This window comes from Anabaena sp. WFMT (assembly GCF_051781005.1).
GTDB lineage: Bacteria > Cyanobacteriota > Cyanobacteriia > Cyanobacteriales > Nostocaceae > Anabaena.
In genome coordinates, this window is record NZ_JBPWOA010000017.1 from 173,015 (window position 1) to 230,685 (window position 57,671).

At 39.9% G+C, this 57,671-nt stretch carries 47 protein-coding genes and 2 tRNA genes (2 of these 49 running past the window's edge); 23 read left to right on the forward strand and 26 right to left on the reverse strand.

Going from position 1 to position 57,671, the window contains the following annotated elements; translation table 11 throughout:
* Positions 1–472 carry the start of a UDP-glucose 4-epimerase GalE gene (gene galE, locus ACSQ6I_RS09615; RefSeq protein WP_438890122.1) on the reverse strand. The gene continues 527 nt to the left of window position 1, outside the view, so only the first 472 of its 999 coding nucleotides appear in the window; its start codon is at positions 470–472; its stop codon lies beyond the left edge, outside the window.
* A gap of 252 nt (positions 473–724) precedes the next feature.
* Here galE and ACSQ6I_RS09620 point away from each other — a divergent pair, with 252 nt between their 5' ends.
* A complete protein-coding gene (locus ACSQ6I_RS09620) occupies positions 725–1,357 on the forward strand; it encodes a hypothetical protein (protein ID WP_438890123.1) in 633 nt (210 codons plus the stop codon).
* A 340-nt stretch (positions 1,358–1,697) separates the two neighbouring features.
* Complete coding sequence (locus ACSQ6I_RS09625; RefSeq protein ID WP_438890124.1) at positions 1,698–3,449, forward strand: ABC transporter ATP-binding protein; 1,752 nt, start codon at positions 1,698–1,700, stop codon at positions 3,447–3,449.
* A 125-nt stretch (positions 3,450–3,574) separates the two neighbouring features.
* On the opposite strand, the gene ACSQ6I_RS09630 is transcribed toward ACSQ6I_RS09625, so the two are convergent.
* The 5 genes from ACSQ6I_RS09630 to ACSQ6I_RS09650 form a co-directional block, all read right to left on the reverse strand.
* Entirely contained in the window at positions 3,575–5,773 is a 2,199-nt protein-coding gene (locus tag ACSQ6I_RS09630; RefSeq protein WP_438890125.1) for a transglycosylase SLT domain-containing protein, read from the reverse strand.
* A 377-nt stretch (positions 5,774–6,150) separates the two neighbouring features.
* Positions 6,151–6,642 carry a hypothetical protein gene (locus ACSQ6I_RS09635; protein WP_438890126.1) on the reverse strand — a complete coding sequence of 164 codons (492 nt, stop codon included), beginning with the start codon at positions 6,640–6,642 and terminating at the stop codon, positions 6,151–6,153.
* 350 nt (positions 6,643–6,992) lie between these two features.
* Positions 6,993–7,691: a hypothetical protein gene (locus tag ACSQ6I_RS09640; protein ID WP_438890127.1), complete on the reverse strand. Its 699-nt coding sequence runs from the start codon at positions 7,689–7,691 to the stop codon at positions 6,993–6,995.
* Between the two features lie 480 nt (positions 7,692–8,171).
* Positions 8,172–9,431, reverse strand: a complete 1,260-nt coding sequence (locus ACSQ6I_RS09645) for an FAD-dependent hydroxylase (protein WP_438890297.1) — start codon at positions 9,429–9,431, stop codon at positions 8,172–8,174.
* Between the two features lie 327 nt (positions 9,432–9,758).
* The gene (locus ACSQ6I_RS09650) at positions 9,759–10,517 is read right to left on the reverse strand and encodes a YebC/PmpR family DNA-binding transcriptional regulator (RefSeq protein WP_438890128.1); all 759 of its coding nucleotides are present in this window, start codon (positions 10,515–10,517) and stop codon (positions 9,759–9,761) included.
* A gap of 144 nt (positions 10,518–10,661) precedes the next feature.
* Between ACSQ6I_RS09650 and ACSQ6I_RS09655 the strand changes: the two genes are divergently transcribed.
* Positions 10,662–12,023, forward strand: coding sequence for an ABC transporter substrate-binding protein (locus ACSQ6I_RS09655; RefSeq protein ID WP_438890129.1), 1,362 nt, complete (start codon positions 10,662–10,664; stop codon positions 12,021–12,023).
* A gap of 145 nt (positions 12,024–12,168) precedes the next feature.
* On the opposite strand, the gene ACSQ6I_RS09660 is transcribed toward ACSQ6I_RS09655, so the two are convergent.
* The 3 genes from ACSQ6I_RS09660 to ACSQ6I_RS09670 form a co-directional block, all read right to left on the reverse strand.
* Positions 12,169–13,131 (reverse strand): hypothetical protein, encoded by a 963-nt coding sequence (locus tag ACSQ6I_RS09660; protein ID WP_438890130.1) that lies wholly within the window; start codon positions 13,129–13,131, stop codon positions 12,169–12,171.
* 27 nt (positions 13,132–13,158) lie between these two features.
* Positions 13,159–14,613, reverse strand: coding sequence for an AAA family ATPase (locus tag ACSQ6I_RS09665; protein ID WP_438890131.1), 1,455 nt, complete (start codon positions 14,611–14,613; stop codon positions 13,159–13,161).
* Between the two features lie 132 nt (positions 14,614–14,745).
* Positions 14,746–14,883, reverse strand: a complete 138-nt coding sequence (locus ACSQ6I_RS09670; protein ID WP_438890305.1) for a hypothetical protein — start codon at positions 14,881–14,883, stop codon at positions 14,746–14,748.
* A 265-nt stretch (positions 14,884–15,148) separates the two neighbouring features.
* Between ACSQ6I_RS09670 and ffh the strand changes: the two genes are divergently transcribed.
* From ffh to ACSQ6I_RS09725, 11 genes are all read left to right on the forward strand, one after another.
* Complete coding sequence (ffh, locus tag ACSQ6I_RS09675) at positions 15,149–16,597, forward strand: signal recognition particle protein (protein ID WP_438890132.1); 1,449 nt, start codon at positions 15,149–15,151, stop codon at positions 16,595–16,597.
* Between the two features lie 196 nt (positions 16,598–16,793).
* Positions 16,794–17,054: a 30S ribosomal protein S16 gene (gene rpsP, locus ACSQ6I_RS09680; RefSeq protein ID WP_015214383.1), complete on the forward strand. Its 261-nt coding sequence runs from the start codon at positions 16,794–16,796 to the stop codon at positions 17,052–17,054.
* Between the two features lie 7 nt (positions 17,055–17,061).
* Entirely contained in the window at positions 17,062–17,448 is a 387-nt protein-coding gene (locus ACSQ6I_RS09685; protein WP_438890133.1) for a KH domain-containing protein, read from the forward strand.
* Between the two features lie 385 nt (positions 17,449–17,833).
* A complete protein-coding gene (locus tag ACSQ6I_RS09690; RefSeq protein ID WP_015214385.1) occupies positions 17,834–18,787 on the forward strand; it encodes a PhoH family protein in 954 nt (317 codons plus the stop codon).
* Between the two features lie 38 nt (positions 18,788–18,825).
* Complete coding sequence (locus ACSQ6I_RS09695) at positions 18,826–19,233, forward strand: ChuX/HutX family heme-like substrate-binding protein (RefSeq protein WP_438890134.1); 408 nt, start codon at positions 18,826–18,828, stop codon at positions 19,231–19,233.
* Positions 19,234–19,369: 136 nt separating this feature from the next.
* The gene (locus tag ACSQ6I_RS09700) at positions 19,370–20,167 is read left to right on the forward strand and encodes a DUF6816 family protein (RefSeq protein ID WP_438890135.1); all 798 of its coding nucleotides are present in this window, start codon (positions 19,370–19,372) and stop codon (positions 20,165–20,167) included.
* Positions 20,168–20,255: 88 nt separating this feature from the next.
* Complete coding sequence (locus ACSQ6I_RS09705; RefSeq protein WP_438890136.1) at positions 20,256–22,076, forward strand: ABC transporter ATP-binding protein; 1,821 nt, start codon at positions 20,256–20,258, stop codon at positions 22,074–22,076.
* A 15-nt stretch (positions 22,077–22,091) separates the two neighbouring features.
* Positions 22,092–22,226 (forward strand): hypothetical protein, encoded by a 135-nt coding sequence (locus tag ACSQ6I_RS09710; protein WP_438890137.1) that lies wholly within the window; start codon positions 22,092–22,094, stop codon positions 22,224–22,226.
* Positions 22,189–22,274: transfer RNA gene (locus ACSQ6I_RS09715), tRNA-Tyr, on the forward strand. The genes ACSQ6I_RS09710 and ACSQ6I_RS09715 overlap by 38 nt, the downstream gene beginning before the upstream one ends.
* 93 nt (positions 22,275–22,367) lie before the next feature.
* A tRNA-Thr gene (locus ACSQ6I_RS09720) sits at positions 22,368–22,439 on the forward strand.
* A 201-nt stretch (positions 22,440–22,640) separates the two neighbouring features.
* Entirely contained in the window at positions 22,641–23,807 is a 1,167-nt protein-coding gene (locus tag ACSQ6I_RS09725; RefSeq protein ID WP_438890138.1) for a tyrosine-type recombinase/integrase, read from the forward strand.
* Between the two features lie 15 nt (positions 23,808–23,822).
* Here the strand turns inward: ACSQ6I_RS09725 and ACSQ6I_RS09730 are convergent, their stop codons facing one another.
* Entirely contained in the window at positions 23,823–24,359 is a 537-nt protein-coding gene (locus ACSQ6I_RS09730; RefSeq protein ID WP_438890139.1) for a P-loop NTPase family protein, read from the reverse strand.
* 350 nt (positions 24,360–24,709) lie between these two features.
* Between ACSQ6I_RS09730 and ACSQ6I_RS09735 the strand changes: the two genes are divergently transcribed.
* From ACSQ6I_RS09735 to ACSQ6I_RS09770, 8 genes are all read left to right on the forward strand, one after another.
* Positions 24,710–25,285 carry an adenylate kinase family protein gene (locus ACSQ6I_RS09735; protein WP_438890298.1) on the forward strand — a complete coding sequence of 192 codons (576 nt, stop codon included), beginning with the start codon at positions 24,710–24,712 and terminating at the stop codon, positions 25,283–25,285.
* A gap of 130 nt (positions 25,286–25,415) precedes the next feature.
* The gene (rph, locus tag ACSQ6I_RS09740; protein ID WP_438890140.1) at positions 25,416–26,159 is read left to right on the forward strand and encodes a ribonuclease PH; all 744 of its coding nucleotides are present in this window, start codon (positions 25,416–25,418) and stop codon (positions 26,157–26,159) included.
* Between the two features lie 65 nt (positions 26,160–26,224).
* Positions 26,225–27,010 carry an MlaE family lipid ABC transporter permease subunit gene (locus ACSQ6I_RS09745; protein ID WP_438890141.1) on the forward strand — a complete coding sequence of 262 codons (786 nt, stop codon included), beginning with the start codon at positions 26,225–26,227 and terminating at the stop codon, positions 27,008–27,010.
* A 230-nt stretch (positions 27,011–27,240) separates the two neighbouring features.
* Entirely contained in the window at positions 27,241–27,963 is a 723-nt protein-coding gene (pgl, locus tag ACSQ6I_RS09750) for a 6-phosphogluconolactonase (RefSeq protein WP_438890142.1), read from the forward strand.
* A 148-nt stretch (positions 27,964–28,111) separates the two neighbouring features.
* Entirely contained in the window at positions 28,112–28,990 is an 879-nt protein-coding gene (locus tag ACSQ6I_RS09755; protein ID WP_438890143.1) for an FHA domain-containing protein, read from the forward strand.
* 87 nt (positions 28,991–29,077) lie between these two features.
* Positions 29,078–29,818 carry a M50 family metallopeptidase gene (locus ACSQ6I_RS09760; protein ID WP_438890144.1) on the forward strand — a complete coding sequence of 247 codons (741 nt, stop codon included), beginning with the start codon at positions 29,078–29,080 and terminating at the stop codon, positions 29,816–29,818.
* Positions 29,815–30,003: a hypothetical protein gene (locus ACSQ6I_RS09765; protein WP_438890145.1), complete on the forward strand. Its 189-nt coding sequence runs from the start codon at positions 29,815–29,817 to the stop codon at positions 30,001–30,003. The genes ACSQ6I_RS09760 and ACSQ6I_RS09765 overlap by 4 nt, the downstream gene beginning before the upstream one ends.
* Positions 30,004–30,005: 2 nt before the next feature.
* Positions 30,006–30,287 carry a hypothetical protein gene (locus tag ACSQ6I_RS09770; RefSeq protein WP_438890146.1) on the forward strand — a complete coding sequence of 94 codons (282 nt, stop codon included), beginning with the start codon at positions 30,006–30,008 and terminating at the stop codon, positions 30,285–30,287.
* Here the strand turns inward: ACSQ6I_RS09770 and ACSQ6I_RS09775 are convergent.
* The 14 genes from ACSQ6I_RS09775 to ACSQ6I_RS09840 form a co-directional block, all read right to left on the reverse strand.
* Positions 30,278–31,276, reverse strand: coding sequence for a 2-hydroxyacid dehydrogenase (locus ACSQ6I_RS09775; protein ID WP_438890147.1), 999 nt, complete (start codon positions 31,274–31,276; stop codon positions 30,278–30,280). The two genes, ACSQ6I_RS09770 and ACSQ6I_RS09775, sit on opposite strands and share 10 nt — an antisense overlap.
* A 76-nt stretch (positions 31,277–31,352) precedes the next feature.
* Entirely contained in the window at positions 31,353–32,789 is a 1,437-nt protein-coding gene (locus ACSQ6I_RS09780) for a PP2C family protein-serine/threonine phosphatase (protein ID WP_438890148.1), read from the reverse strand.
* A gap of 172 nt (positions 32,790–32,961) precedes the next feature.
* Entirely contained in the window at positions 32,962–33,381 is a 420-nt protein-coding gene (locus ACSQ6I_RS09785; RefSeq protein ID WP_438890149.1) for an ATP-binding protein, read from the reverse strand.
* 175 nt (positions 33,382–33,556) lie between these two features.
* Entirely contained in the window at positions 33,557–33,895 is a 339-nt protein-coding gene (locus ACSQ6I_RS09790; protein ID WP_438890150.1) for an anti-sigma factor antagonist, read from the reverse strand.
* Between the two features lie 88 nt (positions 33,896–33,983).
* Positions 33,984–36,104 carry a glycogen debranching protein GlgX gene (gene glgX, locus ACSQ6I_RS09795; protein WP_438890151.1) on the reverse strand — a complete coding sequence of 707 codons (2,121 nt, stop codon included), beginning with the start codon at positions 36,102–36,104 and terminating at the stop codon, positions 33,984–33,986.
* A gap of 107 nt (positions 36,105–36,211) precedes the next feature.
* Complete coding sequence (locus ACSQ6I_RS09800; protein ID WP_438890152.1) at positions 36,212–36,550, reverse strand: anti-sigma factor antagonist; 339 nt, start codon at positions 36,548–36,550, stop codon at positions 36,212–36,214.
* 77 nt (positions 36,551–36,627) lie between these two features.
* On the reverse strand, positions 36,628–38,448 hold the full coding sequence (locus ACSQ6I_RS09805) for an AGE family epimerase/isomerase (RefSeq protein WP_438890153.1): 1,821 nt from the start codon (positions 38,446–38,448) through the stop codon (positions 36,628–36,630).
* 67 nt (positions 38,449–38,515) lie between these two features.
* Entirely contained in the window at positions 38,516–39,118 is a 603-nt protein-coding gene (locus tag ACSQ6I_RS09810) for a DJ-1/PfpI family protein (protein WP_438890154.1), read from the reverse strand.
* A gap of 167 nt (positions 39,119–39,285) precedes the next feature.
* Positions 39,286–40,794, reverse strand: coding sequence for a nuclear transport factor 2 family protein (locus ACSQ6I_RS09815; RefSeq protein ID WP_438890155.1), 1,509 nt, complete (start codon positions 40,792–40,794; stop codon positions 39,286–39,288).
* A 25-nt stretch (positions 40,795–40,819) separates the two neighbouring features.
* Entirely contained in the window at positions 40,820–43,969 is a 3,150-nt protein-coding gene (locus ACSQ6I_RS09820) for a nuclear transport factor 2 family protein (RefSeq protein WP_438890156.1), read from the reverse strand.
* Between the two features lie 17 nt (positions 43,970–43,986).
* Positions 43,987–45,543, reverse strand: coding sequence for an EthD domain-containing protein (locus tag ACSQ6I_RS09825; protein WP_438890157.1), 1,557 nt, complete (start codon positions 45,541–45,543; stop codon positions 43,987–43,989).
* 371 nt (positions 45,544–45,914) lie between these two features.
* The gene (locus ACSQ6I_RS09830) at positions 45,915–46,256 is read right to left on the reverse strand and encodes a carboxymuconolactone decarboxylase family protein (protein ID WP_438890158.1); all 342 of its coding nucleotides are present in this window, start codon (positions 46,254–46,256) and stop codon (positions 45,915–45,917) included.
* A 472-nt stretch (positions 46,257–46,728) separates the two neighbouring features.
* Positions 46,729–48,450: an iron uptake porin gene (locus ACSQ6I_RS09835; protein ID WP_438890159.1), complete on the reverse strand. Its 1,722-nt coding sequence runs from the start codon at positions 48,448–48,450 to the stop codon at positions 46,729–46,731.
* A gap of 110 nt (positions 48,451–48,560) precedes the next feature.
* Positions 48,561–52,847 carry a DUF4114 domain-containing protein gene (locus ACSQ6I_RS09840; protein ID WP_438890160.1) on the reverse strand — a complete coding sequence of 1,429 codons (4,287 nt, stop codon included), beginning with the start codon at positions 52,845–52,847 and terminating at the stop codon, positions 48,561–48,563.
* Between the two features lie 664 nt (positions 52,848–53,511).
* Here ACSQ6I_RS09840 and ACSQ6I_RS09845 point away from each other — a divergent pair.
* On the forward strand, positions 53,512–54,690 hold the full coding sequence (locus ACSQ6I_RS09845; RefSeq protein WP_438890161.1) for a low temperature requirement protein A: 1,179 nt from the start codon (positions 53,512–53,514) through the stop codon (positions 54,688–54,690).
* A gap of 71 nt (positions 54,691–54,761) precedes the next feature.
* Here ACSQ6I_RS09845 and ACSQ6I_RS09850 read toward each other — a convergent pair whose 3' ends face one another.
* Both ACSQ6I_RS09850 and ACSQ6I_RS09855 read right to left on the reverse strand, forming a co-directional pair.
* On the reverse strand, positions 54,762–55,568 hold the full coding sequence (locus tag ACSQ6I_RS09850; protein ID WP_438890162.1) for an MBL fold metallo-hydrolase: 807 nt from the start codon (positions 55,566–55,568) through the stop codon (positions 54,762–54,764).
* Positions 55,569–55,833: 265 nt separating this feature from the next.
* Positions 55,834–57,671, reverse strand: partial view of a CHASE2 domain-containing protein gene (locus ACSQ6I_RS09855; RefSeq protein WP_438890163.1) — the 3' portion only. It continues 397 nt past the right edge of the window; the window shows 1,838 of its 2,235 coding nt (coding positions 398–2,235); the start codon falls outside the window, past its right edge; it ends in the stop codon at positions 55,834–55,836.

Below are 57,671 nucleotides of genomic sequence, written 5' to 3' on the forward strand. Positions count from 1 at the left end.
TCTGCTCTACCATCAACTTGGTAGTTCCATAGGGATTAATGGGATTTTGAGGATGATCTTCAGTCAGGGGGATAAATGTTGGTACACCGTAGGTAGCACAGGTGGAGGAAAAGACAATTTTTTTAATAGAGGCTGCCAGCATCGCCTCTAAGAGTGTCAAAGTACCTAAAACGTTATTTCGGTAGTATTTAGCAGGATTTGTCACTGATTCGCCCACATAAGTATAGGCAGAAAAGTGCATAACTGCTTCAATATCATAAGTGTTAAAGAGGTTATCTAACAGAGGGCGATCTTCTATATCACCTTCTATCAGTTTTACCTGTAAAACCTTTTCTACTAAATCCCGATGCCCATACACCAGATTATCAAGGATGACTACCTGATAACCAGCTTGCACCAGAGCCAGCACCGCATGAGAACCAATATAACCTGCTCCCCCCGTCACCAAAATGGTAGGTTTTCCCGGCGACATAATTTTTCCTTTCAACGAGTTGACGACGACTACCCAATCAATTTAGTTTACTGGTGCTACCTTACTCTTACGAAAAATTCTAAATAATACACTCAGTGTCAAAAAATTGCACTAAAATCACTACGACGGCAGTTTGTGTGTGTGAGGGTTAAGTTATTTTTAAGTCACTTAGTAATTACAGTTTGACGATAAAATCAACCTACTTCCCGCGTCCTCTAGACCTGCCGCACCAGAAAATTAGAGAGTTAATCTATGTTTCAATTACTAAGCCGGGTCTTGCTATGGATGCTCATTGCCGCTGTTGTCTTTTCTTTGTTTCAAAAATTTTACCCAACAGTAGACTATTTTGGACGATTTGTTTTATTGGTTGTAGTGGTAGTTTTAATTGTGGCATTTTTAAATCCCAATGAATCAGGGCCTGTAGCTTCCTTGTGGCGGTTTATATCTTTTCCACTCAAGCCTCTGGGAGCTTCGGTGTTAATGTTGATTTTCGCTGCCCAAAAAATCAAAGGTGGTGGAATAGACAAACCGGGAGGACTCTTGGTGGGTTGGGCGCTGACAATTTTACTGTTATCTAGTACACCAGCTATTGCTTACTTTTTATTGAGGTCTCCAATTGCGGCAATGGCTCCTCCTAGCACATTAGTAGCTATGGGGCCAGCAGCTAATGTTGCCAATAACATCTCCGATGTGATGGGAAATGGCATTATACCTGTGGGAAATATGAAAATCCCTGCCTATCTACTACAAAATCCAGCAGCTATCGAAAGACGGGGGTTGCTCGTAGAAGATTTTGTACCCCAGGCGGAAACCTTGCAACTCACAACCCAAGTTTGGGAAAGTTATCTGAATCAGGTATACATTTTCTTACGTGGTCGTTCTTAAGCAGGTGGGAGAAAAATTTTGGATTTTAGGTTTTGGCTGGAACTATCTCCAGATTTCCTTTAATCCAAAAATCCTCATTAAAAAGTCAGCGGGGCTTGTCAATAGTGACTCTGAACGGAAAACGATGAACAGGAAACAGGTAAGATTCTTACCAATTACCAATTACCAGCCTAAACTGGATAACTAGCAACTTAAGCTAGTAGTTAAGATTCCTTTGACATTCTCCGGGCTAAAGCTACGGAGATTCTTCGTTCAACGAGTAAAGTCCGAGATACGGAACTACGTTGCTTTGCCTCAAGGGTTTTTGGCATATTCTTTATAAAGTTGCAAAATTGCTTGAATGTCACAATCTCGACGGCTTGCTAAACTCGCTACTTACCTACGTCCCCATTGGCAGGACACTACATTAGGCATTATTGCTTTATTGTCTGTGAATGGGCTGGGTGTTTATATCCCTTTGCTGATTCGCTCTGGGGTTGATCAACTTTCGACAACCTTTAGCTTGGATCAAATACTACGTTATGTAGTGATAATCATCTTGCTCAGTTCAGCAATGTGGCTGATGCGTATGGCTTCCCGCATCTGGATTTTTGGTGTGGGTCGTCAGGTAGAATTTGAACTGAAACAGCGGATTTTTGAACATTTACTCAAGCTCGAACCGGCTTATTTTGCCATTAATACTCCTGGTGATTTAATTAATCGAGCTACGAGTGATGTAGACAATATCAGGCGGTTGTTGGGTTTTGCAGTATTGAGTTTGGCAAATACTTTTTTTGCTTATACTCTAACGCTGCCAGTGATGCTGTCAATTAGCGTGGATCTGACGTTAGCTTCTCTGGCAGTTTATCCGTTTATGTTCTTCTTGGTGCATCTGTTTAGCGATCGCTTACGCAAACAACAAGCGGCTGTACAGGAGCAACTTTCAGAAATTAGTGAGCTAATCCAAGAAGATATTAGCGGCATTTCTTTGATTAAAATCTACGCTCAAGAAGAAAACGAGCGTCGCGCTTTCCAAAGGAAAAATCAGGCTCTATTGACTGCTAACCTCACATTGGCAAAAACCAGAAATACTCTCTTTCCTCTCATTGGTGGGTTGGCTAATATCAGTTCCCTCATCATCATTTGGTTGGGAACTATGCGGATATCTGCTGGAACTCTGGCTGTGGGTGATTTTTTGGCGCTATTAATTTATGTAGAACGTCTGGTTTTCCCCACCGCTTTACTAGGATTTACAATTACAACCTACCAACGAGGTGAGGTGAGTATTGACCGACTGGAGTCGATTCTGAGTGTGACACCAAAAATTCAAGATCCACCAGATGCTGTAAATCTTTCAGCAAGTAAAGTTAAAGGGGAAGTGACAGCCAAAAATCTCACTTATACCTACCCAGGGGCTAATATCCCAGCTTTAGATCATGTCAACTTCACTATTGCTCCTGGGGAACTTGTGGCCATTGTTGGTGCAATTGGCTCTGGGAAATCAACGTTGGCTAATGCTTTGCCTCGGTTGTTAGATATTGAAGCGGGGCAGTTGTTTTTGGATGGTTTGGATATTACTAAAATAACTTTAAATGATTTACGGGGTGCGATCGCTTACGTACCTCAAGATAGTTTTTTGTTCAGCACCACCATTCAAAATAATATCCGCTATGGCGACCCTCTCAGTGAACATCAAGATGTGGAAGCAGTAGCAAATATTGCCCAAATCGAGGCAGAAATTAGCAATTTTCCCCAGCAATATGAAACAATCGTCGGCGAGAGAGGAATAACTCTTTCTGGTGGTCAGCGGCAACGTACAGCCCTAGCTAGAGCCATGTTGATTGATGCCCCAGTATTGATATTAGATGATGCCCTTTCCAGCGTCGATAATCAAACTGCTACACAAATTCTCAAAAATCTATCTAGTGGTACTCAACAAAAAACAGTAATTTTCATCACCCATCAACTATCAGCCGCTGCCACATCTGACCGAATTTTGGTCATGGACAAGGGCAGAATTGTCCAAGTAGGTAATCACTTAGAACTTGTAGAACAACCAGGTCTATACAAAAAATTGTGGAGTCAGCATCAAGTGGAGGAGTTATTGCATTAGGGAGTTGGTGAGTACCGAGTATTGAGTACCGAGTATTGAGTATTGAGTATTGAGTAAGAATTTTCTCTCCCTGCTCCCTGCTCCCTGCTCCCTGCTCCCTGCTCCCTGCTCCCTGCCCCCTGCCTTTACCTGTCACCTTCTTTTGGCAATTTCGGATGTGTGGCTGAATATTTACCTACTAAAGCAGAAATCGAGGGGTTATACAGTCGTAGATAATTCCAGTAATTACCAAAAACTTGGCGGACGTAATTTTTGGTTTCGTCAAAAGGAATTTCTTCGACAAATTCATCTGGATCTTGTTTAGGTATAGTTCGCAGCCATTTAGCCACATTACCTGGACCAGCATTGTAACTAGCGATCGCTAACATGGAATTATTACCATATTGCTGATGGGTATGATCTAAATACCACGTACCCAACATCACGTTATCATTCGGGTTTTCCAAATCAATCGTTTTCATATCCACGTTGATTTGTGGTGCTATCCATGCGGCTGTACTGGGCATTACCTGCATTAAACCAGTCGCACCGACTGTAGATTTAATTTTCGGCTGAAACATCGACTCTTGCCGCATTAAAGCCGTAACTAGCAGAGGATTAAGTTGCCGTGTAGTTGACCATTTTTCAATTTCCTGGAGATAGGGAAAAGGATAACGAGCTTGCCAGTATATTATCTGCTGGCTTAAAGCCTCATATTCAGCTTTTTGGGCTGGTGTTTTCCAGTCCTCTAATTTAGAAATTTTGGCAATACCAATCAGATTTTCTCCCTCTGCCAACCGCATTAACCCTTCAGTAAATTGTTCAGCTACGCTAGGTTCAGATTTATTCAGAAATTCTGACTCCCACTGCAACCAAGCATCACGATCTTGACCAAGTAAATACAATTCTTTGAAGGTTTCCGAACCCGCTGTCGGCACAGGACGCTGAGGGGTGACAATTTGTGGTTTCAGCAGCCGTAAGTCATTAAAATTACCTACATCTAGCCCCAAAATGCTTGCAGAACGCCATGCGTAATAAGACTGAGGAAATTGACTGAGTACATACTCATAAGCAGCGCGAGCTTCTTGCTGTTTCCCTAGTATAGTTGCCCATTTGCCTACCCAAAAACCTGCTCTAGGAGCCAAAATACTGGTAGGATTTTCAGTGGTAATTGGTTGCGCCCATTGCCATGCACCTGTATAATCTTGGGCTTTAGCTTTGCTTAAGGCAATTTTCCAGCGATATTCTGCTGCTTCGTTAGAAGTGCTGTACTTACCTAATAGTAATTTCCAAGTTGCGTTCGCTGACTGGTTATCTTTCAGAGTTTCCTGTAATTTAGCTTTTTGTACCAGTGCTGTCGGTGCTTGTTCAGGAAATTTATTAATGATTTGATCAAGATAGGCTGTTGCGGCTTTCCCTGGGGCTATTTCTGCTAGTCTGAGCAGAGCGGTTCCTGTTTCTGTAGCTGTGGGAAATTGTTGTACCTGTTGTTTATAGAGAGCAACTGCTTTGTCTCGTTCTTTATTTAACTGTAAACCTCTGGCGATGCGATAGAGGTTACGGGCTGTTTTGGGTGCTTTAGTATAAGCGGTAGCTGCCTTGGTAAATTGATTATTGTCCCAGTAGGCTGAACCAATTAGTTCCCAATCTGCGGGTGTAAGTTGAGACTGTTTAAGCAGCGGATCTAAAATACCGACAATTCCCGGTTTGTCAGAGGCATATTTAGCCAAGATTAATCTTAATTTAGGCTGATTGGGATTATCTTGTAAGCGTTTGCGGATAATTTCCCAGGTGAGGGGATGGGAAGGAAATTGTGCGATCGCTGTATCATGGAGTTTCGGCAGTCCAATTAAATAAATAGCTTTAACTGCGGCTGCTTCTTGGGGATAATCTTTCAGAACTTTTTGTCGCAGATCCGAAGCCTTGCCTTTCTCCCCCAACATATCCTCTGCCTGGGCTTGTCTGAGCAAAATATATGGTGCTAAAGCAGGATATTCTTTTTCTAGTCCTGTCAGTAAACTTAGAGCTTTTTTCCCTTGGTCAGTTTCAATGTAATCACTGGCCAAAAGATAACGGGCCCGTTCCCTATCTGGTGAACTCCCTGTTTGAGCAATTTCCTCTAGTTTAACCACCCGTTCTGGTAACGATTGAGACACTAAGCTAAATACAGGTGACTTAGCTTGATTACCCTCAAATAGTTTCTCAGGCTGACTCTGACTTAATTTCAACCATTGACTCAGGGTTTTTCCAGCTTGTGGGGCTGATACCATACCCCCGACTAAAAAGGCACATAATCCTGCACCAGCAATCAGATAAATTTGCTTGTTTTGTAGTTTCTTCAGCATGGATACCCGCTGTTCGTAGCGTCTCAAAGAGAAATTTTCCGATCAATTTTCTGCAACTTTAACACTACTAGCGCGAAATGTTATCACTTTTGAGTTACAAATTTGAGCTTTTTTGAGGAAAAACGTCAATCAATTTTGGATTTACGTTAGCGAAGCGTACGCAGCGCAGCGAGTATTTTGGATTTTGGATTGACTCCACCCTAAAGTGTGTAGCTTGAGGATTTTAGATTGGCTATTTTGGATTAATTCTGCCCTGAAGGGGCGGGGCTTGTACCGAAAATTCCCAATCCAAAATCTAAAATCCAAAATCTAAAATTTTTTGGTCAGGAGTCAGAAATCAGGAGAATTGTCAAATCAGGAATTAACTCGTTCTTAATTTAACAGTTGGTACTGGGAACATCTACATTGAATATAGATTTCTTGCTTTGGCTGCGGGCTGGATAAAAAATAATATCACGGTTCAAAACTCGCAGATGACTAATTAACACTTCTATAGGGTTTATCCCCTGATTCATTAACCAAATTGACCAACCAATCAGTTTCAGAGTATTGAAAAATGATATGCGAGTCAACCATTCGTGAAATGCAACACGAGCTTCATCTAAAAGAGCATCATACTCTCCTATGATTTCTGTATCATGGAACATTGGTGAATTAATACCATGAATTCCACTTACCTGATGTTGTCCCATTTTAATTCTTGGTAAACAGGAAACTTCAAGATGATATAAATCATGGTAACAAAGTAAATCATCATTTATGTGTATCAGCCTACCTCCTATTTTTACACGTTCTTTGCTGATGCAACCTAGCATTTTTTTGACTGATAAATCTATCCAAATTTGCGAAGGAGGAATAAGTTTGTCCATAGAGAGATGACAATTTGTTTTAGTTTTGTTATCTAGCAGGTATTGTAGGTTGTTAAGCTATACATTAAGGGTGAATTTAACAGCAATACTTTGTGAATTATCAAATAATACGCTTGATATCAATCAAGTTTATCTGTCTATACCAATAAGACCTTTCATTATCAAATATAATTAATTCCAAATTCAAAAGATGTCAAGTCTATATACAACATCAGAAAATGATTTTAATTATCAAAAATAATCACCAGAAGGAATATATTTTTCACCTTAGACATAGGGGTAAAAAAGATTGTAGAGACGAGAATACCTACCCATGTAACTTCTCTACACGGATTTCAAGTTATGCACATTTAATTCTCCGAGATGTCTCTTGGTAATAAATTAAACGAATTGCAAAAACCGCTAATACTCTTAACTAAATATTTTTGCCTATTTTTATTAGTCTCTACACTGACTTGATATAGTCTCTGATCAACTAAAAATATTCTTTGTTTAACAATAATGTCACCAGGTTTGGTATAGTTAACCTCTCTACCTGGATATCTACCTAAACTAATTTTTTCTTCACTGACCAAGGTACTTTTTGAATTTTGTAAAGCTGTTTTTCTGCCAGTATCTATAGCTTCTTCTACAAGATTATTCCGCTTCAATAACTCGATATAATCATTGGGATAGTCAATATAAGCGACTGTATATTTTACCTCTTCTTGTGGGCGCTCTACTGTCAATATATTTACTTCAACTATACCATTTTTAGTATTAATTTTTTGTTTAGTTTTTGTAGGTGTACCAGGCATTAAAATACTAAATTTACCTTCTGGAGAAGAAAATATTTTCCATATTGACTGAGCTATTATTAAAGGCTGATTAGCTGATACAGTTTGTGTAATTGTGTATCCACTGAATAAAACAAATCCTACAAGAGAGCAACGTAAGAATCGGGATTTCATAAGACTCAATGATTGATCGTATAGAATGGCAACGCTGTTGTAGTTTAATTCTATACCAATAAAAGGATATTTTAACAAAAATATATATTTTGATGACATTTTTACTAAAACTACTACATAGCTTTTACTTTATAATTTGGAGGTAAAATTATCTGCGGTTTAGACTTGGCTGAGGTTAGTCAGACAATTTTAGATTTTACATTTCGTCGTGAGCGCTACTTTAGACGAGACTCAGTACAAGACAGTCTAACAATTTTGGATTGATTCCACGGATAAATCCGGGCTTTGTACCATTAAGGAATTATTGGTTAATCTCTATTTGAGAATGACAAAAACTTGGTTTTAATAAGTAGTGAGTCAAAATTAAATTCACTCATGATGTGAGGAAACAGGAAACAGAAAAATAAGTTATGTAATTGCTTCTGTTCAAGTACTTCAGGACTTACACAACTGGTACATTGGTAAGGTGCGTCAGATATCAAAAATCTGTTTATTTACCAGATTTATCAAGTCTGACGCAGCTTTAGTCCTATACTTATCAACCGAGTTGAGGGATTGGTAAATTTGAATTAGTAAGATTCACCGTTTTGCTAATTCTGGAGTTTTCCCTTTTAATCCAATCATCAATTTGAGCGCAAATATTTTCAGCATTGGGACTCGCTGCATCAACCATAAACCCAAACGTCGGATGATTACCACTGGTAAGAAGTTATTAGAAAATACTCGATCTAATAAATCTGTGAAACCTAAAATTGCGAGATTTTCGTTTTTTCTCCAGCGTTCATATTTTTTGAGAATCTGGATATTCCCAATATCTTCACCTGCTTGGTGTGCTGCTTGAATGACTTCGGCTAAAGCTGCTGCGTCACGAATACCTAAGTTTAAACCTTGTCCACCGACGGGGTGACAGTTGTGTGCTGCGTCACCGACTAAAGCCAAACGGGGGAGAACATAGCGATCGCTCTGCATCAACTGTACCTGAAAAATAAAGCGATCGCCTAATAATTCCAATTTACCCATCTGATCACCATACCGCTTGGTCAGTTCAGCCAAAAATTCCTCATCATTTAAAGCACACAAAGCCTTTGCTTCCTCATGAGGTGCAGTCCAAACAATCCGACAACGGTTGTCAGGTAAAGGTAAAATTGCAAAAGGGCCACTAGACCAAAATTTCTCGTAAGCTGTATAGTTATGGCATTTTTCCGGCTTGACATAAGCCACAATACATGATTGCCAATATTTCCAACCCTTAGTTTTAATTCCCGCAGCTTGACGAATTGGTGAACGAGAACCATCTGCTGCTACTAGCAACTGACTACGAATTGTCCGATTCTCACCATCAACTTTAAGATTAATAGTAACTATATCTTGCTCATTTTGCGTATTTACCACTTCCGCTGGACACAAATAAGTTACATTTGCACAACCTTGCACAAATTCCTGTAACGGTTGTAACAGAGCATAATGTTCAGCTACATAACCTAATTCTGGTGTCCCTAAATCAGAAGTTTGGAACTTTACTACATCAGGATAGTCAGCGTCAGACAAGCGAACCTGGCTGTATCTGGCGATATTAGGCATAATTTTCTCCCAAATGCCAATTCCTTGGAAAATTCGCGCCGAAAGCATATGTACAGCATAAGCTTGGCCTTTAGCAACTGCAGCTGATGTCACCTTAGCCTCAATTAGCAGTACACTTAAGCCAGAGTCTTTTAAAGCAGCAGCTGTGGTTAAGCCAACAATCCCACCACCAACAATCACCAAATCGTAATCATATCCACGATTATCTGTGGGAGTGTGGGGAGGAGCAAGGATTTGAGTAAGTTGGGTAAGTGGCATTGTTAAGATAGATGACAGCATTTTACCTATTATTTTTACGCAAGTCCCCTCAGAGAGCAAGTCAGTCGCAAACTATGGCTAAATCCAAGATGTGCTATCAAACATCAAAAGGCTTTTACTCCTGAATCCTGACCGAAAAATTTTAGATTTTGGATTTTAGATTTTGGATTGGGAATTTTCGGTACAAGCCCTGCCCTGAAGAGGCGTAATTAATCCAAAATAGCCAATATAAAATCCTCAAGCTCGACACTTTAGGGTGGAGTAAATCCAAAATCCAAAATCGTAAATCCAAAATTGATTGACTCCTGCCTCCTGACTCCTGCTGTATTAAGCCATACTCAAAGCCATGAGATTATCAGCCATTTCAAAATTAGCTGTGACATTCTGCACATCATCTAACCCTTCTAGAATATCAATTAATTTAAGAAGAGATTTAGCCTGATCAGGATCTGTGACTTCTACCTGATTTCCTGGAATCCAACGCAACTCTACATCTATAACTTTAAAGCCTTTTTCTTTGAGTGTTTGACTAAGTTTCTCTAAGTTTCCTATCTTGGTCAACACCTCAGCCGTTTCATCTGCAATCATCTCATAAGATTCAGCATCACCTTCTAAAGAAACTTCTAAAAGCTGTTCTTCATCCTCAATTCCTTCAACTACACAAACCCCTTTTTGGGAAAACATCCAACTAACACAACCTATTTCTCCTAGATTCCCACCATTTTTACTAAAAGCTACCCGCAAATCTGCGGCTGTACGATTGCGATTATCTGTTAAAGCTTCAATTAAAATGGCTACACCACCGGGGCCGTAACCTTCATAGCGAATATCTTCTAAACTGGAGTTATCGCTGCCAAGAGTACCTGCACCTTTAGAAATCGCTCTTTCGATATTATCATTGGGAATCCCCGCCGCCTTAGCTTTATCAATCGCTGTCCGCAGTTGAAAATTACCTGCCGGATCTGGTACACCATTTCTAGCAGCCACAATAATCGCCCGCGATAGCTGAGTAAAGATATTTCCCCTTTTAGCATCTACTACTGCTTTCTGGCGCTTAATAGTTGCCCATTTACTATGTCCTGACATAAACCAAGAAAAATATTAACACTCTCTTCAAACATAGGATATATCTAGCTTTGACTTAGATGCAAATCTCAGGTTAAGCAACTGCGGATATTTGCTGGTCACATCTTGGACTAAGATGATTGTGCAAGTTCTCAAGTTCTCACGATGAAATTGCGTAAATTTGCCAATTATCTGCATCAATTTTTTATTTTCTATCACTGCCGACGCAAACCCAAGAAATCACTATATTACCTTGGTAGTTTCTTACTCATGCTGTTTATGTTCATATTCTCTTTAAGTGGATGTGACTATATACAATCATCTAATAAGGTGACTCATATTACCTTATGGCATGGTGTAAATCCACCACAAAATCGGGATGTATTGCAAAAGCTGGTCAACAAATTTAATCAAGCTCACTCAGAGATTCAAGTAGAATCTTTGTATGTGGGGCAACAAGATCAGCAAATGCCCAAGATTTTAGCAGCAGTGGTAGGGAATGCACCACCTGATTTATTGTGGTTTAATCCGACAATTGCCGGACAATTAGTAGAACTGGGTGCATTGATACCATTAGATGAAAAGTTAGCTCATTCTCCAGTCAAACAGGAAATTGATCCCGCTTTGTATACATCAATGCAATACAAAGAGCAAATTTGGTCAGTTCCCTTTGCTACTAACAATGTCGGTGTTTATTACCGTCCCAGTTTGTTCAAAGCCGCAGGAATCACTCAGTTACCGCAGACTTGGGAAGAGTTGCGACAAGCTGCGAAAAAATTAACTCGTGATACTAATGGAGATGGACAGATAAATCAACATGGAATGCTGTTACCTGGTGGAAAGGGAGAATTTACAGTTTTCACTTGGTTGCCTTTTATGTGGAGTAGTGGTGGTAAATTGGTACAGGGTAATGGTCAGAGTGCAGCAGATGTGGTTTTGGCAGATAATCAAGGAGCGATCGCAGCTTTGCAATTTTGGCAAGATTTAATTGCAGATAGTACTGCATTACTATCCTCTCCAGAACGGGGTTATGAGATCGAAAGCTTGGTTAATGGTAAAGTGGCAATGCAGGTAACAGGCCCTTGGAGCTTGGGAGAATTGAAACAAAGTGGCATAGATTTTGCTGTTTTTCCCATTCCCGTGCAGAAAGAACCTGCTACCGTCATTGGTGGTGAAAATTTATTCCTGTTCAAAACTACCCCAGAAAGAGAAAAAGCCGCTTTTAAATTTGCTGAGTATACTGTGAGTGCAGATTTCCAAACAGAATTAGCCTTAGGAACTGGTTATTTACCTGTCAATATTAAATCTCGTCAAAGTCCTAAATATCAAGAATTCCTGAATCAACAACCACAGATCAAGGTATTTTTAGAACAGGCAAAACACGGACATTCACGTCCCATCTTTCCCGGTTATACTCGCATTTCCGACAGTTTAGGACGCGCAATTGAAGCGGTATTATTAGGTAAAAGTTCCCCAGAGGAAGCCCTGAAAAAAGCCCAGCAACGCTTAGATTTAATTTTTAAGTGATTATTTTTGAAATGAGTCGAATAGCAATTTATTACAACCAGGCAATATGGGTAATTTTTCGTAACCATTTATTTAGGTCATCATGCTAGTCTCAAGTTTATTCAAACACCAGATATGGAAATAAATCCTATTTTTTTGTTAAAAATTAATTTTCTGCAAATTCCTTTAAAAATTGCAGAAAATAAGGAATATGATATTTAGCATAATTTGTCTGTTCTGAATAAAATTTAGCTATTTGACGCAGTAATTCATCTCTAAATGCCTCTTCTGAGTTAGTCCAATCAAGTGGTGGTTTAATTTTTTGCCAATAATCCTCTTGAGTATTTGTATCTTTAACTTTTTTCAGCATTAATAAAGCAAAAATTAGTTCATTTTTAGTTGTCTCATCTTGAGCATTTTCAAACTGTACTTTCCAAGAATCACGTAGTTTTTCTAAATCAGAACAATCTAATCCAGCACAATGACTAATGCGATTAGATACTGTTGAGAATTGTTTTTTTAAATCTTCACTATTAATCATAGCATCTGCCATAGCAATATATATATCTTCCAAAACAATGGGTTGACTATTATACATGGGAATATTGATATGATTATTAAAGGTATCTTGTAGTTCTGGTATAATAAAATATGCTTCTTTATGAATTAGTCCTGTAACCCAAATACGGTGATTATTGGCGTTTTCTTCATTTACTTGAGCTTGCTTGTAAAGATTAGAAAAAATTTCTTCTGTGTTTGAGAAATCATAATTATCAATATTTTGTGACTGTAAATCTAAATCAACAATAGCAAATAGCTTATCAGGATTTAAATATGACTCTTTACTATCTTCTTCATGTAATTCTAAAAGCTTAAAATAAGTATCTATAACACCTGTCCTACCTTGACAATTAAAAAATTCTGGTATACGTTGACTCCATGTTCTAGGAACGCATTTTTTGTAAAAATTGGCATCTGGCATTTTTGCCATTTTACCATAATTTACCACTGTTTTATTATCCAAGATACTGCCTTGACCTTCACAAAGCACAACAATTTTATTAAAAATTCTCCGGTCATTGAGTATTTTCTTACAGTGTTCTACAAGTATTTCTTGATAATTATTCATAGATAAAACTTATCAAATTATGATAGATTATTGATTGTTTGATTTAATTAGTTTTGGTTCTAGTTCTCTAACATGAGCAGGTGTAAGAGCCTGACATAATTCATAAGAGTGAGTTGCTAGAATATATTGATTGCTAGGAGACCATTGTTCTAAATCAGCTATTATTTGATATTGCCAATCTGGATGTAGTGCAATTTCAATTTCATCCATTAAAACAATAGCATCTTCGATTTTATTATATTTTATCCACATATAAATACTTAATCTTTTCAATTCACCATGACTTAAATCTTCGGGATAAATTTCTATACTATCATCACCTTTATCTAGTTTAAATTTTACCTTAGAAAAGTCTTTGGCAATAGTTACTTTTTTATTCACTAAAATTAAATTTAGATCATTTAATAATGCTTTGTATCTAGTACCATAATTACCTTCAGTATCAATAGCATCTCTAAAATCTTCATCTCTAGCGGTTGTAAATGCTTTAATTAATAAATCTACTGGCGCAAAATCATAAGTAAAAAAGCCTGGTAATTGAGATTTAGACCATTTTAAATCTAAATCATAATCTCTATGACTATTTTGTTGAAATAATAATCTTCTCGATGTTTGAGAAGTAAATAAAAATACTTGGCTAATAGGAGCAGCTAAAAAGATTTTATTAGAAGTTTTGTCTAACCAATCTTCAGCTTGATTTATATCTAAATTATTATCTATTTGAAAAAGTAAAACTTCATCTTCCTCTTTATTTAAACCTGAAGAATAATTACAGATGTACAGCAGATTTTGATTAGCTAAATAACTAGATAACTTTTGAATTATAATTCTTAATTTTGCTTGTTTATGGGAAAAATCATCAAGATTTATTTTATATATTTCAAGCATATTTTCAAGTTCTTCTTTAAATTCGTCAATTGTTGAAAGTCTTGATCTTAGTTTAATGATTCCAGAACTTCTTAAATCACCCATGACTTCCATTAATCGGTTACGCTTCATGGAATCACTGGCGATTTTTTGATCAATTTCTAGTTTATTAATTGCTTTTTCTATTTGTTCAATATCTTGTTCTGTTTTGGATATTTTCTTCGTAATATTTTCTCTTTCCTGAAAATTAGATAATCTAAAATCCTCATTGTCTTTATATCCGTTATCTTGCTGTTTTTCAATATAAGTATTTTTACAAACTAAAAACCTGAGTTCAACTTCCTGTTCACCATCCCAGATATTTATAGTTGCTAACTCTCTTTCGCTACTATCATCATTAACAACAAAACCCTGAAGTAAGTTTTTTATGAAAACCTTTCTTTCTGGATTTGTACAGCAATGTAATAAAATAAAAATCAATTGCAAAAGCGTACTTTTACCCCCGCCATTTTGACTTCCTAAAGGGAAAATATTGGGTGAGAAATTTTTATCAAACTTAATATCAACATCTTTTAAAATTCGGAAATCTGGTACTCGAATTCTTAATAACTTCATTTGAGTTTGCTTCCTTGATAAAGATTACATCTTAGAATTACGTTGTTAATAGCGAATTATTGCTAATTTCTAGCATACTTTATGAGAGGTGGGCATTGCCCACCATTAGATTTTAAAGGATTTTACAACCTACTAAACCTTAAACTTCTCAGTGATCCGCTTCATTGCTTCTTCCACATTTTCCCCACTGTTAAACGCAGAAATACGGAAATAACCTTCACCCGCAGCACCAAAACCAGAACCAGGTGTTAGCCTCTTGCTGGCTTTCATCCCTTACCTAAATGACAGCTAAGTTTTTTCGCCCAGCTATAAAACTTAACCTCAAGGATTTTCAGCCTTTTTTCTTAATAAAATTTCAAATTGATCAACCAAGAATCCCCCGAATTTAGGGAAGCTGATTCGGAAGAGTGTCAATACATCTGCGGTAAAAACTACTAAGCTGGTAATATAGCGAATTAAAATTTTACTGGAAATCCTGAAACGCCAGACCAGCGGTTCAGATTTTTTCGTTGTCTAACTACGTTGTAGCTAAATTATGTTTGATGCACTATCTGACCGTTTAGAGTCTGCCTGGAAAAAACTGCGGGGACAGGATAAAATCTCTCAATCTAACATTCAAGATGCTTTGCGGGAAGTGCGCCGCGCTTTGTTGGAAGCAGATGTTAACCTCCAGGTAGTCAAAGATTTTATTACCGAAGTCGAAACCAAAGCTCAGGGAGCCGAAGTCATCTCCGGTGTGCGTCCTGACCAACAGTTCATCAAAATTGTCTACGATGAACTGGTACAGGTAATGGGGGAAGAAAATGTTCCCCTAGCAGAAGTTGAGGGTAAAACCACTGTTGTCCTCATGGCTGGGTTACAGGGTACTGGTAAAACCACAGCTACAGCTAAGTTAGCCTTACACTTACGGAAATTAAATCGTAGTTGTTTATTAGTGGCAACAGACGTATATCGTCCCGCAGCTATTGATCAACTTTTGACACTGGGTAAGCAAATTGACGTACCTGTGTTTGAATTGGGTAGCGACGCTGATCCTGTGGAAATTGCCCGTCAAGGTGTGGAACGCGCTAGGGCAGAAGGCATTAATACAGTTATTGTAGATACGGCTGGACGCTTACAAATCGACCAAGAGATGATGGCGGAATTAGCCCGCATTAAGTCAACTATCGAACCAGACGAAACTCTGTTAGTAGTGGACTCGATGACTGGTCAAGAAGCTGCAAATCTGACTCGTACCTTTCATGATCAAATCGGCATTACTGGGGCAATCCTGACCAAATTAGACGGTGATAGCCGTGGTGGTGCGGCGCTGTCAGTACGGCAAATTTCCGGTGCGCCGATTAAGTTTGTTGGTGTGGGTGAAAAGGTAGAAGCGCTACAACCTTTTTATCCTGAACGGATGGCTTCCCGGATTCTGGGTATGGGCGATGTTCTGACCTTGGTAGAAAAAGCCCAAGAAGAAATTGACTTGGCAGATGCCGAGCAAATGCAAGCGAAAATTTTGTCGGCGAAATTCGATTTTACCGATTTTCTCAAGCAGATGCGGCTGCTGAAAAATATGGGTTCCCTGGGTGGGATCATGAAGATGATTCCGGGTATGGGCAAGCTTTCTGATGACCAATTGAAGCAGGGCGAAACCCAGCTAAAACGGTGTGAGGCGATGATTAATTCCATGACACGCCAAGAACGCCTTGATCCCGATTTGTTGTCTAGTTCTCCCAGTCGGCGGCGGCGAATTGCTTCTGGTGCTGGTTATAGAGAAGCAGATGTGAGTAAATTGGTGGCAGATTTCCAAAAAATGCGATCGCTCATGCAACAAATGGGTCAAGGCAATTTCCCCGGTATGCCAGGAATGTTCGGCGGTGGCAACCCCTTAGCGGCCGGTAATAGTCCCGGTGCAGGCTGGCGCGGTTATCCCGGCGGTGCAGCACCCGCGAAAAAGAAAAAGAAAGAGAAAAAGAAAAAAGGCTTTGGCACTCTTTAGGTAGCAAAGGGAAAATTTATTCACCAATGACCAATAACCAATGACCAATGACCAATAACCAAACCACCAATAATGCCTAGCAAGTGCTAAAATTGTCATTTCAGCATCAGAAGTTTTGAATAGAGGCCGTCTAGGCTAGTCACTTCTTCCTCAACCAGTCACAAAATAACTATAAACAGGAGAAAAATTTCTCAACATGATCAAACTGCGCTTGAAGCGATTCGGTAAAAAGCGGGAAGCAAGTTACCGCATTATTGCTATTAACGACCTTTCTCGCCGTGATGGTCGTCCCCTAGAAGAACTAGGTTTTTACAACCCCAGAACAGATGAAGTACGACTAGACGTTCCCGGTATTGTCAAGCGACTACAACAAGGGGCCCAACCCACCGACACCGTTCGTCGCATCCTAGTAAAAGCTAATGTTTTTGAACAGGTCCGTGCAACAGCCGCATCATAAGCTTGAAATGAAATCACCAACAGCCAGTCCTGACTATGTGGGACTGGTTCAGTTTCTTGTGCAACCGTTTTTAGAATCTCCAGAGTCTTTAAGCGTCGATTGTGAAATTTCTCCCACCCTCAAAAGGGCTTGGATTCGCATCGCCTTTGAAGCCACAGACAAAGGAAAAGTCTTTGGTCGGGGTGGGCGCAATATTCAGGCGATTCGCACGGTAATTGCAGCAGCAGCAGAATTGGCGGGGCAATCAGTACACCTGGATATTTATGGCAGCAACTCCCAAAGTCGGGAGGGTATGTCTTTTGATGAAGAACAGGAAGAAAGAATACCGCCACCAAAATCGAGAGAAAGAAGTGGAAATGTTCCCATGCCTGTTGCTAAACCTCGGTTTCGCTAGGTTCAAACTGGGAAATTTACGCAGAGTCAGTCAGTGATCAATTCTGGGAAAAATTTAGACAGGTGGCAACAAGATTGTCAAATATTTTCGGTATCTCTCGTTGCTATGACGGAGTTGTCAGTAAAGTACAGACATCTGTTGCCAGCCTACTCTCAGAATAATTCGTAATTCGTAATTCGTAATTAGAACTTGCCGAAACAACTGGGTTTACACTCAGGACTTAGCACTTTGCCAGAACTGTTTTAACGTGACTGATTTTTTAAGCATATTTTAAGTTAAGATAGTATAAATTCTTGTAAAGATTTAAAAAAATTATTTTGTTGCTTTCTTCAGAGAAATATCGTCATTTGTCAAGAACTGCTCCTCAACTAATTGTAAAAAAACTATGGCAGGTGCTTTAACAATTCAACTGCCTAACATTCCCAGTGCGATCGCTCTCGCGGGATATGGGGAAGCAAATCTCAAATTCCTCTCTCAACAAACCGGAGCTAGTTTAGTTCTACGGGGACAGGAACTGCTGATTACTGGAACAGACAAACAAGTTGAACTCACGGCGCAATTAGTGCGATCGCTCGAAAGTCTGTGGAGTAAAGGTAATAATATCTCAACTGCTGATATTTTAACAGCCCGTCAAGCCCTAGAGAGCGATCGGCAAGGCGAACTCCAAGACCTACAGCGAGACATCCTCTCCAAAACTCGCCGTGGTCAAGAAATCCGCGCCAAAACCTTTCGTCAAAGACAATACATCGAATCCATCCGCAAGCGTGACCTCACCTTTGGCATTGGCCCTGCGGGAACCGGTAAAACCTATCTCGCTGTTGTCGTAGCCGTTCAAGAACTCCTCGCTAATCAATTTGAACGCATAATTTTAACTCGTCCAGCGGTCGAAGCCGGTGAAAGACTGGGATTTTTACCTGGAGACTTACAACAAAAAGTCGATCCCTATCTCCGTCCCCTTTATGACGCTATTCATGAATTCATCGACCCCGAAAAAGTCCCCAATTTGATAGAACGTGGTGTAATTGAAGTTGCACCACTCGCCTATATGCGGGGACGTACCTTAAATAACGCCTTTGTCATTGTTGATGAAGCCCAAAATACCACACCCGCGCAGATGAAAATGGTTTTGACTCGCTTGGGTTTTGGTTCGCGTATGGTAATTACAGGCGATATTACACAAACCGATTTACCAATTCACCAACAATCAGGATTAACCATAGCTTTACAAATTTTGAAACACGTTGAAGGCATCGCCTTTTGTGAATTTACCCAAAAAGATGTAGTTCGTCACCCTCTAGTACAGCGTATTGTTGCCGCTTACGAACAACATGAAAAATAGTCAATTAGTCATCAGTCATTAGAAATAAAAACCAGCTTATGAGTACAACCTTGAGAGAATTTATAGAAGCTTGTCAAAACTTAGGAAATGTCAGGCTCATTGTCACCAGCAGCGCCACCGTTTTAGAAGCAAGATGTAAAATAGAAAAACTATTTTATGCTGAATTGCTCAAAGGCAAATATGCAAATATGCACACTGATGACTTTGAATTTCACTTAAACATGGACAAAATTACTCAAGTGAAATTTGAAACAGGTGAAGCAAAAAGAGGCAACTTTACAACTTACGCAATTCGGCTTTTAGATGAAAAACAAGAAACTGCATTAAGCATATTTCTACAATGGGGTAAACCCGGTGAATATGAACCAGGTCAAGTAGAAAATTGGCAAGCTTTACGGGAGAAATATGGAGAAGTTTGGCAACCTTTACCCATCGAAACCTTGTAATTTAATATCTAAATCCCCTCCTTACCTCGTTCCCAGTCTCTGACTGGGAATGCCTATTAGAGGCTCTGCCTCCCTTAAATAAACATAAATTAACACCCATAAGCAACACTAAATCTTCCTAAAATCTAATATTGCTATGTTAATAAAGATAATTTTCAGCTTTTTCTTAATGCTTTTATTTCTCATAGGAAATGGGGAAGCACAAGCTGGCGAATTAGCAACACGATTAGCAAACTTTCCGCAATGGGAAAAATTAACATCAGTCAAAATAGCCGAAGGAGATTTAATATATCCTGATTGGATGTTTGGAAATTGGCAAGTTACCAGTACCTTAGTAGATTTAGCTGCACCTTTAGCACCAGATATCATCACACCTGGTTTTGAAGGAAATCGTCGTCAACTAAATCAACCTATTACTTTTTCAGTCAGATTTGTGAAAGTTAAACCGCAAATCTCAGGTTTCAAACTTATCCCCAAAATAGATAATCAATCACAAATATTAGTAGCTGATAGAGTATTTAACAGCTTGAATTTATCAAAAGCTTATTTAGGAAATGATGCTGTATTATCAGTTAAAATAGATCCAGAATCTCCTAATCGTCAAATTACATTTTTACGTGGCGAACGTCAATTAGTTTCTATTGTCACCGCACGCGCTACCGAAAATACACCTGATCATAAATTTATCACCACAGAAGTATTTCAACAATTATTTAAAGGTAGTTCTCGTCCCTATTTCAATACGGTAGAATCTACAACAGCCTACCATCAACTTTCGACATCTAACCCAGCAATTGAAGCAGATCAAGTTACTGCTGTTTACCTTTCGCCCCAAGATCCTGATTATTTTACCGCAGGTTCTCGACCAGTCGCACTTTATCGTTATCATCTCGAATTTTTCCCCTCAGCACAGCCAAATATTTCTCAAGAATGATTTCATGGCTTCACTATTGACAGATACATATTACAAATGTAGTATAAATACTCCAGGCTAATATTCATGCTTTGGGATACTGTGCATTATGGCGAAATTTCGAGATATTCTCAATTATTTTCGTCCCTACTGGAAACTGAGTATTTTCAGCATTACCGCATCCAGTATTTACGAAATTATTGATTTACTTGTACCTTATGCGATTGGACAAATTTTAAATGTTTTGTCTAATCAACCTTTGGATAAACCAATACAAGGAGCAATAACTAGTTTTTCAAACATCACAAATTATCCAGTTAATCAAACTCTATCATTGACTGTATTACTGGGTATAATATTTATTGTCACCGTAGTCAGAGCGCCTACACAACCTTGGTTAACTAGTTGGTTTCACTGGGATATAGCATTAAGATCGCGTCGAGATAAAACTCAAACAGCTATAGGTAAAATTCTCACACTTCCGCTAGAATTTTATGATGAAAATAACCCTGGACGTATCTCTGGAAGAATAGCGAGAGGTCTTGCTAATCACACCTGGGGTTATCCAGAAATTGCAGGACAATTTATTCCTAAATTATTGCGAGTAGTAGGAATATTTATCTTTATTGCCTTTATTGAGTGGCGAATTGCCATTTTATTTCTGATTTCTTTTGTACTTATCCTTGGCTTTAGTTTGAAGCAATTACAGCGGTTAATTTGGTATGAAACCAACTTGGATAAATATATGGAAAATACAGAAAGCCGTACTTCTGAAATTGTTACCAATATCAAAACAGTCAAAGCATTCGCAACAGAATCTCAGGAATTAGAACGTCAAAGACAACGTTTATATCGAGAGCTAAAAGTAGTTGATTATCGACTCCATAAAGGTTATGTAAAACTGGCTACTTGGCAAAAAACTGTAATTCAGTTTTGCGTATTTATGATTTTGGGTTTAACTCTAGTTGCCACAGTAAATGGTAAAATTTCTCTAGGTCATTTTATTATGACTTTGACTCTTTCTAGTATGGCTTATTCTGAGTTAGAACCTATTAGCAACTTAGCCGAATCTTTCGCACGTCGTTATTCTGCTATGGTGCGGTTTCACGAATTTCTGCAAACACCATCAGGAATAGATTCAGATGGACTTTTGACAGATATAAATCAGAAAAAGGCGCTATATAAATTTACTGGCAAAGTTGAATTTACTCAAATCAGTTTTGGATACGATAGCAATCGTCAAGTTTTGCAAGAAATCAACTTGTTAATTGAGCCATATCAAACAGTGGCTTTAGTGGGAAAATCAGGTTCTGGTAAGTCTACTTTAATCAAGTTGCTATTGCGCTACTTTGAACCGCAAACAGGGCAAATTTTGATTGACGGTGAAGATATTCGCAGCTTAGATGTAGGTAAGTATAGACGCAGATTAGCGATCGTCCACCAAGAAGTAGATATTTTCAACGGTACAATTTTGGATAACCTCAAATATGGTAGACCAGAAGCGACCTTTAAGCAGGTGCAGGAAGCCTGTAGAATCGCCAGACTTGATGAAGTAGTTCAACACCTACCCCAAGGTTATTACACCGTTGTGGGGGAAAGAGGGGTGAGGTTATCGGGGGGACAAAGACAGCGGTTAGGAATTGCTAGGGCGTTGCTGGTGGAACCAGACGTTTTAATTTTTGACGAAGCTACCTCTAGCCTAGATTATGAATCTGAGCGTTCAATTCAACTTGCTATGCGCTCAATTCAGGGAACTCGCACCACAATTATTATCGCTCACCGTCTCAGCACAGTCAGGGAAGCCGATAAAATTGTAGTTCTTGATCAGGGCAAAATTGCCGAAGTCGGTAGCCATGCTGAATTATTGCTTCAAGAGGGCATTTACCAGCGCTTACACTCCCTGCAAGAAACAGGAAACTTTATTGATTAATCCCCAGAAACCCTTTTGGAGCAAGCTATTCGGGTTTTCCACAAAAATCTTTTCCCCAACCCCTTGCCAGATTTAAAAACTGGTGCTATTGTTGTTAATCGTGGGACACAGCGGGTCGATGTCCGAGTGGTTAAAGGAGACGGACTGTAAATCCGTTGGCTTACGCCTACGCTGGTTCAAATCCAGCTCGGCCCACCACTTTTAGAGATGTAAGTTACAATAGCTGAGTGTCGAGTAAACTTCTCAGCTTTGTAACTTGTAACTCGCAATTCAAGTTAACTTTCAGTTTTTGCCCGTGTGGCTCAGTGGTAGAGCACACCCTTGGTAAGGGTGAGGTCACGAGTTCAATCCTCGTCACGGGCTTTTTATTTTTTCTTAGAAAATTAATGTAAAATTAAGGGTTTTAGCCTTTTTAGAGGACTCAGAAGTTAAAAAACTGAGTTCTCTATTAGTTTTTTGACTATGATTTAGCTATGATCACAAGATTTTGAATATTCTACTTGTCTTTTTGACTATGATTTGACTATGATTTAGTAGAGCAAATTATTATCATATTCATGAAGAATGAATAAAACACGAAAAGAATCCAAAGGATCAGTAGGTATTGAATCATTTCAGAGTCGATTACGTCTGAGACTACCAAGACAACTTTACCAAGGTACACAAAAGTATTTGACTCTGGGTTTAGCTGATACCCCTGAGAATAGAGAATTAGCCGAACAGAAAGCACATCAAATAGAATTAGATATCCTATCTGGCAATTTTGACGAAACTCTGGCTAAATATAAACCACAAAGACATTTATCTATAGTGATTCCAGGTGAACCGCAGCAAGTATTAAGAATTGGTGAACTCTGGGATAGATATGTTGAATACAAGCGTCCATCTTTAAAACCAAGAACACTAGATAAATTAGCTGTTCTAGAAAAACATATTAAACGTTGTCCATATCAGGCTTTAGAGGAGGGTATAAAAATTAGGCTTTCACTATTGCAACAAACAACTAATTCACAAGCTAAAGATGTACTTATGTATCTTTCTGCCGCTTGTAAATGGGGAATAAAATATGGGTTAGTGACTTTTAATCCTTTTGAGGGAATGTATAATGAGCTTCCTAAACATAAATGGCAGGATGAATCAAAGCCGAATGCTTTTAGTGAAGAAGAAAAACTAAAGATAATTCAGGCTTTTAGAAATTACAAACCATCTAAAGGTATAAGCTACAGACATTATGCGCCATTTGTGGAGTTTTTATTCTTGACAGGATGCCGACCTTCAGAAGCAATCGGTTTGCAATGGAAGAATATTACACCTGATTGTTCTAGAATTACTTTTGAAAGTGCATTAGTTCAGGTTGGGAATGGTGAAAGGGTTAGAGTTAATGGTTCTAAAAATAATAAAAAGCGGGTTTTTAACTGTAACCAAAAACTACAAGAATTGCTTTTAGAAATTAAATCTGACAATCATGAAATGCAATCTTTAGTTTTTCCATCACCAGATGGGCTATCTATACATTATAGAAACTTTTCACGTCGAGCTTGGGATAAAATTGTAGACCAATTGGTAGAAAGACAAACAACTCCATACTCATGCCGTGATACTTTTATTTCTGAACAAATTGCTAAAGGTGTACCTACGGCTGTAGTTGCTAAATGGTGTGATAATTCTGTAGAGATGATAGAAAAAAAATATCTAGATTCTCAAGCATTAGAGCAACTTAAGCCGCTATAGTACAGTAATAGCTTTTTACGGCTGATGACTACGACGAATTTCTGTAATTTGATCTGCTACATCTAGTAGAGATTTCGATATTTCTGTCCCAGTGAGAATGATATCAACATGAAGAGGGCGTTTGGCGAGAAACTCTAAAACCTCTGCTTCTGGAATTAAGCCGAAGTTGATAGCTAAACTTAACTCATCTAAAACAAAAAGAGAATACTTGCCTTCAGATACTACTTTTTGTGTATACTGCCACAACTGTTGTAAAGCTTGACATTCAGTTTCGTCCAAGTGTGGGGTATCAATACAACGGGGTAAGTCACAGCGAAGCCAATCTAAATTTTGAACCATTTGAATAGGCTTGTCATGTCCTTGACGAATACCACCTTTGAGAAACTGTACTATTAATACTGGTGTACCTTGACCTGCTATTCTCAGCGCTTGTGCCATAACGCTTGTGAAAAAGTTACGATGGGGACTAGTGAAAACTTGTAATAGTCCCTCAACTGAATATGGTAAGCTGAGAGTCGAATTGATACTTGGGGTTTCTAGTTGTGCAACCATAGGTTTAAGTTTAAAAAGTCACAATAAATTAAATAGTTTTAGTTGAGAGTAGTAATCGCAAATCTAAGCTGTATAATCAGTCTGTTTTGTACAGGTCTAGTGTATTTCATGATTGCCATTATTTAGTCAAACACTAGATTTATTCTGAAGTCAAGAGCTATTTTGATTTACATTTTTGTTTTTCTTGCCTGAAGGTAGTTGTAAAAATAGAAACAAATAATTGGCAGTATTTATCAATTAAAACTCTGGGCTAGGGGCTGAAAATCATTAAAAAAGTAGATTTATCATTTTATTTGGGCAAAACAGAGTTAGGTGGTAGTGAATTATAAGATGATGAGGAGTGAATGATTGTGAGATTGGTGATTCTAGGAGGTTCAGGATCTGGAAAAAGTACTCAAGCACAAAGGCTCTGCAAATACTTTGATGTTCCGCTGATTTCTACAGGTGAGATTTTACGAGACGCTATCTCTGGTGATAAAACAGGCAATGGCTATGGTGAACTGAATGATTTAGGACGTAATGCCCGTCCTTATGTGATCAGAGGGGAATTAGTCCCAGATGAAATGATGATTGAATTTATCAAGGTGCGTTTGAGTCAACAGGATGCTAATGGTGGTTGGATATTAGAGGGCTATCCTCGCACGGCTTTTCAAGCGGAAGAATTAGATTTTTTATTGGACAATTTGGGAGAAAAGTTAGATTGGGGAATATATCTGCAAGTACCACAGGCAGTGATGGTTAGCCGTTCCTTAGGGCGATCGCTCCCAGATGATCAACCAGAGATTGTACAGCGGCGTGTAGAGCTATTCTACGATCGCACAATTCCTATCTTAGAATATTATGACCGTCGTCGTCGTTTATTAACTATTAATGGTGCCGATTCCCCAGAACAGGTACAGCAAAATATTCTGACTTTACTAGGGTGACAGGAGGAGGCAGGGGGCAGCCCTTCGACTTCGCTCAGGGCAAGGGAGGGGGCAGGGAAGAAAATCACCACTCTTCCGTGATCCTGCGGTAATCTAAGAGGCAGAATGGAAAAATTTTGAGGCAACTTCAATGACTTGGCAGCGTCCAGATGGTCGAAACTCCCACGAACTCCGTCCACTGAGTTTTTATCCCAATTTTACCCGCTTTGCACCTGGTTCTGTTCTGGCAAAATGCGGTGATACGCAGGTACTTTGTACTGTTAGCGTTGCTGAGGGCGTGCCTAGATTTTTAAATGGGACTGGTAAAGGTTGGTTAACGGCTGAGTACCGGATGTTGCCATCTGCTACACAACAACGACATGAAAGGGAATTGTTGAAATTATCAGGACGGACACAAGAAATTCAACGTTTAATTGGCAGGAGTTTAAGGGCAGCTTTGGATTTTGAGGTGTTGGGAGAACGGACGCTGACTGTAGATGCTGATGTGTTGCAAGCAGATGCGGGAACAAGGACAACGGCGATTACAGGTGGCTTTGTGGCCATGGCTCATGCTATTTCTCAATTATTGCAGCAGGGGGTGTTAGAGCGATCGCCTTTGTGCGGACAAATAGCGGCTGTTTCTGTCGGCTTATTGGAAAAAGAAGCATTTTTGGATCTTAATTATATTGAAGACGTAGCCGCATCTGTAGATTTTAATGTAGTCATGAATCAAAACCTGGAAATTATCGAAATCCAGGGAACAGCAGAGGAAGGCAGCTTTAACCGTCAGCAGTTAAACCAATTGCTGGATGTTTCAGAAAAAGGAATTCAGGAATTATTAATTGCCCAACGTAATGCAATACCTGACTGGAACACGCTGTTTATAGGAAATTGAGATGCAATATTTCCCGTCAATGGTCAGTTTTGGTGAATACTGACTAATATAAAAAGTTAATACTTATGGCGGTAAAGTTGCAACCAACAAGAAATCGAAAGCAATGGTGGGTGATCCGCTGTTTTGCTACAGTGCTGCTCTTTGGTCAAATTTCGTTACATATAATTCAAGGAAAAACTTACTACCGGAAAATTTTGGAGCATATGGTGACTGCTGGGCCTGCTGCCCTCGCACCAGTTCTGCTAGTCAGTGGATTTGCTGGCATGATTTTCACCATACAAACAGCCAGAGAATTAGTCAGATTTGGTGCTGTTGAGTCTGTGGGAGGTGCTTTCGCTTTAGCCTTTTGCAGAGAATTAGCGCCAATTTTAACTGCTAGTATTATTGCCGGGCAAGTAGGTTCAGCATTTGCAGCAGAAATAGGGGCAATGCGAGTCACAGAACAGATTGATGCCCTGTATATGCTCAAAACTGACCCTATTGATTATCTCGTACTACCGAGAGTCATTGCTTGCTGTTTGATGATGCCTTTAATGATGATTTTTGCTTTAGTGATGGGCATTAGCGGGGGAACTTTTGCTGCATTCCAGTTTTATCGCGTTGAGCCAGAGACATTTTTAGAATCAGTGCGAGATTTTTTAGAACCTTCTGATATGTTGATTGTTTTGCTCAAAGGGTTGATTTTTGGGCTTATAGTTGCAGTCAATGGCTGTAGTTGGGGACTGACTACCAAAGGAGGAGCCAAGGAAGTAGGAGAATCGGCGACAACGGCAGTTGTGACTACTTGGGTAGCAATTTTTATTATGGATTTTGTTTTGGCGTTGCTGCTGTTTGAGAAGCCAACATTTTAAAAAATTCCCGGTAATGTGTGAGTCAGACCTTCCACGTTTTTCAGAGCGGAAGCTAATTGATGGTTAGTACCACTGACTACTGATAAATTATCATAAATAGTGATAAAGAACCTCTAGGTTGATTATTTCTGACCTGACTTGATGATGTTAAAAGTTTCAAAAGTTAAAATGGGAAACTGTCATAAGTTAGGTATTGTATTGCTGGAAGCCGGCTATGTAATGATAAAGCCATGAACAAAACGGTTGAAGTTTTACCGGATCTGCCAGCGCTGGTAGCACGGGCGCTAGATTTAATCTTGTCTAAATTGGAAACTGCCATTAAGGAACGGGGGCAATTTACTATTGCCTTATCTGGTGGTAGTACACCTAAGCCGTTGTACGAAGCAATAGGTAAGCAAAACCTACCTTGGGATAAAATTCATGTATTCTGGGGAGATGAGCGTTATGTACCACCAGATCACCCTGATAGCAATGAATTGATGGCGCGTCGTGCCTGGTTAGATCAGGTTGCTATCCCAGCAGCTAATATTCACGCTATGCCAACCCTATCGGCTAATCCAGCGGTGGATGCGGCTAAGTATGAAAAGCACCTGCAAGAATTTTTTAATTCTGCGCCAGGAAATTTGCCTGCATTGGATGTAGTTTTATTGGGAATGGGTGATGATGCTCACACTGCATCTTTGTTTCCACATACAGAAGCTCTAAATGTAAGCGATCGCTTGATTACTGTGGGCAATAAAGACGGTAATCCCCGGATCACCTTCACATACCCATTTATTAACGCGGCTCGGTGCGTAATTTTTGCGGTGGCTGGTGCTAATAAACGACCAGCTTTAGCCCAAATTTTTGCCCCTGTAGCCGATGATTTTACCTACCCATCTCGCTTAATTAAACCCCAAGGGGAATTATTATGGCTGCTAGATGCAGCAGCAGGTTTGGAAATCAAACCTTAAATTCAGTAGATGACAGGGAACAGGAAATAGGGAACAGGGAAACGGGGAAAATAACCTTACCTTATTGCCTATTGCCTTCTTACACTGACAACTAATAACTGCTTGCCAGTACTATATTTTACTATGACCTTGACAAAGGCTTAAATTCATGATCGTCTGCCCGAATTGCAATCATCCCAACCCAGACGGCGCTGTTCAGTGTGAAGCTTGCTACACGCCTTTACCAGCAACTACTAACTGTCCCAGTTGTGGGGCAACTGTACAGGCAGATGCTGCTTTTTGCGGTCAGTGTGGCTATAACCTGCACTCTAATACTGCTGTACCGGAGCCAACAATAGTAGGATCAACTATAGCCCCTGATATGCCTGTGGAATTACCACCATTGGTGTCTCCTGACCCAATGTTAGAACTTTTACAACCAGACGCTCTAGGACTCAATGCTCCTGCTCAACCTCCTGCCCTTTCTACCCTACCACCAACGGTAGTAGCAGTAGCACCAGAACCCGTACAAGCACCCGCGCCAGTTCCACCACCTGCACCAGAACCCGTACAAGCACCCGCACCAGAAGCGATCGCACCACCTGCACTAGAACCGGAACCTGCCCCAGTTGTTCAACCTGAGCCAGAACCGGAACCAGCACCCGCGCCAGTTCCACCACCAGAAGCCGCTGTAAATGCCTCTAGAACACAATTACAGCAGGTGATAGCCCGGCTATTCCACGTTCAAAGTAATCAAGAAATTGAATTACCACAAAATCTATCTGTAGTTCATATCGGTAAACCTAATGACCGGATTCCTCCAGATATTGATGTTGCTGGATTTTCTAATTCAGAAATCGTCTCCCGGATTCATGCAGATATCCGTGTCGAGGGAGATGCTCATTATATAGAAGATGTGGGTAGTTCCAACGGCACTTATATTAACAATTTGCCGCTGTTACCAGGGAACAGACACCGTTTACGTCCAGGCGATCGCATCAGCTTGGGTAAGGGAGATTTGGTGACTTTCTTATTTCAACTCTCTTAGCAGCATAATGGGTAATTGATAATTCGTAATTCGTAATGAATAATATGTAGTTACAAATTACGAATTACGAATATAAATTGAGAATTTATGCGACAACCAAAAGACTTTCCACCTTTCCTGAGTCAAGAAGCTCCTTCAGAAGTAGAACGGATGGGGTTAACCTGGCTTGTGGGGGCTGCGATCGCTACTGCTATTTTATGGCAATTTCCTGGAGGGGATTATATTTTATACCCCTTCACCATCCTGGCAACATGGTTTCACGAAATGGGTCACGGCTTGATGGCTTTGATGTTGGGGGGTAATTTTCAGAAATTACAAATTTTCAGCAATGGTTCTGGTGTAGCAAGTTACTCTATCAGTTCTGCATTGGGGCCAATTGGCCCTGGTTTGGTTGCAGCCGCAGGGCCAATGGGGCCACCTATCGCCGGTGCAGCATTAATTCTCGCTTCCCGCCATTTTAAAACAGCTTCCCTGAGTTTAAAGATTTTAGGGGGATTCTTATTATTTTCTACATTAGTTTGGGTACGTTCTTGGTTTGGGTTAATAGCAATTCCTGTATTAGGTTTAATTATTTTGGGAGTAGGTTTAAAAACTCCTCCCTGGGTACAGGGTTTTACAATTCAGTTTTTGGGTGTGCAAGCTTGTGTAAGTACATACCATCAATTAAATTATCTATTTAGTTATACGGCTGGCCCCTTGGGTCTTTCAGATACAGCACAAATGCAGAGGTATTTGTTGTTACCTTATTGGTTTTGGGGTGGGTTAATGGCTGTAGCTTCTTTGGTGATTTTAGTCCGCAGTTTACAGGTTGCCTATCGTTCGCAATGATGGGTAATAAAAATCATAAAAAGGCTATAGAATCTTTCTTTAAGCAAATTGCCAAACATAAAGAAAAGCTTAAACTGGAACTAGAAAAGGATTTTCCTGATCTGGGTTTAATTAAGCATTGGGAAAAAGAGGTTAGGACTTTTGAAGAGAACATTCAGAAAAAGCTGAAAAGATTAGGACAATGAATATGCAGATTACTGAACAAAATCTTCCCATCACTAATTCTACTCTCAGTACCTTAATTACTGAATTGGGTGAAGAATGCCAGAAGGTACAAACGCTAATTAATCAGCTACAGTTACCGGGTTTAACCTCTGATCAAAAAGGTGACATTATAGCAGAACTGCTAGTGAGTGTAGTTCATCTGCATACTCATTGTGATGATGATTTTCAGGAGCTAATTTCTAATGAACTAGAAGAGTTACCTGATGATGAACAAAAGCAGAATATAAAAGCTTTTTACTGTTGATGGCGGATTTGATTAGCACAAGAACGCCCTTGTTCAACGTCAGCTATATTAGCAAAAGTGGTATCGGCAATATTTCGTAAAGCCTCTGCTGTGAAGAAAGCTTGATGTCCTGTAATCAAGACATTGGGAAATGTCGTCAAGCGTTGGAAAACATCATCTTGAATGATTTCCCCAGATAAATCTTCAAAAAATAATTCTGATTCTTGTTCGTAAACATCTACACCGAGATAACCAATTTGACCTGATTTCAACCCCTCAATCACTGCTTGGGTATCAATCAAAGCACCGCGACTAGTGTTAATAATCATCATACCCGGTTTCATTTGAGCGATCGCTTCACTATTAATCAAATGGTGAGTTTCCGGCATCAGGGGACAATGCAAAGAGATAATATCAGAATTGGCGAAGATTTCTGGCAACTCTACATACTTCCCACCTAATTCCTCTAATTCTGGGTTGCGATAAACATCATAAGCTAGTAGATGACAACCAAACCCTTTCATAATCTGTCCCAAAATCAGACCGATTTTACCTGTACCAATAATCCCCACTGTGCGTTCATTCAAGTTAAATCCTAACAACCCATTCAAAGAAAAATTACCTTCCCGCACACGGTTATAAGCACGGTGAATTTTGCGATTTAGGCTTAAAATTAATCCTACCGCGTGTTCAGCTACCCCATAGGGTGAATAAGCTGGTACACGGACAACAGTAATTCCTAACTTGGCTGCGGTTGCTAAATCTACATTATTGAACCCTGCACAACGTAGAGCAATTAAATGAGTTCCCCCAGCAGCGAGAATTTCTAAAGTGGCAGCATCAACTTGATCATGGACAAATACACAAATACAGGGAAACCCTGCCGCTAAGATGGCGGTATCTCGATTTAGACGTGGTTCAAAAAATACCAACTCATGTTGAATCGGAGAATTTGCAGCTTCTAAAAACTGCCTATCGTAAGTTTTTGTACTGAAAACTGCTACCTTCATCTAAAATTTCAGGCTATATGCTGCATGATACCCTTATAGCCTACACCCTAAACTCCATACCCCACAACCTTATTAATCATTTCCTTCGCACACAGAGCATTGTAATATCATCAAACTGTGGTGCATCAGCAATAAAATCAAATAAATTAGTTTTAATTGAATTCAGCAAATCAATAGCAGAAGTGGATGGTTGCTCTAGAATATCTCGCAGTCGCTTGTCTGTGAATAACTTACCTTCAGGGTTTTTGCCTTCAGTTACTCCATCAGTATAGCCAATCAATATATCACTAGGTTCAAGCTGAATTTGCTCAATTTTAAATTTCATTCCCGGCATCATTCCCACTGCCGGTCCGGTAGATTTTAGAGTGTTTTTAATGCCGGATTTATCAATAACAAACAGCGATTCATGTCCACCATTAATATAAGTCAGTATACCTGTTTCTGCCTCTAGAACACCAAAGAACATGGTTGCAAACATACTCATTTGCCAATGATTTTTGGCAACATATTCATTAGTTCTGGAAACTGCTTGCAGCGCCTTGACATGAGCTAAGTTTGTAGCGATAGACTTCCCAATCCAACCACCACTGGGCTGATTTTCTTGCAGAACCTGATTGGCAATGCCGCGCAATTGAGTTTCTGAAGAAAAGACACGGATTAAGCTTCGCATCAGAGCCATAAATAATGCTGCTCCCACCCCTTTATCACATACATCCGCAATTACCAGTCCTACCTGGTTATTAGGAAGTTCAAAAGTGTCGTAGAAGTCTCCAGCTACCTGACGGGCTGGGTGAAAGCAGGATGCAATTTCCCAATTGGGAAGTTTAACCAGTTCATAGGGGAGAAAATCAATTTGAATTTGCCGTCCCTTTTCTAGTTCAGCATCAAGAGCTTTGGAATATTTATCAAGTTTTGAATAGAGACGAGCATTTTCCAAGACTAAAGCCATTTGGTCAGCAGTGAGTAGCATGAGATTGGCTGTTTCTTGGCTAAAATGTCCTGGCTGAGAGTGTAATAGGGTGATAATTCCTAGTAACTCTTCACCTCTGATAATGGGAACAGCTAAGGCAGAACGGACAATGTAAGGCTGATCAGAAAAGGTGAACCAGCGCTGATCACACTCAGTATCTGCAATTAATCCGATTTGACGGTTACGGATCACCCAACCAGCAAGCCCCTGATCTAAGACGCTACCAATCAGGCTTTTCCGCTTTTCTGCTGTTACTTCTGTGCGTGAGAGGATTGCATCAGCTACCTTCCCAGAAGGTTCAAGTAAAAATAGACTGCCTTTTTCAGATTTAGTTTGATCGGTAGCGACATCTAATGTGGTCTGTAATGCTGCTTTTAGTACTTCTCCTTCTGTGGAGGAGCGTGCCATTGATACTAATTTTTCTAGCAACTTACTTTGGGCATTAAAAGCAGCTTCTTCATTTCTGAGTTCTGCTACTTCTCGACGTAGTGCTTCTAGTTCTTGGTAATCTACTTGTTGTTGAGATTGATGGTTAGAATTCATATTCCCCTAAGCAAATGATTCAAGCTGTCAATTTAAAGTGAGTTTTCTAAAAAGATAGATGCTGAAAACCTGTATGTGTGGATATTTTTCAATTGCTTAACCGGCGTTAACTTAGATTAATGGGGGCTGAATTACCTCAATATCATAGCCTAAACAAACATCCATAACTTGACTATTGGCAATTGACTACAAAGATATTACGATTCTTTTCTCCGACTCGTTGATAAAAATATTGATCTACACCCTGAATTGCCAAATATACTCCTAGTCCACCCATGCGGCGTTCTTCCAAATGCTTATTTAATTCTTCAGATTCGACAGTCACCATTTCGTAAGGATCGTATCTAGCACCAGTATCTTCTATGCAGATAGTTAAGGTTGATTCTTGGCGATCGCTAGATATATCTAGTTTACCAGTCAATCCTGCTTCTTCATAGCCATGCATAATGATATTGGTAGCAATTTCGTCTACTGCCAGACGCAGCTTATAAGTGGATTTTTTATCCAAGCCTGCTGACTCGGCTGCTGTCATCACATATTTAGCGATCGCTCCTAAAGAGTCTAGTGTTCCCGATACGGTTAAAGTTTCCATAACATAAGGTGGTGTTGGTATCCTGGGATAATCAGATTGAATCTCTGCGCTCGGCTCAGAAACGCAGATTGGGATCTATTAGACATCGACCGAATTTAAATATGCGTTTTCTACAACCCTTGTAGAGACGTTGCGGACAACATCTCTACTTTTTCGGAGATGTCTATTGAAATTTCTACGCCTTTCCTATTTTTGCAGCGTCATACTCATCTAGCAAAATAACACTGTGGTGAAAACCAGTCTTGATAATCGTCTCCAAAACTGTATCTTTTTGAGCGCCTACTATGTAAATATTCACTGCACCCATCTTTTGTTTAGCGAATATCAGCACCCGTAGTCCGGCACTGGCCATATATTCTAGGTCTGCCATCATCAAAACCAAACTTTTGGGATTTTGGGCAGCAGCCTCTTCTACCTTTGCCTTTAACTCTGATGCTGTACTCGCATCCAGTTCTCCAGATAAGGTAATTTTAGCGATGTCATCACTTGTTTCTAGGGTTGCGTTAAAAGCCATAATTTCCTGTTAGTAGTTGAATTGTGAGTAACGATTTTCAAGTTGACAATTGCTAGAGAGCAAATTATTCAGCAAGCCAAATGGTAATTTATTTACCTACTAAGATTGCCACAGAGCGATCGCCCATGAGCAATCCTGATTGATCTTCTAGTCTAGGTTCTGTACCAGGTTCCCAGCTATCATGCGGTGATATAGCACCAGTATTAGCAAAGATATGCCAATTCATTCCTACTGGCAAACTGGGAATCTCAAACCACTGAGCTTGCCAGTGCATATTCATTGCTACGTAGATATAATTATCTTCGACAGTTCCTTGTTTTGCGTGTTTACCGCAGAGCATAAAAGCCAGAGTCCGACAGGAATCAGACCAATCAGCATTCCATGCCTGTGTGCCATGCCATGTAATATCTGCATAGCCACTGCCAACATAATCACGATTTTGGAAGTGCCATTGATTTCTCAAAACTGGATGAACGTTGCGGAAAACAATGCAATGTCTAACAAACTTAAACAAATCTGCATTAGTTTTTAACAAATTCCAGTCTAACCAGTTCAAATCATTATCGTGGCAATAAGTATTATTATTCCCATATTGAGTCCGTCCCAACTCATCACCCATGAGAATCATCGGCACACCCTGACTCACCATCAGCATTGCCAAAGCATTTTTAATCTGACGACGGCGCAAAGCATTAATCCCTGGATCATCTGTTGGCCCTTCCCAGCCACAGTTCCAGCTATCATTATCATTCGTGCCATCATTATTATTTTCGCCATTGGCTTCATTATGTTTCCCATCATAGGAAACCAAATCCATCATTGTGAAACCATCGTGGGCAGTAATGAAATTAATTGATGTTGCCGGCGCACGACCAGACCAAGCATAGAGATCAGGAGAACCTTGCAAACGTTGGGCAGCATCCCCAACAGTACCATCTCCCTTCAAGAATTTACGAATACCATCACGGTACTTACCATTCCATTCGGCCCAACGTCCATAAGCAGGGAAAGAACCCACTTGGTATAAACCACCTGCATCCCAAGCTTCAGCAATCAGTTTACATTTAGCCAGAATTGGGTCAAAGGCCAATGATTCTAGCAAGGGTGGATTTGCTAAAGGTGCGCCCCAAGGATCTCGTCCTAAAATCGCTGCCAAGTCAAACCGGAACCCATCAATATGATATTCTGATGCCCAGTAACGCAGACAATCTAGCACTATTCCCCTGACAACTGGGTTATTGCAATTAAGAGTATTACCAGTACCACTAAAGTTGTAATAATACCCTTCCGGGGTCAGCATATAGTATGTCTTATTATCAATGCCTCGGAAGGAAATTGTTGGGCCATGTTCATTACCTTCCGCTGTGTGATTGAAAACTACATCTAGAATTACCTCAATCCCATTTTTATGTAATTCTTTCACCAGCGTCTTCAATTCATCAACCTGCATCCCAAATTTGCCTGTAGCTGCATAGCCAGCTTTGGGAGCAAAGAAGCCAACGGTACTGTAACCCCAGTAATTATAAAGGGTTTCTCCAGTTTGCGGGTTAGGGCGACTGTTTTCAAATTCATCAAATTCATAAATGGGCATCAACTCCACAGCATTGACACCCAACTCTTTCAGGTAAGAAATTTTGTCCCTGATACCTGCAAAAGTCCCCTGATGCTTTTCTTTAACACCAGAGGAAGGATGACGGGTAAAACTGCGGACGTGCATTTCATAGATGATCTGATCCTCTGGAGGAATTTCCAAAGGACGGTCATTTTCCCAGTCAAAATCATCAAAACCTATTCTGGCTCGATGGTGATAGATATCATTCCAGTCTGGGGTGACACCCCAAACGTCCCGACCACCAATAATTTTGGCGTAAGGATCCATCAATACTTTACTGGTATCAAACCAATGACCTTCCTGGAAATTATTTGGCCCATCCATGCGATAGCCATATTCTAGATTTTCATAATCAAGGTCAAATAAAACCATACAATAGACATTACCAATCCTGAACTCTTCAGGAAAAGGAATTTCTACTAAAGGTTCCTTGGCGTGCTTCTTAAACAAGACCAAAGTACAGGATTTGGCTTGGCTCGAAAAAATAGAGAAGTTAACCCCCCCTGGTACTAGAGTTGCACCGAAGGGAAATGGTTTACCGTTGCGTAATTTAAAACCCTCGTAAGTATGCGTTGGATGAATATCAATTCTTTCCATTGTTACTAGTCCTTATTTCCCGGTTATAGCTGTAGTCACATAGGTGAGGACAAGTATATTGCTCAAACCTTCAAACAACTGAGTTGATACTCGTTACTCGTTACTCGTTACTTAGAAGTCAGTGCTTCTATGCCTTTTTCCAGAGTTTCACTAGTGGTAAAAAAGTCTAGAAATCCGGTTATGGTCATGGTGTCTATAATTTCTTCAGTTAAACCCACCAATAATAACTTCCCTTCTTTGGCGGTTGTTTGCCGATACAGAGACAGCAGCATTCGCAAGCCAGCACTGGACATATAAGGGACTTTAGTCATGTCGAGGATAATTTTACTGCCTGGTTCTGCTAAAGGCAAAACTTCTTTGGTGACAGATGATGCTGTGTTGGCATCTATATCGCCCACAAGTACTGCTACCTTTACGTCTTTAATTGTCGTGATGCTAATTTCCATATTTATTGGTAAGTTTCACTGAATTCATAATTAGAGATGAGGGGAAAACACCCCTCACCGCATTGTTCCATCTATAGTTACACAGGCACAATCTGTACCTTAACTTTGACGCGATCGTTGGTTTTGGGTAAGGTAACAGTTAAAGCCTCTGCATCGAAGTTGGTGTAAGGCTCTCCGTCGATTTCACACTTACCAATTTTGATACTTCCAGGAGGCAAAATATCTGGTGATACTCTCAGAATATTGTCGGGGAATCCTCCAGGGATGGGCTTAAAGTAAAAGTCCATTGGCTGTTTGGTAATGAGCAAGTTGGTATAAACTGCTGCTAAATAGCATAGTTCAAAAGAGTGATAACCGCTCATGGAGTGGGAACCTTTACCCCGTTCGTTACCTCCGGCCAGATAGGGGATACCATTAGCGAGAACGTTAAAGTAAATGCCACCTTCTTCTAAATCTAGGAACCAAGCATTGTAAAATGCTGCGGATTCACGAGCTAAACGATGATATTCTTTGTCATCGAGAATGCCTGCTAAAATCTGGTACGCTAGGATCGCTTGTTCTTGTTGCCACCAAGCTTTGCGATCGTGCCAAACAAAACGATAAGTATCTTCACCTTCAGCTAGGGTTCGTTCGACAACGTCATACCAACCGCCACGCTGCTGGTCGCTACCAACATCTGGCATCAAATCAGCAATTTTTTTGGCTAAATTAACATAGCTATCCTTGGCTTTGAGGCTTTGCATCCTCATCAAGTTCCAAGAAATTTTCAGGTTGTGACCAACTACAGCCCGGTTTTGCTGCCATCCCCAACTTGTATCTTTAGACCAGTCTTGGAAAAAGCGTTCTTGCACAAATGGACTGTTTTCATAGTCAGGGAAACGTTTTTCGATGGTGTCGAAGGTATACTCCAACATATCGGCATATTCTTGTTTACCTGTAGCCAGCCAGAGGTTAATCAGGTAAGCTGGGGCATGATCACCGACAGAATTCCAGTTCTTAGTCCCTTTATTTTGTCCCAAGGTGTCGCTTAAGGGATCTAAAGTTAATGGATCGAGGTGAGAGAAGTATCCACCATATTCGCTTTTATCGAGTAAAAACTCGTTAAATAGCTTAATAGTCTTCTCGGTGTCATCCATAATCTGTGGATCACCGGTACAACGATAGGTTTGAATGGGTCCGGCTAGGGCGTAAATTTGTTCATAAGCAGGGATAGCGTAATAGTCATCACCAAACTCTGACGCGAAGATTTTATCTTCTTTTTCTCCCTTCACATCAATCCCGTGATACCAATAAACGATGCCTTCATCTAAGTCTACAAACCTCATGTGTTCCCGCAGGTACTCAGTACCTCTTTCAGCGGCTTTGAGGAAGCTATCATTACCAGTCATCAGGAAAGCGGTGGCAAAACCATATACTAGACGGGAAATAGTATCGGTTTCTTGGCGGAAATTGGTGGTTGATTGTATACCACTCAGATTGAGGGTGGTGCGATAGTTGCGATAGTCGTATTCACCTTCTCCAAATTGAGCTTTGAGATAAAATTTACCCAAAGCATTAATTTGCTTTACCCACCAATCTTGTTTCTCGAAAACGTAATCGTTTTTTTGCCGACCAGCAAAAACTATCTGTTTAGCATCGAATATATCGCTATCTGGGTAAAATACCCCATAAGTAAATAAATACCGTCCGGGTAACAGCATGGATCTCATGTTACCAGTAGCATCAGGATAGCCTTCATCAAAGTTCTGAATTAGTTTGGCAAAGGCCATCGGACTAATCTTAACTTGGAACTCTCTGCCATCAGAAGTTTTCAATCCAAAAGTGTCACTGTTACCGTCATATTCGGTCACATAGCCAGCGATTAGGTCTGAAAAGGTAAAATCTACCTTTGTCGTCATAATATTTCCTCGTTTTGTTTAGAATTGATTAATTTAGATTCCCTGAGCTAAAGATGTATGGAAATTACTAATTTTTCTCTATTTCTTTGACAAAAGTTTCCATGAATTGGTCTACCATACCGGGATGTTTACCTGTGATTAGATTACCATCAATGACTAAATCTGTAGTTACATCACCTTCATAGATAACGTCTGCTCCGGCATTTTCTACATCACAGATAATGTTATGAGCGCAGGTTACTTTTTTGCCTTTTATTAAGTCTGGGTCTGCACAGAATAGCCACAGACTATGGCAGATAGTTCCTAATTTTACATTATCTGTATTTGCTGCTTTTCGGAGAAAAACAACTGCGGGAGCTTGGTTTTTTTGACCTTTTTTAACATTTACTTGATACCGCAGGCGATCCATTGCATAAGCTCCAATGCAAATAATACCTTTATAATCCGCAGGATTAATATCTTTTACTTCTGTGGTAACAGTAACGTGAAATTCTACTTGATCATTTTCGGGGTTAGACCCAAAGTGTAGTTCTTTATTACCCCATAGATGAGAAATGTATTCTACTTCATAACCTTGTTCAGGGAAATACTCATTGAAGCGACGGAATTCTGTACCGTCAAAATGTTCTTCAATGAGTACACCTATTTTGCCTTTGTTTTCAATGGTCATCTAAATTTTCATCCTTGGTGATGCTGGCAATTAAGAAAATCGTAAAAAATGTATGAGTGACAAAACCCGATAATTTAGAGATCAGGGCAAAAATATGTTCACCCATACATAATGCTGCGTAAATCAAGAATTTCAAATATCAAGAAATTTCTTGATTTAGAGAGAATTTAAGTTATTGCTTGGTGATAAATCTCGTACAGATGTCCGTCTGGAGATAGTTCTTGGAATATTTTCGGCTCGAGCGATCGCATTTTACCATCAATGGAATTTTTAAAGAATTCTGGGCTTTCCCACTGGGCATAGTTGATAACTCTAGTACCATCTAAACTTCTGTGGAGAGTGGAGGAGATAAAACCTGGTTGGTGCTTGACATGGTTTTCCATGTAATCAACAATGCTACTTAAAAGCTCTTTTTGTTTCCATGTTTCGACTTCAAACACAACAATTACTGGAAACACTTGAGAAGTCTTTTGCTTATCCAGAGAAACAGCTTTACCCGCAGCTTCACCCCAAGGTGTCATATCTGCATACACGCGCCATTCACTTACCTTATTGCCCCGCATCCGATAAATATCGCAACAGGCTACTACCACGTGTTTCTTACTGCCCACCATTTCATATTTAGCATCCATTTCTATGGTGATGATGTCTGGTTCTATCCAGATTTTCCGGGCATCATGACCATAAAACTTAGCGGTAGTTTTAAAGGTGTGTTTAAAGAAGTCTACAACTGCATTTGGTCCATACATTGGCTCACCTGAACCTACTTTATAAAATAGGTCATCTGTCAGGTAAGTTTTGACTTTTTCCCAATCTTCAGCCATGATTGCTGCTGATAGTTCACCAACGGCTTGTAACTGTTCTGATGGCATTTCCATATTACCCTCTATAGGCCACTTGGGTCCGGCAATTGACCATTTAGGAATATATCCTTGAGCTACTCTTTGTTTACCTTCTGGATGTTCGGCAAAATGTCTTCTCATTGTGCCAGGAGCAAGTATTTGCTGTCCTTTGCTGACTGTCAGTACAGAAGCAGATTCAGGAACGGGAATTGTGGGATCAAATACAGGATTTACATCCATGAAAATCCGCAATTCACTGAATTTATCTCCCTGAACTCGGAAGATGTCAAAACAAGGAAGTGAAACAACTGAGCCATCTTTGCGCCAGTATGTTACATCCATTTCTACGAATACCGCGTCTCCTTCTTCCCAGATCATTTTGATCTCATGGTATACGGCATTAATTTGACTGAAGAAAGCATCGGCTGATTTTTTGATCGATTCCTTATCTAAACAGACATCAAAGTTACCAAATTGATAAACTGGTGTGTCGGTAAAGAAAGTAATGAAACCTTCAGCATCAAAAGCTTCACCTCTGGAAAACAGACGTTTTACTAAATCTGTATTAGTTCCAGAAATGCTTTCTATACTGGAAGTTTCGGCGTTATCATTTGCTCCTTGTGCCATTAACTCACCCATCATTGACTGCACAACTTGGCCAAAAACTATATGGACTTTACCAAGTGCTGATGCTAATTCTTCTTTGCTTAATTCATAGCCGTTTTCCCTAGCAATTTTTACAAACTGTTCAGCCGTATCAGCAGAATGCAGTTGCTGTTGTAGATTGGGTTGATCAAAAGCTGCTTGTAATAGATCTATTACTTTATGTGACATAACTATTCTCCTAAATTATTTCAGTTCAGTTTTGCCACGGGGTCATATCTGCATAAACCCGCCATTCATTGACCTTATTTCCCCGCATCCGATATATATCGCAACAGGCTACTACTACGTGTTTCTTACTGCCCACCATTTCATATTTAGCGTCCATTTCTATGGTGATGATGTCTGGTTCTATCCAGATTTTCCGGGCATCGTGACCATAAAACTTAGCGGTAGTTTTAAAGGTGTGTTTAAAGAAGTCTACAACTGCATTTGGTCCATACATTGGCTCACCTGAACCTACTTTATAAAACAGGTCATCTGTCAGGTAAGTTTTGACTTTTTCCCAATCTTCAGCCATGATTGCTGCTGATAGTTCACCAACTGCTGTTAATTGTGCTGAGGAAGCGGGGGTATTTTCAGCACCGATAGGCCATTTTGGTCCAGCAATTGACCATTTGGGAACAAATCCTTGGGATACTCTTTCTTTACCTTCAGGATGTTCAGCAAAATGTCTCCTCATTGTGTCGGGAGGAAGCATTTTCTGTCCTTTGCTAACTGTCAACACAGAAGCAGATTGAGGTACAAAGATTGTGGGATTAAAGACGGGATTCACATCCATGAAAATCCGCAGTTCGCTGAATTTATCCCCTTCAACTCGAAAGATGTCACTACAAGGAAGTGATATGACTGAGCCATCTTTACGCCAATAGAGGACATCCATTTCGACAAAGACGACATTTCCGACTTCCCAAATCATTTTGATTTCGTGGTAAACCGCATCAATTTGACTGAAGAAAGCATCGGCTGACTTTTTGATAGCTTCTTTATTCAAACAGACATCGAAGTTACCAAATTGATAAACTGGTGTGTCGGTAAAGAAAGTAATGAAACCTTCGGAATCAAAAGCTTCTCCTCTGGAGAATAATCGCTTTACTAAGTCTGTATTGGTGCCGGGGAATTTTTTGGACATGGAGATAGTTCCATTATTGGTTGCTTTTAAATTGCCAGAGGTGTGATTTTGCATCTGGGCAATTTGAGGATGTTTGCCGTTTCCTGTGTGATTGAAGTTGGTAACTATTGCTTCTGGAAATGTAAATGTAGTGCCGTTGGCTTGGTTATATTCTGCCATTCCTTGTTGGAAGCTGGTTTTAACTTTACGGGTAACTTGGTTAAATTCCAATTGTTCCCCATTTGGTCCTTTGCAGTAGAACAAAGACCAACCTTCCATTGGGTCATGACTCCAGTCTATTTCTGGTTCACCCGCTGCTAAAGACTCTGGTTCATTCCAAAATTTAAAAGAATTATATCTGAGTGCAACTTCTCTTCTTTCGGCTTCAGATTTGACGTTAACAACTCGGTTACAAACGACGTTTGTCATTCCCCGCTTGTGACATTCTGCTTCTAACATATTGGCAAAAACATTCAAGTCAACGCCTTCTTTAACGTTGAAGGAAATGTGCATGGCATTGATTTTGCCAATGTGAGAAGAACTGCTGGGAACTGAAGCATGAGAGGCATTAGGTTTACCCGCTTCGCGGAAGTAGATTAGTTCTACCGCAGTGTTACCAAAGGAAATAAATTTGACATCTAATGCGTCTTCTTTGCCGCTTCTCAGTTGGGGAATAGGCAGGTTTTTCGGTTCTATACCTTTAGCGATCGCATCTAGTTCTTCTTGTTGAAAAAGAGTATTTTGAATGACATCACCCACTAACTCATTTTCACCGACTACTAATTTCCCTCCTAATACTTCTGTGTAAAATTCGAGGGATTGACTCATGTCATGAACTGTCACACCAACGTGTTGAACGCCTTGCAACAAATGACCTAAACCAGAAGTAGCTAAGGCGCTATTTTTTAGATCAGTTTGACCATTATTGATTAAACCTTTTCCGTTAGTTTGCGCCCCAACCATCAAGGACAAAATATCATCTTTGATTTGATTAGTCGCACCAATTTTATTAATCAATTCTGCTACTTTGGCACTGCGTTGACCAGCGAGGGTCATCTGAGCATCGTAAACAAATGTATAAGCTGTTCTTTCAGGAAATGGTTGGATTTGTTTAATGTATTTAGCTGCATCTTTTACTGCTGTTAAATACTCAGCAGATGCAAAAAATTTCTCTCTTTCCAAATGATTAGCAAAGGCAATTTCATAAGCTGCATGATATTGCTTTTCTGCTGGTTCATAATGACCAACTCCTGCTGCATCTGGACGAGAATTATCTACTGCTTCAAATAGATGCAATCGGAATTTAAGGACGGAATCACTACTGCTAACTTTGGGGGCAAAAGTTTCTGTTAAATAACGACGAAAAGCTTCTGTACTTGCGCCATTGGCTTTTTTCACCATGACGTGAAATTTGATTACACCTGTTTCACCGTTGGGATCACCGGTGGGAATTCTATCTACATAAGTAATCGAATTCCCAGGACTGCTGTTGTAACCGATGGCTTTACGAAATAGGTTGTGTTCATCATCCATCAGAATGGCAGAAGCTGTGAACCATGTCTGACGATCTGCAACACTTGCAAATGTTAATTCTGCAATGCCATCGAAGTTATCTTCTGAGTCCCAGGTGTAGTCTAAGCCGGGAATATCGGGACAGAAGCCACCTTGGTTATGAGCTACATGAAACTGCCAATATTGATATTGTCCAGGTAATCTGGCACAAACTGGCCCGTGTACGTCTTTCCAATAGTTATCAAAAAGCTCTAAAGAGATTCCTTGTCTTTTCCAAAGGAGTACATAAAAGGCTACTTTTCCTTTTTGATCCCGTGCTGAATAATCGGCTGTTATTGCCTTTTGATTCGTTGTCAGCATTTCTGCTATCCTTGGTGTGCTATTGACATGATCCAAAATCAAATTCAGGTTAGCAAAGCAAGCAGCGACTTTATTAAATCCCGCATAAACACAGAGGAACAACAGCAGTTCTTCAATTTCTGCGCGGGTTGCGCCTTGCTGGAGAGCCATTTTTACATGAGCAGCGAAGGGGTTTCCAGGACCTCTATGATCCTGATTGACAACATCAATGGCGATGGTAATCAGAGCCTTAGTTTTTTGATCAATTAACGGTAAACCCCAAGCTTCACCTGCTACCCGAATGACAAAATCACCAAACTTAGGATTAATTTGTTTTAAACCCTGTTGCAGTTCAGGGTCATCCAAAACCGCGTTTTTGTACACTCGCTCCTGTTCCATTATTAAGCGGTGGTAATCAAGGTCAATAATTCCTGAGCCGCAAAAACATCACGATAGAAAGTTAGTTGTTCAGTCTTCAAATAGCAAGCACCACGATGACCACGACGCACCCAAGTTACATTACCTTTGGCAAGAGTTTCGTTGGTTTCATCATCCACACACTTCCATTCAAAGTAAGTATGTTCACCAAAAAACATGACAATAGGCCAGCACATTGTCACTCCTGGTTGAGCAATTAATGCCCACCAATGTTTTTCTCTTTCTTTTTGTTGTTCTAACCCTTGGTATGGTCCATCCTGACAAAAATAAACTAGATCATCACGATATTCTCCAGTTAAAATATCGCCTCTTCCTTGTCTTAAGGCTTCACAATGGGTAGGCCACCAATCTCTGTTTTCTTGTTCAATTTGCGCGAGGGTGTAATAAGGACCAATTTCTGGGAGTTTTGGTTCTTTCATGGCAACAATTCTTTCTGCATCCTCGATCAGTTTTTTAGCTACATAAGGAGTCACTAAACCGGGGCGAGAATAATCTGCTGATAAGCCAGTATAATAATTTGTTCTCTTTTTCGTTGCTTTTGGTTGACTTTGGCTGGCTTGGGAAGAAGAAAATCCGTTAGTTTGTTGACTGTAAAGAGTTTGATTTAGCATGAGAGATTCTATGTCTTCTTGAAGTTGATTAACTGCGCCAATTTCGGTGATCAGTTCTGCTACTGAGGAACTGCGTTGACCAGCGAGGGTCATCTGAGCATTGTAAACAAATGTATAAGCTGTTCTTTCAGGAAATGGTTGGATTTGTTTAATGTATTTAGCTGCATCTTTTACTGCTGTTAAATACTCAGCAGATGCAAAAAATTTCTCTCTTTCCAAATGATTAGCAAAGGCAATTTCATAAGCTGCATGATATTGCTTTTCTGCTGGTTCATAATGACCAACTCCTGCTGCATCTGGACGAGAATTATCTACTGCTTCAAATAGATGCAATCGGAATTTAAGGACGGAATCACTACTGCTAACTTTGGGGGCAAAAGTTTCTGTTAAATAACGACGAAAAGCTTCTGTACTTGCGCCATTGGCTTTTTTCACCATGACGTGAAATTTGATTACACCTGTTTCACCGTTGGGATCACCGGTGGGAATTCTATCTACATAAGTAATCGAATTCCCAGGACTGCTGTTGTAACCGATGGCTTTACGAAATAGGTTGTGTTCATCATCCATCAGAATGGCAGAAGCTGTGAACCATGTCTGACGATCTGCAACACTTGCAAATGTTAATTCTGCAATGCCATCGAAGTTATCTTCTGAGTCCCAGGTGTAGTCTAAGCCGGGAATATCGGGACAGAAGCCACCTTGGTTATGAGCTACATGAAACTGCCAATATTGATATTGTCCAGGTAATCTGGCACAAACTGGCCCGTGTACGTCTTTCCAATAGTTATCAAAAAGCTCTAAAGAGATTCCTTGTCTTTTCCAAAGGAGTACATAAAAGGCTACTTTTCCTTTTTGATCCCGTGCTGAATAATCGGCTGTTATTGCGTTATTAATTACTGAAAGCATTATTGCTGTCCTTTTTCCACCATGACTTAATTTTTGTTGATGTTACTTTGATGAAAATAAAGACTCAATCAAACTTGAGGACAATCAAGATTTTTAAATCAAGCGATCGCCTATATTGTTGCAGGTTTATTATCTACCATCTGGATAGAGGTAGAAGGTCTGCAAAATATTATTCAGCGACAAGGTTCAACTTGTTTAATGCAATTGTCTCAAATTTACAATAACTTGGAGTGTCTGTTCCTTTAGCTCACTTTATCTTTATAGAAAAACGGGAGTTGATTTTTCTGTAAATATGCGTATTACCGTACCTCAGTAATTTCACTTTTTCAACTACAAATCAAGATTAGTAGATTCCGGAATCACACCCAAAATTATTTTCCCAAGATTTCATTTAAAGCGCCAAAGCAACCTGCTACTTTATTAAATCCTGCATAAGCACAAAGGAACAACAAAAGTTCTTCAATTTCTTCACGAGTTGCACCCTGCTTGAGAGCCATATTAACGTGAGCGCCAAAAGGGCTTCCTGGTCCTGCTTGTCCTTGGTTGACTACATCCACCGCAATTGTAATCAGGGCTTTGGTTTTTTGGTCAATTAATGGTAGTCCCCAAGCTTCACCTGCTACTCGCGTGACAAAATCACCAAATTTGGGATTTATCTGTTTTAAACCCTCTTGAAGTTCTAAATCATCTAAAACGGCATTTTCATACTTCATAGCTTGATTTTTCCTTCATTATCTTGGTATTTATCAACTATGTAACTATTAAGAGTTACAATCATTCTTTTGTAGTCAGAAATCAAGATTTGTTACCCCCATCAGGATTTCTACTGGATTTTGAGTTTTATTTTCAAGTTAGGTCTGACCTTTAGCCAATATACAGCATAAACTCAAAACATTAGAATTTCGTTTCCTCTATCAATATGTATATTTACTACCATAGATTGGCATGAGTTTATTTTCCCTAACTAGGATTTTAATAACTTTTTACATAGACGAAATATCAAGTTTCAATGATTGAACCAGATATACGTATTTGGTAGTTAATGTCAATCTGTCAGTAGAAGTTAATTTGATGCATAAATTTAGATTAATTTAACATTCAAGATTAAAGTTACACTAATCTAGATAGATCACTGACTTCTGTGAGAAGTTGGTGATCTTGGTTGAGCTACTGATAAGGAAGTAGCTAAAAGTTGAAGGTTGTTCTCACCCCACCAATAACAATGTCTTCGTTATCAGCATCCTGATTAGGCGCTGTAATCCAGATGAGAGAGGGAGTAATTGAGAGATTGTTTGTAATCTGATGTCTGTAATATGCTTCTAGATGTAATGATGTATCTTTTTTAAATTGCTGATAAGGTAGGTTACTTCTCACATCTGTCAAGGTAGGTTCCATCCCCACAATTAAACCGCCCTGATTTCCTTGTTTAAACAAATCAGGAAAAGCGGCTTGAACCGAATAGGTCCAGATATCAGCATCACCTTTACCAATGAGCCTAGCTTGGATTAAATTAGCCCAACCACCAATTAGCACCTTGGGAGTGATGGCGAAGTAGCCACCAACTTGATAAGAATTGGTAATCACGGCAGAAGCTTCATCAAATAACACACCCTGATCATCAAAGCGATTTGCTAAAGCAGTACCAACAAAACCATTCTCTCTAAAACTTTGACCATTGTTAAAGCCAAAATTACCAGGACTAAAGTAGCCATGCTGGTATAAGAGTTGTAAAAACAGTCTTGGATTGGGATTATAGTTAATCTGTCCAGCAGCGACATAATCTCCGTTGAATAAACCGCCGACGTTGGAGTCATTACCAAAAGTTGACAAGTAAGTCAAAGTTAGCACTGTGGAGTCTACAATTTTGTAACTAGCAGAAACGCCAGATCCAGCGCCGACTAGATAAATAGGGGGTGCTTCAGCAAAGGAACTTACAGGACCACGACCAATACTATAATAAGGGGCAAATTTAGCCAGTAACACAGGACTAAAGCGATAGCGATTAGCAGCAACAACATCTATAACTAGCTTCTCACCAATGGGAAATTGATATTCCAAACCTAGTATTCTGACGCTGCTAAAACTATCACCGGAACCAGTGGTATCGCTGGCACCTTCTCTGGTAGAACCCACATCTCTGCCATTGTTGTTGGCGGTGAGTGCAGGAAATTCACTGCTGGTAGCGCCAATGCCGGTAAACAGCAAATCTTTACCTGTGAAGCTAGTAAGCAACCCCAGGAAGAGGTTGTATTGCATATTAGCTTGAGGATTACCGTCACCGGAGAAATAGGCATTGGTTTGAACTCTTAAGTTACCAAATAGTTTAGTGGTGGTAGAGAACTGATTTCCAGCTATTTCGGTGGTTTTAGCCTCTAATGTATCTACACGACCACGTAGGGTTGCTAGTTCAGCGGAGAAATCTTGTTGCAAGCGCTGCAAAGAAATCAAATCTGGTTGGGTGACAAGATCACTGGTGGCTGTGGCAATTAATTCGTTGATTCGATCTAAACAAGCATTTAAACCTGCGGCAAATTCATAACGGGTGATGGCGCGATTTCCACGGAATGTGCCGTTGGGATATCCTGCAATACAACCATAGCGTTCAACTAGGGATTGTAAAGCCTGAAAAGCCCAGTCTGTGGGTTGAACATCAGAAAACTGAGCGACACTATTAATCTGTGCCATGCTTTCATCGGCGCTACTGTGATTTTGATCCAGATCAGGGTTAACAGTAGAGGACTTATCTAGCAGATGTTCAATTGAACTGCTGGGGGTAGTTGATTCGGATATGGATGAATTATCTGTTAATACTGTCTGAGCAGAAGCAAGGCTACTGATGAATGATGAAGTAGCGATCGCTCCTACTATTACCATTGGACTAGCGAGTAATTTTATTAATGCCAACATTTTCTTGATCTCACACCACGTACTAAAAACAATTTTTATCAAACAGAATTCAGCAGTCAGTAGGGGCGAACGGAGGTTCGGTTCGCCCGCACTAAAATTAGAACAGGCTTTTAAGCCACATTGACATTGATTTGCACAATGACATCATTGTAATCTCTGTCACTTTCACCATTTGGTAAATCTTCAAAGCCGAAGATGTTATTGCCTAGTAGACGAATATGATCCGCTTGACCAGGGTTAGCGCCTAAGAATGGGAAGTAAACTGCGGGAATGTTGGTCGAATTTCCTAACACTGCCTCTGGTGTGCCATTAGCAATAATAAATGGTGCAAAGATTGAGCCTTTGGCGAAGGTTCCTTGGTAAGTTGCTTGCTCTTGGTTGTTGACAGTTAGACGTATATCTCGTAGGTATAAGTTAACAGCAGCTTGGAGATAGCCTGCATCACCAGGGGCAAAATCGGCTTGACCATCATTGTTGATATCAATTTTCCCTTGTGCATCTAAGATGGGATAAAAACCGATAAAGTTGTTAAATGCTGCTTCTCGGTAGACCTTAAACTCAGCCGTGACATCAGTGGTAGCAGTTCTAAAATCAAGAATTTCTCCTGCCAAGTCGCTTTGGAAACTTGTACCCTGAATTGAAGTTTCACTGGTGGCTTTAATTTTGACTTTAAAGTTACTGTTGGCAGATTTATCTTGCCATTTGAGAGAAAACTCCCCACCTGTTAAAGCTTCAATTTCTTGGTATGTTTCGGAAAATAAAACTTCGGTTTTCGATGTGAATCCAGATGATACTGAGTCTAAAGTACTGTTGTTAACGAGTAAGAATCTCACTTTCACACCAGCGTCAAATTCTAACAGGCTGGATAAACCATTGTTCTGAAAACCTGTCGGCAAATTGGCAAGGGATGAGAAAATAACTTTGGCTCGTGCTAAAGCGGCTTCTGTGTAACCAGATGCTCCAGGAGCTATGCCGTTAATATTGCCATCATTACCATCAACAAAAAATACAGCTATTTCGCTGACGAAACTAGAACTGTATTCTTCAAGGGTGACTTTTAATTTGACTTTGCCGTTACTGCCACCTTTGATGGTGAAAATATCCTGGTTATTTTCTTTGGTGATTTCCGTAACTGATTGGTTATTGGCTTCACCAAAGGTTAATGATTCAGGTTTGTTTTCGGCTCCCAAGTGAATAATTTCATATTCACCATTTTCTTTGCGGGTAAAGAGAACTGGTTCACCCTTGGGTAAACCGGGAAGATCGGCAAAACTTCCTAGAATTTCTTGGGTGTTACCAGCGGAGGTTAATGATACATCAAGACGAAGTTCTTCTTCATCAGAGCTACTTTGATGACCTCCACCATGACCTTCACCATGACCTCCACCCATATAGGTGAATACCTGAATTTGCTCATAACCATCAGGTTTATCACCCTTAGCAATTGTAGTCAGGTTGGCATTATTGGTTTGAACTGGGAAGCCGTTGGGTTCATCTGGTCTTTGGAGAACATAACCAGATGTGACATCTATTTCACCTGTGTAGTTAGCACCGTAGGGTTGGAAAACTTGAGATAGCAGTGCTGTGTCATGTGCTGTGTCTTTGCCAACTAAGCTGCCTTTTTCCTGAATTAAGATACCGTCGTAGACTTCTACTAAGCCGGTGCCACCACTACCCTGTGCAACAATGATGTCGTCATAGTTATCACCGTTAATATCACCAACTGCGAGGTTGATTTTACCTGTGAAGTCTTCGTGATGAAAGCCGCTAATACGACTCATCAGATGAAAATCTTTACCGCTATAAATTTCAATGATTGATGCGATGCCACCACCTAAACCGACAACTATATCGGCGAAGCCGTCACCATCTATGTCACCGGATGCTACTGATGCGATGTGGTCAATGGATGCGGTGATATTTTGGAAAGGATTGAATTCTGTGATTAATAGGGCGGCGTTTTCTGCGTCTGTAACTTCGTCAGTGCCTGCTTCTTGCTTGTGAATTAGTGATTCACCATCAAAGACTTTAACAGTGAATTTATCATTAGTATTGTTTACAGATTTCTGGATGGTGATGATGTCTGTAACATTATCAGTAACGTTCTTGTTTTCATCTGTGTCGAGGGTTTTGTAATTGACATCAGCGATCGCAATATCAATTCCCTGGGTAAAGTTTTGACCATAAGGTGTGAGAGTAATGCTTTCTTCATAGTTGTTAGCTCTAAACAACTCTAATTGTCCTTGAGCATCCTCATCAACCCCCAATCCTAACCAAGTATCTTCTGTATTAAGGATGACTCGGAGAACAGCCATCATCCCGGCATCTTCATGGAAAAGAATGTGGCAGTGATTGACATAGCTGCCAGGAAAATCCTCAAAACTCATCACGATTTTGATTTCTGATGCTTTACCTGTACCAGGGGCATCGACAAAACTATTGAATGGTGTACCGTAGGGATTCTCTAGAGTCGCAGTTCCATCTACATACGCTGGTGGTAGGGTAATGATGTCGCTTAAAACACCCGCTAGGTAGGTTTGTTTGATATCTTCTACATCAAATCCATTGATTGTGAGAACAGCAAAGTCATTTTGATGAATGTGGAATGGATGCCATTCTGATAAAGGAATATTTGGTAGGGGAATATCAGTACCCGGTATGGTCTCACCATCAAAGTCGGGATTTGGTAATCCGGATCTATTGATAATATTCCAAATTTCCCTTGTTCCCAACATGGGCATTGCCAGTGGGGGCATACTCTCGCCAGGCTGTGTGGAATAATATTCCCCGTTGATGGTATATGTGCCTTCAAAGGTTGCTACTTCCGTATCACTGGGAAAATTGCCAGCCAGGATCGCACCACCTACGTTTGCATCCCATGTAAAAGTTCTGACACGATTTACATCTCCATTTTTAGCTGCTTCTATGATTTCATTAATCTTTTCACTTTCTTCAACTAAAACGTCATAGACTTCAGGAAAGGGAGGTAAAACCGCTACTTCATCACCTGTGACTTCAACAGTGGTTAAAACTTGAGATCCCCAAATTAAGTGTCCATCATTGAAGCCTTTACCATTACCAATTAAAACGGATACGTCTTCTTCTGCCAGAATTTCTTCTGTACCGTTGGAAAGAAAGTAGTATTTACCTGGTTTGGTAAAAGCGTGTTGAATGGCGACTCTAGCACCCGGACTGAGGATGGGAAACTCTGTGATTTCTCTTCTGGAACTCTCTACTATACCGCTGGCGTTACCATCGACAGATACTAAGGTAACTTTTTCAGGGGTGAGATGACCATTTTCATCTTCATGTACCAACTGTAAGATATGGAATGTGTTGATACTCATATTGGCGAATGTGAAGAGACTCCATTCACCTGTTTGCACATCTATTGTGGGGTTGTATTGTCCATTAACGGTGTGAATAACGTTTTCTACTGGCTCTGATAAACCAGCACTTCCATATGCAGTAGGGTTTTCTGGGTTATAGCCTGCCGGTTTAGCATTGTAACCTCCAAAAACTGCATCAGAAAGCTCATAAGCTCCATTTTTTATTTCCAAGGGTGTACCAGCTGGAACTTTTATTCCATCTGGACTTTGGTTTAAGGGATCATCATCGCTGGCATCTCTTAGTTGTTGCTGAATCCCAAAGGTATTAATTGATAGGGTATAGATTGGCGCTTTTGTAGGGTCAAATTTGTCTAAATCTGGCAGATCATATGGAGGGTTAATTGCTATAAGACCGCCTAAACCGGAAGCTACTTGCTCACTGGTGATTCCGTGTAGGTGGGGATGATACCAGTCATATCCGATCGCATGATTATCTGGTAACTTGATTGATATCTCTCTAGTATCTCCAGAAGCAAGACTGACAACGACGTTATCTCCTGCTCCTAGAGGTGAAACGTGTAGTCCATGTGTATGTAGGTTGGTGACTTGTTCTGGCGCAGTTGGAGCAACTGAGCCAGGTTTTAAGTTATTTTTGAGTGTAATTTTTATTGTGTCACCGGGATCTGCAACTAGTAATGGCCCAGGAATTAGACCATTGTAAGCCCTCAAAAATTCGTAGGCTGTTTTCTCGTCGTTTAGCCAGGGGATGTATCCATCACCTGCCTGTATGATACCAAATCCTTCAATCTCCACCTCGCTTAGATACTGCATATCTAAGGTGACTTCTAGGACTTCATCTGCGCCCCAACTGGAATAATAGATGCCATTGGCTCCTGCTTCTTTGGACTGACCATTTTGATGATCTAGTTGCCATTGTTTAAAGGGATCTTTGAAAACTACTTTCTCTTGATGTTGGGGTAAAACTTTTAAGTAACCTGAAGCATCATAACCTTCACTCCAAGCATGAAAATTATCAGCACCAATAATGTATGCGTTCTCTATAGCCATGATGAAAATGCCTCCAATGTCACAAAAATTAGTTGAAAATGGTTATTTCTGTACTTACTTATTCTGCTGCTAGAGATTGGTATTACAGCCTCACATTTTTCTGACAGTCGTTTTCATGTATTTAGACCACATCTTGAATTAATCTCTTTTTTTGCATCTTTGCTCCTTTGCGTCTTTGCGCGAGACCAAATCTAGATGTAGTTCATCTACGTGAAAATGGCTGTATTTACAGGATTTAATCAAAATTTACAGTCGCATCAATCGACAACACTGTCTAAAACTTGACTCGTCAACGTTGTTCATATTTAAGCAAACAAAATTGGATAGTTATGTATTCAGGCAGAACCTTTAATTTAAAATTAAGTTAACTTCTTTTGAAGATATGAATATAATTCACCTTAATTTTAATTTTCTATGTAGCTTATATTGGTTCTCTTGAATATGATACAGCAATTGGTGTAAAAAAGTGTGTCATTTTTTTAACATTAAGTTAATGTTACAATTTGCAGTAAAGCAGAGATTATCCTCTTTATGAGTCCATTATGTGATTCGATTGAATATTGTTTCAAAATCCAGCCCTAGTTGTGATCGATAACTTTTTTGTGAAAACAGTTCCTAAAACCCCTAAAATAGTTTTCGGTTAGTAGTTTTTAGTACCTAAACGATGAAAAAAGGTTTGTGGCAACCGCCTAGATTACGCATTGGAGAGGAGCATGAAGATAGGCGGGCGACTTGGCTCGAACTTTTCTATGATTTAGTGTTTGTAGTTGCGATCGCTGAATTATCTCACAATTTGAGTAAGGATGTTTCTCTGGGCGGATTTGCTGGCTTTGTTGCCCTCTTTATACCGATTTGGTGGTGCTGGATAGGGGCTACTTTTTATGCCACTCTTTTTGATACTGATGATTTGAGCGATCGCTTGCTAACTCTGCTACAAATGTCGATTATTATCGCTTTGACGATAAATTTGCATCACGGTCTGAGTACATCTTCTTCTGGATTTGCTATCTCATATATAGCTGCTCGCTGTATTCTCATTCTTCAATACCTGATTGCCGGACACTATGTACCAGCAGCCAATCCCTTAACCAGTTGGTATGTCAAAGGTTTTAGTATTGGTGCTGCATTTTGGTTGGTTTCGCTGTTATTGCCCATTCCCTGGCGTTTTGGATTCTGGACATTAGGTTTGATTGTCGAATTTCTGACTCCATTAGGTACAGGTCAATTAGCAGTTCAAATCCCACCAAATATGTCTCATGTTCCAGAACGAATGGGACTATTTACGATCATTGTTTTAGGTGAATCAATGGCCGCAGTAGTCAGAGGGGTAGCAGAAAAGCAATGGGATACCTCATCAGTATTAACTGCTATTTCCGGTGTGAGCATAGCTTTTAGCTTTTGGTGGCTTTATTTCGATAGCGTAGATGCTTCACCATTAGAAACTATGAAAGTCGGTAAAATTAAAATATTTCTGACTTGGCTTTATTCTCACCTGCTCTTGGCTATAAGTTTAGCGGCAATAGGGGTAGGAGTTGAGCATATAATCGACAAAAGTGGAGTTAATATCCTACCAGGAAATGAACGTTGGCTTTTTTGTGGTGGGGTAGCGCTCTGCTTAATAGTATTGTCGATCATTAATTTCACAACTTGTATTTTGGATAAAATGCAAAAAGGGAGAATTTTGAGTGTTTATCGTCTGGGAGCAGGAAGTTTTGTTTTATTCTTAGCGATCGCGGGGAGTAAATTATCTCCTGTGGTTTTAATCGCCCTTGTTGCTTGCTGTTGTATGGTGACAGTGGCTCTGGATTTACTAACCAAAAGTCAGTTTTCTGTCAATTCTTAGATACGGCAGAATTCAGCACTTCGACTTCGCTCAGTGACCAGTAGATATATGGGAATGGGAATAGGGAGATTCTACGCCTCAAACCCCACTTTTAACTCTTGACTATGTGAGGATGAAAATTCAAAAACCTGTCCGCACTCTACAAACCCACAAAATCCATCTTTTTTGGCATCAGGAAGCAATCCTGGCTGATAACCATAGAGCCACATTTTATTTTTAATTTTTTCTGGCAACTCTGTTAATTGCTCATAATTCGCATGAACAGGAGTCTGATAAAGTGAGGTTTCACAATCATGAAAAATTATATCTGCCTGTTCATATATATCTCCATTTCTGTCAAAACATAATTGGGTATCTGTGGATAAAAATATTTTTACCCCTTCTAAGGTAAAAAATAACCCATAGCTGGGCATGAGATAAAAGCCATTATTAACATGAATAACTCTGACTAGATTAAACCTAATATTTTGCCACATAAAATAACCTTGTCGGTCTACTTTATGTTCTTCAAAAAATGTGTCTAGATTGGCAATATCTCCATCAAGAGACCTGAGTCCACCGGATAAAGTTCTGTCCCACAGATTGCTGGATACATCTTTGCTTAAATAAAGATGTGGCTTTTTGCATCTTGGATCAAATAAGCTACTAAAAGCTATATATTCAAGTCCTCCAACATGATCAGAATGGAGATGACTAATATAAATATCGGTAATATCACGATATGATAAACCAGCCGCATGGAGAGAGAATCTAATATCTGTTCCACAATCAATTAATAGTTTATGGTTTTGTTCAGTGACTACAAGCATATTAGACTGAAAATTATTGGCACCAACTGTAAAAGCTGAACCCGAACCTAAAAATATTAACCTTGTCATTTTGCTAGTATTTCAGTAATTGGATGTTGGATGTTATAGCGTTTCTCGGTTGAGTGAGATACAAGAACCCCACCCCCAACCCCCTCCTCCTTCGGATTTACCAGTCGCCTACGGTGGGAAACCCGCCTACAGCCCTGGTTCACCGCAAGCGATGAGGGGGCTATGATGTACCTCATACAATTGGAAACCGCTGTATAAGTATGTTGGTATATAGCTTTGTTTTGCAACTGTATACCTAATTTACCTACTTGCAATCTACTGTAAATTATGGAATATTCTGGGAATTTATGTGATCAATTAAAGTGTTAAATTTTGTGATAATCGCTGGGGGTTTGGCTGTAAAACGAATGCAAAAATCGCCTATTTTTGCAGGTTTTTCCAAAACTTTGGCATACATATCTTCGGTTTCTCCTGAGTTATTTGGTGTTAATAAATTAAGTTTTATATTACAAAGGTAAGATGGTAGAGCTTGGATTTCTTTATTTGCTAAAGAAATCTCTGCTTCATGAATTGAAAGTCTGACTAAAATTCCTTGGTAAGATGAATTTCCAATATCTTTCCCATCTACCAATACGTATTTTATAGGAATAGGTTCAGGAAGAGTGCATAATTCTTCTTGATGTTCAGAGAGAAAAAGATTGTATTCGCCGATGATACCAGCTATTTTATAGACGTTAATTGGTTCTTTAACACCTTTTGGTGTTACCTGAGTTTGACTAGCGATGATGACTACTGACTCTACTTCATGAAAAGTGGATTCAGAAATAATTATTTCGCCGCCGGTTGTATAGCCTTCAATACGGTAAGTTAAATTGACTTGACTGCCAACGATACCGTATTTGGTGCGTTTTTCAGAACCAATATTTCCCACTACCACAACGCCTGTATTAATGCCAATGCCCATTTCTAGAGGTGGTAAGCCCCATTCTTTCATTTGGGCGTTAACTTTGACCATTGCCAACTGCATGGCGACACCGCAGGCTACAGCCCTAGTAGCATCGTCTTCTCTAGCTGTGGGAGCGCCAAAGAGTACCAAAATACCATCACCCATGAATTCATCAATGGTTCCCTGATATTTGGTAATTTCATCTGCCATACATTCCAGGTAAAAGTTGAGGATTTTAACGACTTCTTCTGGTTGTAAGCGTTCGGATGTGGCAGTGAATCCTCGTAAATCGGATGTGAAGATGGTAATTTTTCGTCGTTCACCACCGAGTTTCAATCCTTCTGGACTTTCTAGTAAATTGGCTACGACTTCATCTGTGAGGTAACGCCCAAATACTTTGCGGATATCTCCAGCGGTGCGAGCGATGTAAGCTGTGATGGCAATTACAGCCCCTGTTAATGCTAAGAATGCGGGGACGACAGGAAGCCACAAGCCGGAAAGGAAAGCTACATAGGTGCTGCCTAGCAAAGCCCCTCCTGCTAGTACAGCGCTGATTATTCTCTGTAATGTGAGTAGGTTTTGTAATCGCAATTTCCAGGTTAGGGTAGCTCCAACTCCACTCCAGAGTAAAATCCATAGCCATTCTACAGGTTCTGACCAAGTTCTAAATAGCGATCGCTCTTCGATGGCTGCACTGATGATTTGGCTGGTGAGATTGGCATGAATTTCTACTCCACTCATTGGTTCTGGAAGGCTGAGAAGTCCACTGCTGTGGGGGGTAAAAAATGAATCTCGAAAACTTTCCCCGATATAACCAATGAAAATAATGCTATCGCGCCCCCAATTTGCTGGTAATTTGTCTTCTAGAATATCCGTCATGGAAACGGTCTGAAAGGAATTGCTTTTCCCCCGATAGTTAATTAATATCTGATAACCACGAGCATCAGCACGTACATAGCCACCATCATAGCTTTCAAAGGGAATAAATTTGGTTTTCCCTAGCCGGAAATCTTTGCTGGCGGTGATTCCTTCCTTTTCTAGATAATGCAAAGCTAAATGCAAGCTGAAACTGTAGACTGTTTCTCCAGTTTCGGTATTCACATACATTAAGCCACGTCGTACTTTGTTATCGGCATCAATGATCAGGTCATTTGCACCAACTTGACCCAAGGATTTGAGTACTGGGGGTGGGTCTACTGTCTCGTTTTTTCTGTCTC

What these genes read in the sequence shown, in the direction of transcription:
- ACSQ6I_RS09620 (WP_438890123.1), top strand. Translation starts at nt 725, where the DNA reads ATGTTTCAATTACTAAGCCGGGTCTTGCTATGGATGCTCATTGCCGCT.
- ACSQ6I_RS09625 (WP_438890124.1), top strand. Translation starts at nt 1,698, where the DNA reads ATGTCACAATCTCGACGGCTTGCTAAACTCGCTACTTACCTACGTCCC.
- ACSQ6I_RS09630 (WP_438890125.1), bottom strand. Translation starts at nt 5,773, where the DNA reads ATGCTGAAGAAACTACAAAACAAGCAAATTTATCTGATTGCTGGTGCA.
- ACSQ6I_RS09635 (WP_438890126.1), bottom strand. Translation starts at nt 6,642, where the DNA reads ATGGACAAACTTATTCCTCCTTCGCAAATTTGGATAGATTTATCAGTC.
- ACSQ6I_RS09640 (WP_438890127.1), bottom strand. Translation starts at nt 7,691, where the DNA reads ATGTCATCAAAATATATATTTTTGTTAAAATATCCTTTTATTGGTATA.
- ACSQ6I_RS09645 (WP_438890297.1), bottom strand. Translation starts at nt 9,431, where the DNA reads ATGCCACTTACCCAACTTACTCAAATCCTTGCTCCTCCCCACACTCCC.
- ACSQ6I_RS09650 (WP_438890128.1), bottom strand. Translation starts at nt 10,517, where the DNA reads ATGTCAGGACATAGTAAATGGGCAACTATTAAGCGCCAGAAAGCAGTA.
- ACSQ6I_RS09655 (WP_438890129.1), top strand. Translation starts at nt 10,662, where the DNA reads ATGAAATTGCGTAAATTTGCCAATTATCTGCATCAATTTTTTATTTTC.
- ACSQ6I_RS09660 (WP_438890130.1), bottom strand. Translation starts at nt 13,131, where the DNA reads ATGAATAATTATCAAGAAATACTTGTAGAACACTGTAAGAAAATACTC.
- ACSQ6I_RS09665 (WP_438890131.1), bottom strand. Translation starts at nt 14,613, where the DNA reads ATGAAGTTATTAAGAATTCGAGTACCAGATTTCCGAATTTTAAAAGAT.
- ACSQ6I_RS09670 (WP_438890305.1), bottom strand. Translation starts at nt 14,883, where the DNA reads ATGAAAGCCAGCAAGAGGCTAACACCTGGTTCTGGTTTTGGTGCTGCG.
- ffh (WP_438890132.1), top strand. Translation starts at nt 15,149, where the DNA reads ATGTTTGATGCACTATCTGACCGTTTAGAGTCTGCCTGGAAAAAACTG.
- rpsP (WP_015214383.1), top strand. Translation starts at nt 16,794, where the DNA reads ATGATCAAACTGCGCTTGAAGCGATTCGGTAAAAAGCGGGAAGCAAGT.
- ACSQ6I_RS09685 (WP_438890133.1), top strand. Translation starts at nt 17,062, where the DNA reads ATGAAATCACCAACAGCCAGTCCTGACTATGTGGGACTGGTTCAGTTT.
- ACSQ6I_RS09690 (WP_015214385.1), top strand. Translation starts at nt 17,834, where the DNA reads ATGGCAGGTGCTTTAACAATTCAACTGCCTAACATTCCCAGTGCGATC.
- ACSQ6I_RS09695 (WP_438890134.1), top strand. Translation starts at nt 18,826, where the DNA reads ATGAGTACAACCTTGAGAGAATTTATAGAAGCTTGTCAAAACTTAGGA.
- ACSQ6I_RS09700 (WP_438890135.1), top strand. Translation starts at nt 19,370, where the DNA reads ATGTTAATAAAGATAATTTTCAGCTTTTTCTTAATGCTTTTATTTCTC.
- ACSQ6I_RS09705 (WP_438890136.1), top strand. Translation starts at nt 20,256, where the DNA reads ATGGCGAAATTTCGAGATATTCTCAATTATTTTCGTCCCTACTGGAAA.
- ACSQ6I_RS09725 (WP_438890138.1), top strand. Translation starts at nt 22,641, where the DNA reads ATGAATAAAACACGAAAAGAATCCAAAGGATCAGTAGGTATTGAATCA.
- ACSQ6I_RS09730 (WP_438890139.1), bottom strand. Translation starts at nt 24,359, where the DNA reads ATGGTTGCACAACTAGAAACCCCAAGTATCAATTCGACTCTCAGCTTA.
- rph (WP_438890140.1), top strand. Translation starts at nt 25,416, where the DNA reads ATGACTTGGCAGCGTCCAGATGGTCGAAACTCCCACGAACTCCGTCCA.
- ACSQ6I_RS09745 (WP_438890141.1), top strand. Translation starts at nt 26,225, where the DNA reads ATGGCGGTAAAGTTGCAACCAACAAGAAATCGAAAGCAATGGTGGGTG.
- pgl (WP_438890142.1), top strand. Translation starts at nt 27,241, where the DNA reads ATGAACAAAACGGTTGAAGTTTTACCGGATCTGCCAGCGCTGGTAGCA.
- ACSQ6I_RS09755 (WP_438890143.1), top strand. Translation starts at nt 28,112, where the DNA reads ATGATCGTCTGCCCGAATTGCAATCATCCCAACCCAGACGGCGCTGTT.
- ACSQ6I_RS09760 (WP_438890144.1), top strand. Translation starts at nt 29,078, where the DNA reads ATGCGACAACCAAAAGACTTTCCACCTTTCCTGAGTCAAGAAGCTCCT.
- ACSQ6I_RS09765 (WP_438890145.1), top strand. Translation starts at nt 29,815, where the DNA reads ATGATGGGTAATAAAAATCATAAAAAGGCTATAGAATCTTTCTTTAAG.
- ACSQ6I_RS09770 (WP_438890146.1), top strand. Translation starts at nt 30,006, where the DNA reads ATGCAGATTACTGAACAAAATCTTCCCATCACTAATTCTACTCTCAGT.
- ACSQ6I_RS09775 (WP_438890147.1), bottom strand. Translation starts at nt 31,276, where the DNA reads ATGAAGGTAGCAGTTTTCAGTACAAAAACTTACGATAGGCAGTTTTTA.
- ACSQ6I_RS09780 (WP_438890148.1), bottom strand. Translation starts at nt 32,789, where the DNA reads ATGAATTCTAACCATCAATCTCAACAACAAGTAGATTACCAAGAACTA.
- ACSQ6I_RS09785 (WP_438890149.1), bottom strand. Translation starts at nt 33,381, where the DNA reads ATGGAAACTTTAACCGTATCGGGAACACTAGACTCTTTAGGAGCGATC.
- ACSQ6I_RS09790 (WP_438890150.1), bottom strand. Translation starts at nt 33,895, where the DNA reads ATGGCTTTTAACGCAACCCTAGAAACAAGTGATGACATCGCTAAAATT.
- glgX (WP_438890151.1), bottom strand. Translation starts at nt 36,104, where the DNA reads ATGGAAAGAATTGATATTCATCCAACGCATACTTACGAGGGTTTTAAA.
- ACSQ6I_RS09800 (WP_438890152.1), bottom strand. Translation starts at nt 36,550, where the DNA reads ATGGAAATTAGCATCACGACAATTAAAGACGTAAAGGTAGCAGTACTT.
- ACSQ6I_RS09805 (WP_438890153.1), bottom strand. Translation starts at nt 38,448, where the DNA reads ATGACGACAAAGGTAGATTTTACCTTTTCAGACCTAATCGCTGGCTAT.
- ACSQ6I_RS09810 (WP_438890154.1), bottom strand. Translation starts at nt 39,118, where the DNA reads ATGACCATTGAAAACAAAGGCAAAATAGGTGTACTCATTGAAGAACAT.
- ACSQ6I_RS09815 (WP_438890155.1), bottom strand. Translation starts at nt 40,794, where the DNA reads ATGTCACATAAAGTAATAGATCTATTACAAGCAGCTTTTGATCAACCC.
- ACSQ6I_RS09825 (WP_438890157.1), bottom strand. Translation starts at nt 45,543, where the DNA reads ATGCTTTCAGTAATTAATAACGCAATAACAGCCGATTATTCAGCACGG.
- ACSQ6I_RS09830 (WP_438890158.1), bottom strand. Translation starts at nt 46,256, where the DNA reads ATGAAGTATGAAAATGCCGTTTTAGATGATTTAGAACTTCAAGAGGGT.
- ACSQ6I_RS09835 (WP_438890159.1), bottom strand. Translation starts at nt 48,450, where the DNA reads ATGTTGGCATTAATAAAATTACTCGCTAGTCCAATGGTAATAGTAGGA.
- ACSQ6I_RS09840 (WP_438890160.1), bottom strand. Translation starts at nt 52,847, where the DNA reads ATGGCTATAGAGAACGCATACATTATTGGTGCTGATAATTTTCATGCT.
- ACSQ6I_RS09845 (WP_438890161.1), top strand. Translation starts at nt 53,512, where the DNA reads ATGAAAAAAGGTTTGTGGCAACCGCCTAGATTACGCATTGGAGAGGAG.
- ACSQ6I_RS09850 (WP_438890162.1), bottom strand. Translation starts at nt 55,568, where the DNA reads ATGACAAGGTTAATATTTTTAGGTTCGGGTTCAGCTTTTACAGTTGGT.